Below are 52,619 nucleotides of genomic sequence, written 5' to 3'. Positions count from 1 at the left end.
ACAACGGGCTGCACAAGCTCACGACCCGGCTCGCCCGGTCCCACGACACGGTCGTCGTCGAAGATCTGCACGTCGCCGGGATGGTCCGTAACCGGCGGCTCGCCCGCGCGGTCGCCGACGCCGGCATGGCCGAGGTCCGCCGGCAGCTTGCCTACAAGACCCGCTGGTACGGATCGACGCTCGTCGTCGCCGACCGCTGGTATCCCAGCTCGAAGACCTGCTCCGGCTGCGGCTGGCGAAACCCAAGCCTGANGCTGTCCGAGCGCACNTTCACCTGCCAGTCCTGCGGGCTGGTACTCGACCGCGACCACAACGCCGCGATCAACCTGCACCACCTCGTCGCCGCCAGTACACCGGAGACGGAAAACGCCCGTGGAGCCGACCNNAAGACCCGCGCNAGCGGGCNGGTGGCTGGGAAGCGGGAACCCGGCACGGCCACGGCCGGTCAGACCGGGGGTGCCTCGCCGAGAGGCGAGGCGGCATGAGCGGACGCTATCAAGCGCTTTCATGCAACGGTTCTTGGGCAGAGCTGGTTGATCGTCGCGATCGTGCTGACGACCGTAGCCGCCGCCGTGCTCCTCATCGTGGTGCTGCCCGGACAGCGTGACGTCCTCGACGAGATCGTCGCCGGATCCCCGGCCGTCCCCGACCGTGCGCAGGATGGTGGCGCGGTGGCCATGGATGGTGGCGCGGTGGCCATGGACGCGGCCGCGGCGCGCGCCCGCACGAGCGGTCTCGCGATGGCGGCCGGTGTGTTCAGCCTGCTCTGGGTCATCGTCACCGTTCTGATGATCATCCGCCCCGGCTCGACCACGAGCGTCTGACGTCCTCCCGGACATCCGGTTTTCCGTCGGGAACCGGCCCGGTGGTGGGATGATCGCCCTCTGGGCGGTGTGTGCGGCAGGCAAGCCTGGAGGATGTCACGTGGGAGAGGCGCTGGACACGGTGAAGCGCGCGCTGGACGCCTTCGACCTCGGTGACGAGGCCTCGGTGCTGTCGCTGCTTGACGAGGATCTGGTCGTCGAGGCACCGGGCGGGGTGCGGATCAAGGGGCGCGCGGCGGGCGCCGAGTACAGCGCCGCCTTCCTGGCGGCCTTCGGTGAGATCGACGTCGATACCCACGTGCTGGCCGAGCAGGGCGAGATCGTGGTCGAGGAGTACACGCTGACCGCGACGCACGTCGGCGTCTACCGCGACCCGGACGGTACGGAGCTCGCGCCCACCGGGCGTCGGATCAACCTGCGTGTCGTCGAGGTCTACCGGGTCGAGCGCGGCCTGATCACCGAGAACCGGCTGTACTTCGACCAGACGCGGCTCGCTCGCCAGCTCGGTCGACCCGCCTGAGCCGCCCCGGGCCTGGCGGCCCCGCCCCGGGCTGGCCGGGCGTGAGAGCCGACGGGTCCAGATTCGAGAGCTGATCGGCATGGACCTACTGCCTGCGGAACCCGGCTGACCGGTCATGCCCGGGGAGAAGGGGGTGCCGGTCAGCCGACGGGACTGACGGACTCGATGTTGGCGATGGCGAACTCGCGCTCGGCGTTGCGCAGGTGGCACCAGGAGTCCAGCCACCGGCCGAAGAGCTGGTTCGGCTGGATGCGGCGGACCGTCCGGGTGCCCTGCTTGTCCCGGTAGGCGATGACCACATCGCTGCGGCGTTCCACCGCGTCCGCCAGCACGGCGAGCTCGGCGTCGTTTAGCCGTCCGTTCATCTCGCCGAGCCGCTGGGCCAGGTCGGTCAGCAGGGTGACACCGTCGTCATTGCCGGTGCGCAGGCGCTGGGCGAGTTCGTCGGCCGTCAGCCGCCGTCGGGTCGCCGGCGGACCGGCGGGGGACCCTCCGTGCGGTCGGGACGCCCGGGACTCCCGGGACGGCTGTGCCGGGGCCCCCCGCGGCGCCTTCCGCCCCGGTCCGCTCGTCACGATGACGGTGCCCGTCGCGTCCTCGGCGACGGGGTAGAAGCCCGTCCGGCGCAGCTCGGCGAGGACCGTGTCCAGTTCCACCGGGCTGGCCAGCACGGTGGGGGCGAGCCGGGCGAGGTGCAGCTTCGCCAGTGTCCGGGTGTGGAGGATCTCGGCGGTCGTGGGCTCGTCGGCGAGGACGGCGCTGCGCATCCCGCGGACCCGCACGTGTCCGTGCCGGCGGGCGACGTCGGCGATGAGGTATTCGAGCGGCTGCGGGAGACCGTGGTCGGCGATGGCGCGTAGCTGTTCGAGCAGCTCGGTGGCGGACCATCCGGCGTCCATCGCGGCGCGGACGCTGGCGGAGGTGAACCGCCAGGTCCCGGCCGCGCCCCGGGACTCCGGCACCGCCGCGGCCCGCAGGAGCTGGGATATCGCCGCGCTGGGCTGGCCGGACACGACCGCGGTGAGATCGGACTGCAGGATCAGGCTGGACGGCGTCGCNGGCAGCAGCTCGGCGCAGCGGTCCGCCAGATCCCGCACCGTCCTCGCGACCTGCGCGGCGAGCTCGTCCGCGGTCGAGACGATCATAAGCCCGACGGTGGCAGCCGCCGCGTCGGTGGTGCTCGGCGCGGCCTCGATCAGGGCCTGGCCGGGCTCGGACAGGACGTCGAGGGCGAACACCCCGAGCAGCTCGGCCTCGCGGATCGACGCCGCCACCTTGATCTTGCAGGTGGCGGCGTCGTAGCCGTGCAGGGGGAAGAACCAGTCGAGGTTCTCAGCCGTGAGCCGCACCGACCGCCCGCCGGCCGCCGCGCGGATCAGCACCCGGCGAATCTGGCCCGCCCCCGACCCGATGGGCAGGGGCGGCGGGACGTCCTTCTCGTCGGCACCCTCGCGGCTCGTCGGCGCGTGCTCCAGAGCGTGCCACGCCGCCGCCAGCGTCGCCCACTGATGGCTTGGCGACTCCTCCCGCCACTCCTGGAACCGCGGGCTCGGTGCGTAGCCGCCTTCGGTGAAGGCCAGCAGGCCGGCGGCCGCGACCAGGTCGATCCACAGCGGCAGCTCGGCCAACGGTGTCGACAGCCGCTTCGCCAGCCGGGCCCGTTCCCGCCCACCGACGCCTCCTCGCTTGAGCGCCACGACGGGGGCGGCGGCGGCCTCGTCGAGCAGGGCGGTCACGGCGCGGATAGCGCCCTGGGCGGCCGCCTGGGAGCTCGACCGGACGGCGGCCTCGTTCACCTCCGGCCGGGGAATGTCCGGCGGCCCGGTGAGCCCCAGGTCCTGCCTGGCCAGCCAGGCGGCGACCGCGACCTCACGGGGGAGCTCCGGCCGGTTGCCGACGCCCAGCACCAGCCCCGCGGTGATCAGCTGCCTGATGGACCGCGTGGCTGCCCTGCGGTCATGGATCTCCTCGAAGGGCGTGTAGGGGAACATGTAGGGGAAGTAGCCGCCGGCCGTGGCCAGGCGCAGGTCATCGAGTTGCTGCCGCGCCGGGGCGGGCAGGGAAGCGATGATCGTCGCGATGCGGCGGGCATCGGACATGAGTTCGGTGAGCCGCGCGACCAGCTCGGTCTTGCGCAGGTTTTCGGCCGGAGCCCCGAGCGCCGTGACCGCCTTACGCAGATCCTCGACCAGGACGTTGCGGGCGATCTTTGCGACCGGGCGGGCGGAGCTGATCTCCTCGACCCAGTGGTTGTGCAGCGGCTCCGGGAGTCGGACCACCGTGTCGGTCCAGGCGAGGCCGCGGGCGCACAGATCGTCCACCCCGGCGCGCACCGCGTCCGGTAACGCGCCCAACAGCTCGGCCATCCGGGGCACCGTCGCGGACTCCCCCAGCAGCGCCGCCGCCTGGCCGACCCGGAGCGTGTCGCGGTTCAGCTCCCACAGCGCCGCCGCCAGCGAATCCGGGCTTTCCAGCCGCTGCGCGAGCTGCCCGAAACCGCGGGGTACCGGCTCGATCAGCACGTCCGGACGCGAGCGGAGCAGAGCGGCCAGCGCCGGCAAGTCCAGATCCGCAAGATGGTCAACGAACGATCGTGGTGTCATCCCTTCCATTCTTATGCGCGCCGAACGGGCACGGTCGCCCGGTCTGCCGGTAGCAGACATCCGAGACCACGGTCGCCCGTTCCCGATCCGTCCGGATTGCGAGCGCACCGGTGGCGCCGGCGAACGGCATCGGCGCCCTCCGGACGGTCGCCGGTACCGCGGACGGTCGCCGGTACCCCGGGCCTCGCCGTCGTTGCCGGTGCGGCCTCACTGATAGCCGATGTGGAGGACGGTGGGGCTGGTAGGCGCATCGCTGTCGATGACGACCGTCGGCCCGTCCGGACCACCCCCGGGACCACCGGCCCAGCCGAAAGTGAACATGTAGCTGTGCCCCGGCGCGATCCGGAGGTGGGAGTTCTGATCCAGGAGGCGCTCACCGTCCACCGAGATTGACTGGACGTGCAGGATCCCCGGTCCTTTGTCGGTGATTGTCAGGTCGGTCTGCCGCCCGACGCCGCTCACCGCGCCGGTCTCGTACGAAACGTTGATCACCGGGAGTGGATGATACGTCGGACGGCGGATCATGGCGCCGGCAGGCAACGCTGAGAACAGAATGAGCAGTATTGCGGTGACCATGATGGATACGGCGCGGCGGGACGGGTGCCGGGTACGGGCCGAAACGGATTGCGCCGCATCCCCCATAGCCCCGGAGTCGTCGGTAAGGACGGGCACCAGATCGAGGTGCGGGCGGCACACCGACCTGCCCGGTGAGGGGAGCATGGTTTCCTCCGCGCTGTATTTCCAGAAATCTGTCATCCCGGCCCGAGGATACTAGGGGCCCGGTACGCTGAGTGGTCATGTCCTACGGGAACATCTCCACCGGACCGGAAGCATGAGCCCATCCGGGGTATGCGGATACCCCTTGCGGGCACCCCCGGTGAATGTGGACGCAGTCGGTCATCCGGCCCGTGCTGTCGGGCAATGGTCGGTAACTGGAATGGTCCTCCCGGATGGCGGTCAACGGCGGTCAATAGCGGTCAATAGCGGTCAACGGCAGGCGTGACCGCCGCCCGGACTTGCGCCGGTTCGACACAGATGTATCGGTTCTCCCATCTTGTGAATGTTGTCATCGATGGTTGGACGGGCAGGGGCGTTCCGGTGTCAACCGCATCGGGTTCTCACCGGCCCGGCTGCCCGCCCGATGCGCGGCCCGATAATCCGGACGGGAATACGTAAACGTGAAACGGAATCGAAGGGCTCGGCGCGCCGTTGTCATTGAGTGGGGAAGTTCTGGTAGGGAATAGCGGATCGGAGAACACGTGAGAGACGCGAGAGAGGTTCAAATATGCGTCGACCCGTTAAGAGAAGAACCGGGCGAGCTGTCGGTGTCCGTCGCATTCTGGTGACCATCGGAGCCGCCGTCACGCTCGGTCTGCTCACCACCGGCGCGGGCTGCCAGCCGCCCGGCACACCCTGCCCTCCCTACCCACCCGTCCCGCAACCCAACTGCCAGCCCATCCCGAACTGACGTGTCCGGCCGCGGCGGGTCACCTGTCCGGGTGAGACGCCGCGCAGGGCGCAAGGGAGGGAAGATCGGTGTCCCACACGCGGGTCCATCGGTGGTCGGCCGTCCGGGTCGGTCGCCGGTGGGCCGCGATGGGCTCNCCCCGCCGCGACATCTGCCGTGTCCGCGACATCTGCCGTGTCTGCCGTGTCTGCCAGGCCGAGGTGGTGCACGACGGCCCGCGGAACCTCGGCGAGTCCGGCACGCACCCGTGGGTCGCTCACCGTGCCGTCCGGACCGATGGCCTCCCTTGCCACGGGCAACGACGCGCAGGCCGACGCGCTGACGTTGGCAGCCACCTGGTCCAGCACCGTCCCCAGCTCGGCCCGGGCACCCCTCCCCCGGCTCGGGGCGGCCACGTTGACCCAGGCAGCGGACTTACCGTAGAGCTCCCCGCCGCCGATCGTCCAGTCGATCAGGTTCTTGAAGCTTCCAGTTCTTGAAGCTTCCAGGTAGCGCGCCTGCGTACTGCGGGGTGCGGAACAGCACGACGTCGGCCGCTGTGAGCTGCGCGCGCAGTTCGGCCCCGGCAGGCTGGGGCGCGTCGTCGCTCTTGCCGTAGCCGTGCTCTTGCCGTGGCGGTGGTTCTTCGATGGTGGGTTTCGACGGTGGGTGCGGCCGGGCCCGGTTCCTTGACGGCGGCCCGCCGACTCCGGCAAACAAGATGGATGCGGACCATTTCCCCTGGTGAAACAGGGTTCAGGCAAGGGTTCAAGCAGGCCGGAGCGGTACGCGGGGTCACGTCCTCCCACGGGGACGCCATCTCGCCCGGACCGGTGGTCGTACGGTGAGCACGACCTCCGTCGACGGGCTGGTGGGGCTGGATGGCGTCCTCGGTGACGTCCTCGCCGCCTATGATCTCGGCCCGTCGCCGCGGGCGAGCCTGCTGCATGTCTCGGAGAACGTCACTTACCGCGTGGACGACCCGGCGACCGGCCGGCGTTGGGCGTTGCGGCTGCACCGGCCCGGCTACCACACTCTCGTCGAGATTCACGGGGAGCTGGCGTGGGTGGCTGCCCTGCGCGCCGACGGCGTGGTCGTGACGCCGCCGGTCGTGCCGACGAGGGCGGGTGGGCCCGTGGCGACCGTGGCCGCGACCGGAACCCTCCCGCCGAGTGCCGCCTCGCCGGATCCCGCTGGGCTGGATCCCGCTGGGCCGGATGGTGCCGAGCGGCACGCCGTGTTGTTCGAATGGGTCGACGGACGTTCACCGGAACCGACGGACCCCATGTCCCTGCGCGGCGCGTTCGGGCAGCTCGGGGACATCACCGCGCGGCTGCACCGGCACGCGCGGGAGTGGTCCCGCCCGACTACCTTCGCCCGCTTCGAGTGGACCTGGCGGAGCATGCTCGGCGACGCCGGCCGGTGGGGGAGCTGGTCGGAGGGCTTGGTCACCGCGCTGGCCGACGGCCCCGGCCCGCCGGGGGACGGCCCGCGGGGGGACGGCCGCGCGGCGTTGGGCCTGCTGAGCCGGGCCGCGGCCGACATCGAGGCACGCCTGGCCGCCTTCGGCACCGGGCCGGACCGGTTCGGGCTCGTCCACGCCGACATGCGGCTGGCGAACCTCCTGGTACCCCGGGATGCGTCCACCGGGGACGTCTGCGTGATCGATTTCGACGACTGCGGCTTCGGCTGGTACCTCTGGGATCTCGCCGCGTCGCTGTCCTTCATCGAGCACCTCGACGAGGCCGGCGACCTGGTGGCCGCCTGGCTGGCCGCCTACCAGCGCCAGCGCCCGCTCACCGCGGACGACGTAGCGATGATCCCTACCTTCGTCCTGTTGCGCCGGCTGCTCCTGGTGGCCTGGCTGGGCACCCATCCGCACTCGGACGCGGTGCCGAGCGCCTCCGAGTACGCCCGGGACAGTTGCGAGCTGGCCGAGGCCTATCTGGGCGGGCGGTTCCTCACCGGCTGAGGCGGCGGCCCGCGGCCAGGCCTGACCGCTGGCTCGTCCCGCCCGCCCGAAATCCCCGAGGACCGGCACGCCCGGACCACTCAGCGGCCGGTGAAACGGGGCGCGCGGCGCTCCGTCGAGGCGCGCACCCCCTCGGCGAAGTCCTCGGTGGCCCGCAGTCTGGCCTGCTCGGCGGTTTCCCGCTCGGTGGCCGCCCGGATGACGGGGACGAGATCCGCCCACATCGTCTCCCGGATGCTGCGCACGGCCAGCGGCGCGGCGGCGGTGACCTCACCGGCCAGCGCCACCGCGGCCTCCCGCAGCTCGGCGTTCGGCACGAGCCGGTCGGCGAGGCCGATGTCGAACGCCTCCTGCCCACCAACCCGGCGACCGGTGTAGAGCAGGTCGAGCGCCTTCTGCCGGCCGACGACCGCCGGCAGGGTCACCGAGATGCCGAAGCCCTGGTGCAGCCCGATCCGGGAGAAGTTCGCCGCGAAGCGGCTGTCCGGGCTTGCGACCCGGAAGTCCGCGGACAGCGCGAGCCCCAGCCCGCCGCCGACCGCGCTGCCCTGCACCGCGGCCACGACCGGTATCGGGGAGGCGAACAGCCGTAGCGCCTCGCGGTAGAGGGCCGGCGCCCCCTCGTCCGCCGAGATCGCCTCGGCCGCACTCGCGCCGGAGAAGTCGGCTCCGGCGCAGAAGTTCCTGCCCTGGGAGCACAGCACGACGGCACGGACGTCGGAGTCGGCGCCGAGCTTGTCGTAGATGTCGGCGAGGGTCTGGATCAGGCGCACGTCGAAGAAGTTGTGCGGCGGACGGCAGACCTCGACGACGGCGACGTGGCCGGGCAGGGTCTGTACCGCGATGTCTCCGGACTCGCTCATGATGATCCTCCGTCGGGTCGTCCGTGCTGGTGCCGGCGGTCCGCCGTGCCGGCGGGGNCTCCTCCNTCCNACATCGTCCNTCCTGACCGAAAANGCCTCGCGGGNCGCGTCACGGACTGGGCCTGGACCGGGCCTGGACTGGGCCTGGAGTGAGCGGACTGAGCCTGGAGCGAACGGAGACGGACGCGGCTGACCTCCCGTTCCCTGACGACGAGTTCGACGTGGTGCTCTCCTGTTTACCGACTAGATCATGCTCACGGTGTTCAATGTGCTGTGCTGACCGGACAGCCGCCGCGTCAGCGGCCGGGGGCCGGCCAGAAGGTCGCGAGCGGAATCGGGGAGTCGGCCGGGTCCGAGGAACCGAGGACGACGTCGGCGGGGGTGATGGCGTTCGCGTCGCTGTACGGCCCGCCCAGCGTGCCGAGATCGGTGAAACGGCCGTCGCGCCAACGGAACGCGTGCCCGTTCGCCGTGCCGGCGACGGTTCCCCGGTCGTTGATGGCGGTCACCCCAAAGTCGCCGCTGGGCACGCTGATGGTCGCGCGCTGGCCGTGCCACCAGACGAATGCATGGTTCGACGAGCCGCGGCTCAGGACGAGGACCTGGCCGGCGTTGTTGATCCCGATCGCCCAGGATTCGGTGTCGCCGGGCGGCGTACCGAGGTCGATCAGACGACCGCGTTCCCAGAGGAAGGCGTGGGTGTGCCCGTCGGCCGTGTCGCTGTAGCCCACGATCTGCCCGGCGTCGTTCGCGGCCACCGCGGTGCTTGACGGGCCGCCGAGGGTACCCAGGTCGTGCAGGGTGCCTCTCCACCAGCGGAAGGCGTGGGACGGGCCGGCGGCGGTGTTACTGCTGCCGGCGATGGCCCCGGCGCTGGTGACCGCGACGGCGGAGCTGCTCGGGCCGCCGAGCGTACCCAGGTCCTGCAGGTGGTTGTCCGCCCACCGGAAGGCATGGAACGTACCGGCGTTGGTGGTGCTGGTGCCGACGATGACCCCGGCGCGGTTGACCGCCACCGCGGCGCTGCTGTAGCCGCCGGCCGTGTGGGTGCCGCCGAGGTAGCCCAGACCCTGGGGCTGGGAGGTTCCGTGTTCCAGCCGGAACGCCTGCCGGTCGTAGTGGCTGACGAAATCGCCGATGACCAAGCCGTCCTCGGTCACCGCCTTCGGCNCTGTGCTGCCGTTGAGGACATGCACGGTGCCGTCGCGCCAAAGGAAGCCCGTGGTGCTGTACGCGCCGCTGTCCCAGTGACCAACGTAGAGTCCGCGGCTGTTGCCACTGGTCAGCGAGCCGGGACTGCCCGGTCCGGGAATGCCGACCCCGGCCGGCGTCGTCTGGCGTGGGTCAGGTCGTGGTTCTGGAACCGGCGCCGCCAGGGCCGGGGGAAGCCCGGTGAGGGACAACGGTGCGGCGGCTGCGGCCATGACCGCTAGGTGGACGAATGTTCTCCGGTTGTTCGGCACGGCCGACCTCCCTGGTCAGGCCTTCCCGACCGTCGTCGTGGCCGCCGGGGCGCCGTCGCACGGGTTCGGTCGCACGGGTTCGGTCGCCAGGATCCTGGCGCCGGATCGGGTCGGGATGGCTGGACGGAGGACCGGCTGGCACCCCGTCAATTGATTACTAACTGAAGCCGGATGGTGTCGATCTGTAGTCGGCTTGTCAATGAATGACACGCCCCGCCTGCGGCCGCGAGGCGCGGAACGTCGCGGGCGCGGGCCGGTGAGCGGCGCGCTGACGTGGGCCTCAGCCGACTCCACCCAGATGGTGCGGACGGCTCAGGACACCGTGATGTCGAGTTTCATCCCCAGCGACTCGTGGTTGTCGACCGGGCAGTCCAGCTCGTAGGTACCCGGCTGCAGAGTCACGGTGAGGTCCTCGGACTCACCGGGTGCGAGGTCTTTCGTCGTGGCCTCGTGCAGGCCGGGCCCCTCGATCCTCAGCGCGTGCGTCACGTGCCCGGCATTCTGGGTGACGAAGGTGTAGATGCCCGGGGTGAACGTGTTCCGGGAAAGTTTGATCACGAACTCGGTCTCGGTGACCGTCACCTTCGTCGCGCCCGCGGTTCCCGCGCTCGTCAACGGACCGGTCGGGGACGGCTTGGCCGACACCGAAGCGGGCGTGGTCGGCGTGGGCCGTGGCGTCGGGGTGGTTGTGCCGCCGCACGCGGCGGTGAAGGCGAGGATCACCGTGCCCGTCGCCATGACCGCGGCAGCCCGGCGCCCACCGCGCCGATGCGCGGCCCGTCGACCCTCGAGAAGGCCGGGGCGGGCGGGGCCCGCGGTCGAGGTTCGCAGGTGATCGGTCACGTGGTCTCCTCGGAAGGTCCGCCGGTCGACTGCGATGGTGCCCTGACGTCGTGACGTCGTCCTCTAAGCGGCTCCGGCGCGTCGCGTCGCATCACGCCGAGGGCACCACGAGGCGGTCGCGTAGGCCGTGGACGGCCGGTGGGGTCAGCCGCGCCTCGTCGTCGGGACCAGTTGGGGCAGCAGGGCTCCGAGCCCGAAGCAGACGGCGGTCGCCGTGATGGTGATGCCGAAATCACTGGGGATGCCGGGCNACAGCAGCCGGGTGGCTGAAAGCGCGAAGATGACGAACAGGCCGACCCCGCAGCCGGCGGGCACGAACCGCAGGCCGCGCTGCCACCAGGTGGCCGGCACCGCATGGCGACCGAGCGGGAGCAACGCGACGGCCCAGAGCAGCCCCATCAGGACGACAAGCCCGAGGCCGAACAGCCCGTAGATGGACAACAGCGATCCGTGGATGTCGGCGGTTCCCGCTACCCTGGCCACTGTGTGCAGGTCCGCGCCCCGGATCGCCACCTCCACCGGCATCAATCCGGTGGCCCGACCGTCGAGGTCGCGCACATCCAGGTCGACGGTCCAGTTCGCCGATCCGCGGGCCGGGATGGTTGTGCGCACCCGGGTGTCGTAGTCGAAGAAGGTGAGGCCGAGCACGGTTCCGCTCAGCCGTACCGAGTCGACGGGGACATTCGACCGGGTCAGGTTCTGCACGCTGACCACCACGCGGGCGACCGCACTGGCTTCGAGGACCACGTTGTCCTCACCGAGGGGCTGACCGTCGACGGTGACGCCGAGTTCCACCCCGCCGCCGTCCGCCGCATGGACCGGAGACGCCATGGGTAACATGAGCCAACTCAGGCACGCCGTCAGGCAAACGGCGACGAAAATACTTTCCCGCGCCGACTTCTCCGTCGGCAATCTGACATTCACCGCTTCCCCCCGTGGCCCGGATGACCGGCAACGCGACTGTTATCCTATCGATCGTCGTAGGGCGGGACTTCCGCCTAACGTGCATCACGTTGTCTCCGCCGGTCCGGGGCAGGCCGCCGGCAACGGGCGTGTTGCCAGCCGCACCCGGGGGGGCGCTCTGGTGTCTGGCCAGCGAGTATCTGGTCGATTCGTGCCACGGCCGTCGCGCGGTCTGGTATCGACGGTGTTTGTCGTTGTGTTTTTCTTGGTCAGCGGGGCCGGCGTCGCCACGGCGATGGTCAGTCCCGGGACGTCGACCGGCACGTCGTCGGAGTCCATCTCCCCGTCCCGGTCCATCCCCCCGTCCCCGCTGCCGTCCCCGTCCCCAGCCCCGACCCGGTCCGCATCCCCGTCCCCGCTGCCATCCGCGTCCCCGTCCCCGCTGCCGTCCCCGACCCGGTCCATCCCCCCGTCCACGTCTCCGCTGCCGTCCACCTCCCCGTCCCGGCCTCCCATCCCGAATCCGGCGCCGAACCCGGAGACCCCCAGCGGTACCCCGTCTCCCCACTCCGATCCGAGTGCGACGAGCTGCCCGTCGGGGACGACGACGGACGCTGGTGGGCGCTGCACGTCCAGTTCGCCGACCTGCCCGGCCGCAGCCACGCGCAATGCGGGTGGCCCCTGCGACCAGCACGGTCCGACCTGCCCACCGAGCACGCCTCGATCGGCCGACGCGGCGGCGTCATCACCGCCGAACGGTGCCTGCCCGCAACCCCGGTGCACCTCCGGGCCGGCGTCGACGTCAACGCCGGGGACGGGTACAGGGATGGGGACAGACAGGGGATGTGCTGACGGCGATCCCCGGCACTGCGCGACGCCCGCCCCCGCGTTGCCGCTCGGCCTGGTCGATGGGACGCCCTGCCCCACGGAGGGCACGAAGACCACGCCACCTCCCATCACCTCGTCCCCGGTCACCGACTCCACCAAGCCGGGCTCCAAGGGGGAGAAGGAGACCTCGGTTACCTGTCCGGACGGCTCCGTGCGCCGATCGGCCGACCAGTGCCCCCTGCCGCAGAAGGCCTGCCCTGGGTCGGTGGTCGGCGTCGCCGTGGGCGAAGCCTGCCCGCCGCCGCGGCCATCCCCGCCGGTCCCGGTCGTCTGCTGGGACGGTTCCGTGCGCGCGGCGACGCTCGACTGCCCCGCCGGGCGCCGGCTCTGCCCCGGCGGCCTCGCGGTTCCGCTGGACGAGCAGTGCGCGGCACCCACCCCGTCCCGCTGCCCGAAGGGGACGGTGCGCGTGCTGGGCGTATGCACACCCGTGTCCGAGCCCGGCGTGTCCGAGCCGGATGTGGGGAAGCCGGATGTGGGGGAGCCGGTGGCACGCGAGGCACGTCCCGGTGAGCTGTTGTTCGACCGGAGCGCCGTGACGGCCGGAGATACGCTGTTCGCCCGGGGTGCCGGCTGCAGACCCGGGTCGCAGGCCGTGCTCACCGCGGGCGGCGAGCTGGTCGGACGGACCGTCGCCGACCAGGACGGCACGTTCGAGACCGTGGTCCAGTTCGCCAGCTTCCGGCCGGGTTACCGTCCGGTCACCGCCGCCTGCGGAGCTAACCTCTCCGCCGGTATAGACATGGTGCTGGTCTCCGCGGACACCAGCGCTTCGCCTTCGTCGGTGCTGCTTCCGCTCTTCCTGGCGCTGTCATTCCTGGCCGTGCACTACCAGATGGCGGCCCGTGGACGTCGGCGTGCCAGGTCGCAGCGTCGCTAGGTGCCAGGCGCCGCCGGGCATTACCGGGCGTTGCCAGGCGCGGGTGGCCTGCTGACCGACAACCTCGGGATCCTCGACAACCTCGACAACCTCGGGCGGGAGTGATCAGCTAATGTCCCACCCACCCGGCCGGAGTGGACCCGCGGACGGACCCGCGGATCGTGCTGCCTCCGAACCGACCGAGGTCGGTCCCTACCGGCTGGTGCGGCGTCTCGGCGCGGGTGGGATGGGGACCGTCTACCTGGGGGAGAACGCCGCCGGTGGTCTGGTCGCGGTCAAACTGATCCGGGCGGATCTCGCCCGGTTGGCCGAGTTCCGCAGCCGGCTCAAGCAGGAGGCCGACAACGCCCGGCGGGTCGCTCNTTTCTGCNCCGCGGCGGTCCTCGACGTCGACATCACCGCCGATCCGCCTTATCTGGTGACCGAGTACGTCGACGGGCCGACGCTGTCCGAGGCGGTTGGCACGCGCGGCCCGTTGACCCCGGCGGAGCTTCATCAGCTGGCGGTGAGCATGACCACCGCGCTGATGGCGATCCACCGGGCCGGACTCGTGCACCGGGATCTGAAGCCGTCCAACATCCTGCTGTCCCGGCTCGGGCCGAAGGTGATCGATTTCGGTATCGCGCGCGCCCTGGACTCCGCGACGGTACTCAGCGGGGATCGCCAGCTCGGGACGCCGGCGTTCATGGCGCCGGAACAGGCCCTGGGCGAGCAGGTCACCTCGGCGGCGGACGTGTTCGCCTGGGGCGGTGTCCTCATCTTCGCCNGGACCGGTCGTTACCCGTTCGGTAACGGCCCCGCTCCCAGCGTGCTGTACCGGACGGTCAACGATCCTCCGACGCTTGACGGCTTCGAGGACAGCCTGCGGCCCCTGGTCTCCGATGCGATGCGCAAGGCAGCGGCGGAGCGACCCACCGCCGAGAAGCTCTACGCGCGCCTTCTGGACCTACGTGTCGAAGCCCCGATGGCGGTCAAGGGGCTGTCCCTGTCCGAGGTGACCGCGCTGATCCGGCCGCTGAACACGTCCCCCGGCGGCGCCTCCGGAACGTCGGCGAGCGACGCCGACCTCGCGGGTCCGATCACGCCCGTCACCGGCCATCAGCCGATCGGACCCCCGCCGCCGGCGAACCTGATCTCGTTCCCGGGGCCGGGCATTCCCGGGGCACCAGCCCGGTCCGGCCCGTCGTCGGTTCCGGGCCCGTCGTCGGTTCCGGGCCCGTCGTCGGTTCCGGGCCCGACCTCTTCTCCCGGGCTCGGGTCGTCCTCGTCGGGGAGCGAGGCGTCACCGTCCGGGCCGGATGCCCGCTGGCTGCCGGGCGCAGGCTCGTCGTCCCGGTCCCGGGACTTCGCCGATGCTCTGGTGACGGTCTGGACCGAGGACGAACACAGCCAGGACCCCGGGCGAGGAGCGTCCCCGTCGTCCTCGTCGTCCTCGTCTCAGCGGTCGTCCTCGTCTCAGCGGTCGTCCTCGTCGTCGCGGAGGTCCTCGTCCGCCGCGCCACCGGGCGACCGGGCCCGCAACCGACGTCCGCTGATCATCGTTGCCCTGGTGGCCGCCGTCACCGTGCTCGTGACGACGGTCGCCATCGTGTCCACCAGGGGCGGGGGCTCGCGGACCGAGATGAGCGTGCCTGAGGCGGTCGCCGAGCGGGCGCTGCTCCTCCAGGACGGCGACACGGGACTCGCTCGCCGGCTCGCGCTCGCGGCCTACCGCGCCGAGCCGCACTCGGCCAGGACCCGGAGCGCGATGATCGCGCTGTTCGGTGCCGGGATCACCCCGACCACCATCCCCGTCGGGACCGGTGCCCTGCTGGCGCTCGCGGTGAGCCCGGACGGGCACTGGATCGCGGCGGGGAGCAACAACGGAACGGTCACGTTATGGGAAGTCGTCGGTCGGACCGAGCTGGTCCGGCGCACCTCCGTCTCGGTGCCGAGCCGCAGCTGGATCGAGTCGCTGGCGTTCAACCGGGACGGTGGCCTGCTCGCCGCGGGCCATTCCGACGGCACGATCCGACTGTGGAACCTGCACGACCCCGACCAGATGGTCCGATGGTCAACCATCCAGGCCCACACCGACGCGGTGCAGTCGGTGGCCTTCAGCCCGGACAGCAACACTCTCGGGTCCGCGAGTGCGGACGGCATCGTCGCGCTGTGGGACGTCACGGACCCGGCGCGTCCGAAGCAGCGCGTCCGGGCGGACGGTCAGACCGGGGGAGTGCGCTCGATGGCCTTCGCGCCTAACGGCACCCTGCTCGCGTTCGCTGGTGAGGACGGCACCGTCCATCTGTGGAACATCCGGGACGCGGCGCGGCCGACCGCGGGTGGAATCCTGCGCGGGCACAGCCGTGGGGTGCGGTCCGTGGTCTTCACCGGCGACGGAGGCGTTCTGGTCTCCGGCGGCGTCGACGCCACGGTGCGCCTGTGGGAGGTGCGGTATCCGGACAATCCCGCCCGTGGCGTCGCCACCGGCTCGCTGGGCGGGATCCAGAGCGTGGCCTTCGAGCCGGGTGCCGACGTCGTCGCCTCCGCCGGCGATGACGAGACGGTCCGGCTGACCGACATCTCCCGTCTGGACACGCCGATCCTGCTGACCCAGTGGCACGGGCACACCCAGCCGATCAGCGCGATCGCCTTCGTCTCCGGCACGGGCGTCGTCGTCTCGGCTGGTCACGACGGGACATTGCGGCTGTGGGACGCCGAGCCCGGCCGGCTCGCGGACACCGCGTGCGCCGATCCGGCGAACCGGATCACCGCCGGTGAATGGAGCACTGCCTTCAGGGATATGGGCTACCGGGCTCCCTGCGGCTGACGCTACCGGGCTCCCTGCGGCTGAGTTGACGACGGGCCGGCCGGTGGGGGCGGATGGTCCTGACGGTCTGGGCCGACTCCCTCCCACCGGTACGACGGCCAGCGTCGACACCCGTCGGGCCAGTGACGAGGTCATCGCCGCACCCGTCGGCGGACTCGGCCGGAATCTCTCGACGTGGGGTCGCCGCAACCATGCCGAAACCGCGACAAAATAGCGATGGAACCGTGACGTTGCGTTCACTCGCCGGCTATGCCGACCGGCCTAGCCGTGCCGGGTTGATCCGCCCGTCCAGAGAGGCCCGTCGGGTGGCCAAACCGGGCGTCGCCGGGCGCGATGCTGAACAGTGTCGAATCCGACCGTGTTGGGAGGCAGCGATGCTCCGTCACAGCTCGACGCCCGCGCATGTCGTGGCGCGCGATCTATCCGTTGACTACGTCACGGAGGAGGGGGAGCGAGAGGCGATCCCCGGCACACTCCGTTATGACCCGGCTGATCCCTTCGCCGTTGAGTTGATCCTACGTCCCGGTGAAGAGGCCATCACCTGGATCTTCGCCCGCGCGCTGCTGGCCGAAGGGATCGAGGTTCCCGCCGGGACCGGCGACGTGCGCATCCGGCCGACGAGATCCAAGGGGCAGACGGTGATCACGGTGTCCCTGTCCAGCCCGTCGGGGCATGCCGATCTCGAGCTGGCGAAGTCGAAGGTCACCGCCTTTCTCGCCGACTGCCACGGACAGGTTCCAGCGGGGCGGGAGAGCAACGGCATCGACTGGAACAACGAACTTCACATGCTGCTGCGCACTCGGAACACCTGACCGCTTCGAGTGTTCTCAAAGATATCATCATGAACTCTGGTGATGACGATTCCGGGCGGGGGTACCGGTCCGTTCCGCGGCGCGGATACGGGGAGCCGTAGCCGTCCCCCGCCCGTGTCCCGCGCGCCCGCTCAGAAGGTGTCGGGCGCGCCTTCGATCGGCTGCCAGACCTGAATCTCCGGGGGTCCCTCGACGCCGGCATCCCGCATGAGGGCGGCTATCTCAGGCTGATTGGTGAAGAACTCCTGGAACGCCTCCGTGGAATCCCATTCATCGAGGATGATGACCTGCCCGTGGCCGGCAAGGAAACGATGGTGCAAGGCTCCTACCTTTTGTGCCCGCTCGGCGATGGATGTGAAGATGTCTGCCTTCGATGCGAACAGCTGCTGAAGAGCGGCTGGATCGACTTTCAGGGTCACGGCGACGATGACACTCATGTTGAACCCCCCTTATGTTACCTGACTCGGGCGACTGTAGCGCATCGTCTCAGGATCCGGAAGACGGCTTGTCTGCCTCCGGAGATGCCGCGGCGCCGACCGGCTTGGCGGTGCCGTGAGTCGAGAAACGTGGCTGGTCGGGGGNGGGCATGGTCAGGCTGGTCAGTGGTTCGTCCGTCAGTGGGCCGTCCGACGCCGGCAACTCGGCCGCAGTGCCGGGTTACCGCTGTGGTGGTTGGTGCCGGCGATGTCGGTGCCGGGGGTGACGATCTCGTCGATCGCGTCGAGTGTCGCCTGGTCGAGGGTGATCTCGGCCGCCAGGAGGACGTCGTCGAGCTGAGTGAGCGTCTTGGGCCCGATGATGGTTGAGGTGACGGCGGGGTGGCTGTCGACGAAGGCCAGCGCGAGGTGGGTGAGGGACACGCCGGCCTGCTTGGCGAGGGTGGTCAGCTCCTCCACCACGGTGAAGCGGGCGGGTGCGTGCGGGTCCTCGGAGAGTGCCTGACCCTGGCGGCGGCCGAGCAAGCCCTGTGACGAGTAGCGCGATCCGGCCGGAGCCTGCTCGCCGCGCCGGTACTTGCCGGTGAGCCAGCCGCCGGCCAGCGGGCTCCAGGGGATGATGCCGATGGTGTGGCGTTGGGCGGCGGGCAGGACGGCTTCTTCGATGGAGCGGGCGAAGATGGAGTACTGGGGCTGTTCGCAGACGAACCGTTCGCTGTTACGGCGCCGGGCGGCCCACTGGGCTTCGACGATCCAGTCGGCGGGGAAGGAGGAGGAGCCGAGGTAGCGGACCTTGCCGGCGTGGACGAGGTCGGACAGGGCGCCGAGGGTGTCCTCGAGGTCGGTGTCCCAGTCGTGGCGGTGGACCTGGTAGAGGTCGATGTAGTCGGTGCCGAGGCGGCGCAGGCTATCCTCGACGGCGCGGATGATCCAGCGCCGCGAGCCGCCGCGGGAGTTGCGCTCGTCGCCCATGGGGCTGAAGCACTTCGTGGCAAGGACAACGTCGTCGCGGCGGGTCTTGATGGCCCGGCCGACGATCTCCTCGCTCTCACCCTGAGAGTAGATGTCGGCGGTGTCGAGGAAGTTGATGCCGGCGTCGAGGGCCCGATGGATGATGCGTTCGCATTCGTCGTGGTCGGTGTTGCCGAACGCGCCGAACATCATGGCGCCGAGACACTGGGTGCTGACCTCGACGCCGGTCCGGGCGAGTTTGCGGTACTTCATGGTATGCGCGGCGTGGAANCCTCCGCGTCCACGCGGAGGAGGAAACGCCGCTCNCCCCCTTTCGCATCAGACCGGATAGAAGACGAGCCGTACTCGCCGGTGAAGATCCTGTGGAGATGGAGGGAGACCGAACCGACGGTAGTCGGTGACGCATCCGTCGGGACCTCCCGTCGGGAAAAGAAGCAGGAACCCGGCCCGCGAGGTCCGGGAATCCCCCACCTGCGGACGAGGGAGGAAGCCAGCCTCGCGCCGACCATAGCGGTGGGAGCGCACTCGAAGTCAACCGGTCGGCCGGCATGGCCCGACATCAGCGGATGAGATCGGTGGCTATTTGGTCGGCGCGGGTGAGGTGATCCTCCACGGCGGTCAGCCAGGCGATCGGGCGGCTCGCGTGTGGATTGTGGTCGGCACCGGCGATCACCGCGAGATGGGCGTCCGGCACGGATCGGGCGAGCGTCTCGGCGGCGTCACGAAGACTGAAGTCCCGTTCACCGACGATGACGGTGGTCGGGGCGCAGATCTCGCCCAACCGGTCCGTGAGGGACGGATAGCTGCTCAGGTCCCGCCAGAGCGCGACGATCGCGTTCGGATCCATCCGGCCGAGCCCCGCCACCGCGCGGTTCCGGCCGGCGTGGACGGCCGTCGCGATCGCCGCCGCCCCTGCCAGCAGGACGGACACGACCCGCTTCGTGATCCCGCCCGTGCCCGTGGCGGGAGCGGCCGCGGNGTCAGCGAGAANCAGGGACCGCACCCGTCCCGGATGGTTGAGCGTGTAGCGCAGCGCCACCACCCCGCCCATCGAGTGGCCGATCAGGTGGACGGCGGGCAGCCCGAGCACGTCGACCACCGTCGCGAGGTCCGCCACCAGCTGATCAAAGCTGTAACCCGCTCGGCCCGTCGTGGCCCAGCCACTCGCGCCATGCCCTCGCTGGTCGTAGGCGATCACACGGCGGGACGTGGCGAGCTCCGGAACCACCGCGGCCCAGTCCGCCGTGCTGCCGGCGATCCCGTGGAGCAGCAGGACCGGGATGTCGCCACCCCCGCCGCGGATCGTCGCCGGCCTGTCGTCCGACGTCATGGTCCGTGTCTCGTCCGCGATCTGTGTCCTGTCCGCGATCCGCGTCTCGTTCGGGGCCCGTGCCTCGTTCGGGGGACGGCCGTCCGCCCGAAGGTGGCCCGGGGGCGGGGGAGCCGGTGACCAGGGAATCTCCGGCGGGGGATCGTCGAGTGGGAAACCCTCTGGCCGTAGCTCTTCGACGTGCAGTTCCAGATGTTCCGGACCCGCCGCCACCGCTACCCGCCGCTCCACCGAGATCACCATATCTCCATGGTCGCGTCTCGCGGGGTCGGCGAGCCCCCGATCGGGTGATCGGGGGCTCGCCGAGCAGGAGACAAATCTTCGGCTCATGCGATGCGCCCGGGAAATCTCGACAACGCCGAGTGGAGCCGAGGCGTCCGACGAGGAATATCCGGATCGGTAGTGACGAGTCATACGGGCGCGTCGATCGGCGGAGCACGTGGATCGGGAGAAAGCGCGGACGGGAAGAACACCGGCGTAGAGGCGCAGGCGTAGAGAGTTAGGACGCGGGCGAGGGGGAACGACCCGGCGGGGTGCGCGTTCGTCCGGCGCCGCCCCCGGGTCCGTCTGGCTCGGGTCTGTCTGACTCGGGTTCGCTCGATCGGCCAGCCGCCGTTCGATGATCGGGACGGTTAGCCGATTCCCGCGTGCATCTCGAAGTCCAGCGCACCGATGCCGACGAGCCAGTACACCCAGTCGGCGTCGCGGGTCGGGGCGACCTGCCCGCCCGGTGGTTGGTAGCCGACCCGTCTCGCCTTCTCCAGCGCGCCCGCCAACCGGTCGTTGAGCGAGGTCTGCTTGATCCCCAGCCGGTCGGCGGCGGATTTCTTGGGACGTGGATCCGGGTTACGCAGGGGCGGCCACCGTAGATGCTGTTCGAAGACCACGCGGATCGCCTCGGTCTCCTTCTCGGAGAGGCGATCGACCTCGTTGCTCTCCGTCACTCGACGATCGCGGGCAATCCGGCGGACGCCGGTCGGCTCCGGCTCGCATAACAGCAGGTAGCTGCGCTGCGGAGTGCCGCGCAGCCAGACCGCGGTCGGCCGGTCGGTCACCGACACCAGCCCGCCCTGCTCGACGGGATACGTCGGCTGTCCCCAGTTCCGGACATCGGCCTGGTTCAGGTTCGCGATTTCCACATTCCAGCCGCCGCCCGGCGCGGCGGACAGGCGGGCGGCCCGGCGGGAGAGTTTCCGGTCCGGCGGGCTGGCGGACAGATGCCGGTGCGACGCGGCATCGTCGCAGACGTCGTCCGGGGCGGCACCGACGCACAGCTGGTCGGAACGGCGCAGCCGCTGGTCGAATTCGACCCGATCGTCGACGAGGAACCGCAGCCGCATGGCGAGCGAGTGTAACGGTATCCTTCCGCAGGGTCGTTCCGGCCCCTCCGGTCGTTGCTTCCCCGGCGATCTCGTCCGTGCCCGGATACCGGCGTGGGTCAGGCGTCGCTGCCGTCGACCCCGCGCACCGCCCGTGCGTGAATCTGAAACTCTTCGAGGTCGGAGCCGATGAGACGACCGAGAACCCGGATCACATCGGAGCGTTCGATTGCCACCGGGCGCCACAGGATCGCGGATTGGGCTTCGCGCNGACCGGCCTCCCGTGGGAAGGCGAGCAGGCGTCCGCAAACCCAGCTGAGCCGACGTACCTGAGTGGTAATCGGGAAGGCCAGGATGACGCCGTTCTCCACCCGCACCGCGACCACCGGGCGCCGCTTGTAGCCGGCACAGTCCGAGAAGTCGACGCGGGCATCGAGGACCGTCGCGGGTCCCAGCGACGTCCACGGAACCGGCCGCAGGTGCTTGAGGGAATTCCCGCTCGGTCGCGGCTTGCCCATCGTAGTCGATGCCGATCGGGGATGTCCGTCCGGTCCGGACGCGTAGCGGGCGAGGTAATCCGGCAGCGGCTGATCGCGCCGAGTGCGTCGGCGGGCCTGCCGGGCCCGGTCACGGGCAAGTTTCTGCAGTGGGTTGCTCCGCCTGGCCGGGACCTGACGCTGAGCGCGGCGGGAGTTGAACTCGGACACGGTGCCTCCGGAAGGTAGTGGGCCGTTGCCACCGACCGTCGCAGATGCCGCCGATGACGACCAGACCGATAGATGTCGGTTATGGCTGTCCTTTACCTGACGAGGCCGAGCGATACCGTCATATCGCGCGGACAGGCATACTGCAGATCTTTCGCGATCTTGCGGGAGGAAGGGGGGACCGTCGTGCACGTCGCCGTTGCCACGACCATGGACGCTGATCATCTGGATGATTCGGACGGTAGCGTCGGGATGTCCGCATCCCACGCCCCGGCAGATGTGATCGGGAAGCACCGTTGACCGGCCCGGACGGACCTGTGGTTTCGCCAGGCGACCCGGTTCCGGCGGTGATCACAGGGGTCGTGGGCGGGGACTCCTCCGATGTCCCGGGCGGTGTCCTGGACGGCCCGCGCGCCAGCGATGGTGGCGTCGCCGGGATCGATCCTTTCGGGGCGGTGACCGGTTCACCCGGAGCGCAGGAGGCGAACGAGCTCGGAGGCCCGGACGCGCCGGCGGCCGGGCAGGACGACAGCGACGAGCTGGAAGACCCCACCGGACCCGACGACCCGGGCGGATCCGGTGGTCTGGCCGGGTCGTCGGGTCCGGATGCACTTGAGGGTGCCGAGCTGCTCGGCGAAGCCGAAGAGTTGGACGTGCCAGACGTGCCAGACGTGCCAGACGCGCTGGACGCGCTGGACGAGGCGGAGGACCCGGGTCCGTTCGACGTGACCGCCGAGTCGGTGGAGCCCGGTGACTCGGATCAGCCGTTCCCGTTCGACGACGCACGTCCTGACGACGCCGTTCCTGACGACGCCGTTCCTGACGACGCCGTTCCTGACGACGCGGTTCCCGAGGACGTCGGTCTCGACGACCCTGCCGGTCTTGACGACCCTGCCGGTCTTGACGACCCTGCCGGTCTCGACGACCCTGCCGGTCTTGACGACCCTGCCGGTCTCGACGACACACGTCCTGAAGACGCCGTTCCCGACCCTGCCGGTCTTGACGACCCTGCCGGTCTCGACGAGGTCGACTTCGACGAGTTCGACGCCGCCGCGGACGCGGGGGCCGGCGCGGTCTCCTTACGCCATGCCCCACCCCGCGTCGCCCTGCCCACGGCGAGCGCCGGACTGATCATGCCGGTGCGGGTCGAGCTGAGCTGGCCGGAACTTCCGGGACTGCCGCTGGTTGATCTGCTCGACAGCCATTCCGCCGATGCTCCCGCGATCTCCGCGGCCGCACTGCTGCGCGCCTTCGTCGAGATCGGCCGCAGCCTCGAACCGTTCCATCAGCAGGGCGTGGGGCTTCTCGCGCCGTGGAGCTTCAGGTGGACCGGGCAGAGCCTCACTCTGGCCGTCTGCGATCTCCTGGACGCGGGCAGGCACGACCCCGTCGACCCCTGGTTCGTCACTCCGGCGGGGGAGCGTGGTCCCGCCCGTGACCTTCGCCTGTTCGCCGTGGTGCTGTTCAAGGCGCTGACCGGCGAGTGGAGCAACCGGGACGCCTCGATGCTGGCGATGGCCGGGCTTGCCGCCGGCGAGTGGCCGCCCGGCGCCGACGCCGCGCTGCGGGCCTGCCTACATCCCGAGCATGGTCGCCGGGCGACCGGAGCCGGTGCGCTGGCGTCGAGGATCGCACCCTTCGTCTTCCCCGCGCGCAACGAGCGGCTGACGACCGTCGTCGCGTGCGAGAGCGTGACGGGCTGGCGCAAGGCGGGCGGCAACCCGGAAGGCGACAACGAGGACGCGGTCGGCTGGGCGAAGGTCGAGGACCCGTCGGACGGCACGACCACCGCCTGCGCGGTGCTCGACGGCATTACCGGTCCCGGTGACGGTTCGGGACGGTGGGCGGCGCGGGCGCTGCTCGCGGCATTCCGTCGGCGGTGGAAGGACGGCGAGACCGAACCGGAGCGGCTGCTGCTGGACGTCGCGCTGCCGCCGCCGCCCGCGCCGCTGAGCCGCCGGGCCGCCGCGGTGGCGGTGCTCGCCTCGATCTCCCGCGGTCGCGCCGACATCGCGACCGTCGGGGACTGCCGTGCCTACCTGCTGCGCCGCTGCGGCGACGGCTTCGTGGCCACCCGGCTGTCCAGCGAGCACAGCGTGGTCGCCGAGGCGATCGTCGCCGGCCAGGCTCCCACACCCGAGGAGCGCGGCATCGTGACCGAGAGCGTCCGGACGGCGCAGCGCGGCGCGACCGCGGTGGCGACCAGAAGGGTGCAGCTCGCCGACGGCGACCTGCTGATCCTCGCCACCGACGGGGCGTGCGAGGCGGGCGTCGACACCGCCGAGGACATTCCGGGCGTGGCCGACTGGAGGTTCTGCGACGTGCTGGAGGACCTCGCCTCGGTCGCCCGCNCCCCCGCCGAACTGGCCTCGTTGCTCTGCCGTCGGGCGGAGGACCTCGGTGGGCACGACAACGCCACCGTCGCGGTGATCGCGATCCGCTCCGCCCGGGAGAAGGTGGTCGCCACCCGGACCAGACCGCGCCAGCGGGCGATGCTCACCGGCGTCGGCGAGTCCCGCGGCACCGGCACGCGCATTCACGGGGAGCCGCGCATTCACGGGGAGAAAGGAAACCGATGAACGACAGGGACCGGCTCGGCGTCGAGGGCCGGATGGACCGGGGTGTCACGAAGCCGGGTGGGGTGCTCCGGCTGACGATCAGCGTGGCCGATCCGCCGCGGGGCCGGCGGGAGGTGGCGGTCGCCGTCGCGGTCGACGCATCCCTGTCGATGCTGCATCCGGCGGCGCCGGACGCGGTCAGCAAGTGGGAGCTCGCGCAGCGGGTTCTGGAACGCGTGCACGGCCTGCTGCCCGACGGCTGCCCGCTCGTGCTGGTGCGCTTCGCCCGCGAGGCGCGAGTGATCAGCGCCGGACGTCGGCCCGACCGCCTGCCGGCCGTTGACGGCCCCACGAACAGCGACGCGGACTCCTACACCAACATCGGCGACGCGCTCGCCGTCGCCGGGCGGGAGCTGCTCGCGCAGGCGCCGGACGCGGACGTCTACCGGGTCCTGCTCATCACCGACGGTGAGGCCAACATCGGCCGCTGGCAGCCCGAGCAGCTCGCCCACATCGTCGCCGGGCTCGGCGACCAGGGCATCGGGACGGACGCGCTGGGCATCGGCGTCGACGCCCGGGACGAGGTGCTCGCCGAGATGGTCGGGGTGTGCGGCCAGACGCAGCACGTCTGGGCGGCGGCCGAGGACGTCGACCGGATCGACGCGATCGTCTCGTCGCTGATCGAACCGGTGGTCGGCGCGGCCGCGGGGCGCGGTGAGCTGCGGGTCCTGATCCGACCCGGCTGGACGGTGGAGGCGCTGCGGCGGATCAAACCGCAGCGTCACCTCATGAAGGTGCCGCCACCGACCTCGCGCGGCACCGAGCTGCGGCTGCCGCTACCCGCCGTGAGCACCGGCGAGGACCGTCCGGTCTTCCTGCTCCGGTTGCGCGCTCCGGACACACCGCTCGGCGCGCACACGATTCTTCAGGCCCGCGGCGGGGTGGTCGCCGGTGGACGGCGGCTGGCTGTGGACAGCCGGGCCGACCCGCACGCCGCGCAGCGCTTCCGGGCCACCGTCGAGGCGGATGTCTTCCCGGACGCGGAATCCTCCCTCGAACACGAGGAGAGCATCGCGGAGTTCGACGAGGAGATTGCGAAGCGGGCCAGCTTCGCCCATTCCCGGGAGAGCGTCACCGAGCTGTTCCGGAACGCGGCGCTGTGGGCGGCGGACCGCGGATTCGACGATCTGGCCGACCACTACAACGCGACGCTACGGGCCCTCGGCCAGGGTGTCGCGCCGGCCGACGCGGTGTCGGGAGCCCGGGTCCGGGCGACCCGCACCAGGACCCGGACCCGTGATCTCGTCGAGGCGGACCCCGTGTCCGGCCGGCAACACGGCGGGGCGGCGTCCCGTCGGCGTCTCGACGACGTCCTCGGCAACAGCTGACAATCGGTAGGAGTCCCATGTCCTCGACGACGGTGCTGTTCGACGTCAGTAACATCACCCGGGACGGTTCGCCGGGCAGCTTCGCGCAGATCGGTCTCGGCTGCGCGCACGGCGCACGCTGCCCGCGCCGGTGCGGCGTGACCGCGCGGCTGTTCGCNGTGGAGGCCGCCGCCCGCCGTGCCTTCGGCGCCGACGCGACCTTTCGCTATGTGGCCGACAACAGCCTGCGCGGCCTGCTTGACGACCTCGCTCCGCTGCAGCGGTACTACCGTGACGGCGCTCTGGCCTGGGCGGCCGAGGCCGACGACATCCTGCTGGAGGAGGCGAGGGCCGTCGGGGGGAAGGTCGTCAGCAAGGACAACTTCTACGGCAAACGCAACATCGACGCCCACGCGTGGATCCAGGGCGACGCCTCGACCTTCTTCGGATGGAAGGTGCTACCCGCCGCCCCGGCGGGCGAGAACGTGAAACTGGTCCGCCGGGCGATGAACCGGATCGACACCGTCACCTGGGAGCGGGCCGCGCGGCAGGACGAGGTGAAGGCGTCGGGCCTGCGGGGGCGACCGGAGGTCGTCGCCGCTGCCCGCGCCAACGCCTATCGCTGCGTGACCCCCGACTGCGTGAACGCCCGGCTGGGGCCGCTCGTGTCGCCACCGATGCGCGTGGCGGGGCGCGGCCAGGGCGCCCGGCTGGTCTGTCCGCTGTGTCGACGCCCGGTCCAGGAGATCGAGACGGATACTGGGCAGGCGGTCGGGGACGCCTCGGGCGCGGCGTCGCCTGTGCCCTCGGCGTCGCCCATGCCCCCCGCGCCGCGGGACGCGCCGGCCCCCCGGGGAGCGACCGAGCCCCTGGACCTGGATGCCCCGGACCGGCAGGCGGGCCATGGCGAACCCGGGGAGGGAAGTCGCAGGACCCTGGCGGACGCGCTCGGGGACGCGCTCGCGGACGACGCCACGATCTTCGATGCTCCCGCCTACATCCCGCCCTCGGGCACCGTGGGGGCGCCGACCATCGTCGGCCTGCCCGTGCCGTCCGGCGCCGGGTGGGATGCCAGGGTGGTGGCGGGTCCGGTCGTGCTGAGGATCGAGGGTGGCGGCACCCATCGTCTCGTGACGTTGGAGGTGGGCACCACGGTCGTCCTTGGGCGCCATCCCGACCACAACCTCGGCTCGGAGCAGCTCGTCGACGTCACGGCCGGGCTCGGTAGCAGTTACGACTACATCAGCACCCGGCANGTGGAGATCACCCTCACGGCTGCCGGCACGGCGATGGTGGTCGACCGCTCCCACAACGGCACCAGTCTGGGCGACGACCGGCTGGTGCGTGACCTGCCCCGGGAGTGGCGTTTCGACGTCCCGCTCCACCTGGCCGGGTCGCTCGTGCGGGTCGGCCGGGTCAACGCGGCTGGGACGGCTGGGGCGGCCGAGGCAACCAGGGCGGCCGAGGCAACCAGGGCGGCCGGGCGGCCGGGCGGAACAGGCTGGCGGCTGACCGTCCGGCGCGGCGACGGCTCGTCGTTCGACACCCCGAACGTGGGACCCGGTGAACGCATTGTGCTGGGACGGCAACCGAACGCCGTGCAGCGGACGGCGGACGACCTGATCGTCGTCGACGTCTGCGACCGGCTGCAGATCGACGCCGCCGGCCGGGTCTCGCGGCGCCATCTGATGGTCGGCAACGAGCGCGACGGGACGGTGACGCTCACCGACCTGTCGACGAACGGCTCGTGGGTGGGTGCCCGGCGGCTGACGCCGGGCGTCGCCGAGAGGTGGGACGGCGAGGAGCCGGTCTGGCTGGTCCGCGACGTCGTGGGTCTGGAAGTGCATGTGACGGGACCCTGGCCGGCCGGCGGGGTGCTCGGGAACGGCGGACCTGGCGGCGGTGGGGTACCCGGAGGTGGCCGGTGAGTACGGTCGCCTCTGATTTGGAGATCGTCGAACGGTTGCGTTACGGGGCGTCCTTCGCGTCGGTGCCGCGCACCTGGGGCCGTGGCCGGTACCGCTGCGTGCGTCATCTCGCCGAGGGCGGCCAAGGTTACGTCGAGCTCGCCCGGGACGAGTGGAGCAACGCCCTGGTCGTCGTCAAGGGCGCATGGTGGGGCGGCCGCGACCACGACATCAATCCCGAGTACGCCAGGACCCAGTACGAGAAGCGCTCGATCGACGTCGAGGACGCGGTCGCCGTGCAGGCGGCGCTCGGCGAGATCACCCACGGGGTGCCGGCCCTGGTGGACGTCGTCTACGGGCCCTCGCCGACCCGGCACGACCATAACGCGCTCGTGACCGGGGGCAACGAGCGGGAGGTCGAGCGGTACAACCGTGAGGCGTTCATCGTCATGCAGTTCATCGGTGACATCGGGCAGATGGTGCCCACCACGCTTGACTCCCGGGTCACCGAGTCCGGCCCGCTCAGCGCCCGCCAGGTCGTTGAGCTGGCCGACCAGATCAGCGCCACGCTGGAGGCGATGCACACGATCCGACCGCAGCGGCTCTACCAGCACGAGGAACGGATCAGGGGGTACTGGGTCCACGGCGACGTCAAGCCGGAGAACATCCTCGTCGCTGGTGACCCACCCCGGTACTCGCTCGTCGACCTGTCGACGGCGGCGATCGTCGAGCCGTCGGCCAAGGTCATGCCCACCACCGCGACCCCGGGCTACGCCCCGCCGGGAGCCGAGCCGCTCAGCCCGCAGTACGACCTGCACTGCCTGGCGGCCACCCTGCTGTTCGCGCTGACCGGTGACCGCCCGGATGACTGGCTCGGCGGGGCGACCGAGGCCAGGTCGGCCGCGGACGCCGCCGGTTCCCGGGCTGATGCCGAGGCGCGGGACGAGAAGCTGCGGCAGCTGCGGGGTGAGCTCGCGGCCCGTCGCGTGCACCCCATGCTGATCCGCTTGATCACCGACTGCCTGCCCGCCGATCCGCGTTTCCGGCTCGGCACCGCCACCGTGCTACGCGCGGAGATCGCCGCGGTGCGTACCGCGCTGGTCGCCCGCGAGGTCCTGTCGGATGAGGAGCCGCAACCGTGAGCTGGTGGAACCGGAGCGCGTGGGGGAGCCAGCCCGACGGCGAATCGAAGTCGAACCCGGGGGCGGCCCCGGACCGCGGAGCGGGCTCGAACGGCAGGGCCTTCCAGGGCGGTCGGACGGGATCGACCGGCGCGGCGTCTTCGGGTGGTGGCGGGTATTCGGGGAGCGCGGCGTCTTCGGGTGGTGGCGGGTACCCGGGCGGCACCGCGGGCCCCGCCGGCGCGGACGACTTCGACGACTTCGACGACTTCGCGGACCCCGAGCCGCTCCCCGCCGGACCCGCCGGCGCGGACGACTTCGACGACTTCGACGACTTCGCGGACCCCGAGCCGCTCCCCGCCGGACCCGCCGACGGTGCCGCGCAGGCGCAGCGGGGACACCGCCCGGCGCGGACCGCAGGCGCGCGGTCCGCGCCGGGCGCGCCGCCGGCGGAAGTGGCGGAAGTGGCGGAAGTGGCGGACCAGCGTCCGGCGGTCGTGGGCCGCAGCGGCCGGACCTGGCGGGAGATGCCCCGGCGGATCCGCGGCGCCGGGGCCGACTGCCGGGTACGCCTGGTCAGCCTCGCCGGGCTGGGCTTCGGCGCCCTGCGTACGGCCGGCGCGGGCGGCCCGTCGACGCTACGGGTCGGCATGGAGCTGCTCTCGCTCGGCAACCCGCTGACCCCCCTGCTGCTCGACATCGTCGACGGCCCCGACGGGGTGCCCACGGGCTACGAGGCGCCCACGGGTTACATCACGAGCTGGGCGGCCGGCCCGCTCACCGACCCGCTCGAGCGGCAACGCGGCGACGACAGCATGGCCGCGCAGCTCGCGAACGGCGAGTTCGTTGCCCCCGCGGACGTCATGGACATGCTCGCCCCGCTCGGCGCGCTGCTCGACGACGCCGCGACCNAGCTCGGCGTCGTTCCCGTCGAACTCAGCCCGGATCATCTCGTGCACTGCCGGGGATCGCTGCGGCTGGTCGGGTATGGCCGCCACGGGTACGCGCCGGCCCGGGGGGTGATCCCGCCCGCGTCCGAACGTAGCCAGGACACGGTGGAACTGCTCGGCGACGACGTCCCGGCACCGGACGCCCCGCTGGAGGAGTGGCGGGCGGCGCAGGCCCGATCGCTGGCCCGGCTGATCGGGTGGTTGTCCACCGGCCGCCGACCGACCGCCTACGGCGCGGTGACGGGCGGGTCGCGGGCGACGCGCGAGCAGGCGGTGGACCGGTACCTGCGGGGCTGCGGGATCGACGCCCGGGTTGCCGACCTGCAGCCCGGCCGGCTCCGGGAGGAGCTCACGACGCTGGCCGCCGCGGCGCGGCGCGCGAAGATCACCGAAGATCTCGCCGCCTCCGACGTCATCATCGCCTACCATCACGACACCGCGGCCCGTGGCGGGTTCGGCGACCGCAACCCCCGCTTCGAGCGGGGCCTGGTCGGCGGGACGTACCTGGGCACGGTCGACCGGGTCGACCCCCGGTTCGTCGTGATGAAGCTCAGGTACGGCGTCCGGGTGTTCGTGCCGCGCTCCGGCACCGGGTTCGACGTCGATCTCACCACCGTCCTGCAGGCCGGTGAGCAGCGCCCGGTGACGGTGCGCCGTTTCGACGAGACGCTCACCCCGCGTGGCGATCCCAAGGGCCTGCGGGGAGNGTTCGCGCCGACGGGGACGGAGGTCATGACAGCCGAGCGCCGGGTCAACCCGGAGCCGGTGCGCCTCGCGGCGAGCCTACAGTCCGGGCGGGCGGCGGTCGGCGTGGCCGCCTTCGAGGCCGCGGACCTGTCCAGCCCGCTGGCCGGCCTGCTCGGCGGTTCCGGCTGGCTGCTCTGCCCGCCCGACGACCTCGCCCGGACCCTGGTTGCGCTGCGACGCCTGCGGTCCGCGCATCGGGCACCGGACGGCGCGGTGCCCGATCCGGCCCGGATCATCGCCTTCGGTGTCGACCCGGCGGCTCTGACCGAACCGAAGGTTCTGGCGAGCGCCGGCCAGCCGGTGGAGTTCGCGCTGCCGCTGCTCGACGAGGACGGCCAAGCCCACGCTCCGCGCGCCTGGCGGGACCTGCCGCTGGTCGATGACGTCTCGTTGCAGGGGCTGCGCAGGCGCATCGGAGCGACGGCGGGGCAGAGCGCGGCCCGGCGGCTGTTCGCCGCGGCCTTCGCGCACCTGCTGGTGAACCCGGACGAGAGTGCCCTCGCGGCCGACACCGGCAGCCCGCAACGCGGTGGGCGTAGCGCAGTCATNACGATGCTGCAGGAGATCGGTCGGGCGTTCGCCGGGCGGCCGGACCTGATTGTCACGGTCACCGCGGAGCTCGCCGAGCAGCAGAGCGTCCTGGCGGCCCGGGACAGCGCGAAGATGCTCNACGAGCTCGCGGCGGTCCTGCGGCCGCTGCCGGCCGAGCGCCGGATCGTCATCGACGTGATGCGGCTGGTCAGGCGGGAGCGGATCCGGCCGGAGACCCGCCGGATGCTGCTCGCCGAGACGCTGCCCGCGATCGGTGTCCTCACCGGTTGCTGGGGTGACGTCTGGCAGATCACCGCGGTCGGCCTGACCGAGCTGACCGAGGCCCTCGAACGGGTGGCCGCGACCGGGCAGGTGCTGGCCCGGGCACCCCGACTTGACCGCGACGCGGTCGTCTCGCTCGCGGTCGCCGGCGCGGCGCCGGCGGTGGTGCGGTGCGCGCCGCTGCTGCCCGTCGATCTGATCCGGGAACTCACGGAACGTGCCCGGGTGACGCCCGAGGTGCTGCGGGGGGGAACCAGCCCGGTGAGTGGGCGGCCCGGCAGCGGCATCGTCCACCGGATCGAGCTGCTCGCGCGGGCCGGCGCCGATGCGGTGCCCGGACTCACCGAGGACGAGGTCCGCCGGTTCGTGCTCGACGGCGGTGTGGACGGCGGTGTGGACGGCGGCGTGGAGGGCGGCGTGGAGGAGGGCGCGACTGCCTCCGCCGAGGACGTGTCGGCCCCGGTCGCGGACCCGCGGGCCGCATTCGCCGACACCCTGGTCGTCGCCCGTGACCCGGACTGGATACCGGACTGGTGCGCGGCCCTCGCGGCCGCCGGCGGGCTGGCTGCCGACGAGGTGCGGGACCGGGCGATCGAGGAGAACCTCCTGGCCGGACCGGGTCCGGTGCCGCCGTCGCGGTGGGACCCCGACATCGCCAGGTGCCTTGCCGAACGGTGGGAGACGACGAGCCTGGCCGAGCTGATCGAGCTCGGGCGGGTGCTGGCCGCGGGTGACCTGCTCTGGATCCGCTCGGTGGCCGTCACGGTCGGGGTGTCCGTGTCGGAGGTGGTCGACGCGGCACTCGCCCAGCGCCTGCTCGGCCAGGCGCGGCCACCGTCACCATCCGACTGGTCCCATGCGGACGTCGCCTCCTACCTCACCGANCGGTGGACCGCGGTGCCGTTGGTGGCGTTGCTCGACGTGGCCCGGGACCTGACGCGGTCGAGTGTCGGCTGGCTGCGCGCGGTAGCCGACGCCGCCGCGGTCCCGGTTTCCAGCGCGATCGACCGGGCCGTCGCGGAGGGCGTCCTTGGCGAGGCCTCGCCGACGGACGCGGCGCTGCCGCCGCTGATCGCCGGTTACGTCGCCGCACGCTGGGACGAACGGTCGCTGCGGGACATCATGGCGACGGTCCGGGTCCTGGTGGACGGCGACCTGGAGTGGCTGCGCTCCTTCGGCGCCGCGCTCGGCGCGAATCCGGGCGACCTCGTCGACGAGGCCGTCACGGCGGGCCTGCACCAGGCCGACCCNCCGCCCGATCCCGTCTGGTGGGCCGATCCGCGCGTCGTCGCGTTCGCGCGATCCCGGTGGGGCGTCCTGCCGCTCGACACCCTGCTGAAGATCGTCCGATGCCTCGCCGTCGAGGACATCGTCTGGACCACGCAGTTCGCCGAGCTTGTCGCGGCGGACCCGTCGACGGTGATTGAGACCGCCTTCCAGGAGAACCTGCTCGGCAGGCCGGGCATGTCGGCGTGGGCGGTGGCCCTGTTAGACGACGACGTCGTCGGGCTGTACCTGTCCCGGCGTTGGGGCATCCATCCGCTCGCCGAGACCCTGAACAGGGCCAGCCTGATCGGGGCGGCGCGCGACTGGCTGGTCCGGCTCGCCCGGATGTCCGGACAGGACGTGGCCGACGTGCTCGACACCGCGATCGCGGAGGGCGTCCTGCGCCGCGGGGCGCCCTCCGCCCCCCCCTCGCTGGAGGGTGTCTCCGCGCCCTATCTGGCCGCCCACTGGGGCACGATGCCGCTGCCCCGGCTGCTCGTCGAAGCGGCGCGCGCGGCCCGGGGCGAGTCGGACCCCACGGGACCCCTCACCACCGGTCCGGCGGGGCCGGCCACCACGGGTTCATCCGGTTCATCCGGTTCGTCCGGTCGGGTTGCCGGTTCGTCCGCGTCCTTCGCGGCGGAGGTCGCGTCGCTGGTCGCGCTCGACCCGGCTACCGTCGCCGCGACCTGCGGTGCCCGCCTGGTGCGGGTGGCCGCCGCGCTGCACGGGGCGCCGCGCCTGGTGTCGGCGCTGGGCGCGTTGGACCCGCCCGCCCGGGCCTGGTTGTTGGCGGTCGCCGACCTGCTGCCCGCGGGCGCGGCCGAGGTGGATCTGGCCGTCGCCGCCACCACGGACGACCCGGTCGCCGTGGTCGGCCTGGCTCTGGAGCACGGCATATCGGTGACCGAGGCCGCTGCCGCGGCCGCGTGTCTCGGCCGGGTACCCGAGGCCGACCGGCCGGTGCTCGCGCCGCTCGGGGGGCTGCTCGCCCGGATACCCGTGGCCGTGCTGGCGACACTCGCCTCGCTCGACCTGGAACCCGCGGTGCGCCGGGCCCTGGCCGACGTCGAACAGGCACATCCGGGCGCCGTGGACGTGGTCGCGCGGCACGGGGCGTCGGCGGCGACCATTGTCACCGGGCCCCGGTCGCAGGCGATGATCTCGCTGCTGCAGCGGATCGAGCCGACACCGGGACTCGTGCCGTGGATCCTGACCGCGGGTCCCGAGGCGGCGGTCGCGGTCGCCACGGCCGGTCCCGGTGTCATCGACGTCGCCGCCCGGGCCGCCGACGCCTGGCGGCGCGGCGACGTCACCGGCCCACTCGCCGCAATCAAGGCCGCCTGGGAGGCGACCGGCCCGACGGACCGGGTCTGGCCCGTCCCGGCCGCGGGCGTCAGCCGCCGGGGTGACAACCTCATCCGGCTGGCCATCACCGTCTATCCCCTCGCGGCGCGGGGACGTTCGGCCAGTGAGATCCTGAGCATCCTCGCGCGCTGACCCGCGGCCACCCCGCCCGCTACCCGCCCGCTACCCGCCCGCCCACCCCGCTGTCACGCATGCCGCCGTCACGCACGCCGCCGTCACCGCTGTCGTCATTGTCACCGCGGCGGGGGCGGCACTGCTAACCTGGACGACATGCAGCGCGCTGGCCTGACGACGACGCCGGAGAGTGTCCCGGCGCGCTGACAGCCGTTCTTCTGTCGAAGCCCCGGGGTGGATGCCCCGGGGCTTCGCCTTGTGGTCACCCGCCCTACCTGCCGCGAGGTGAGGAGACCACGGTGTACGACCACCGCAAGCTCGGTCGCGAGCTGGAACTTTTCGATACCGACCCGCTGATCGGGTCGGGTCTGCCGTACTGGCTGCCCGCCGGTGCCGTCGTACGGCACACCCTGGAGGAGTACATCCGTGGCGTGGAGCGTCGGGCCGGTTACCGGCACGTGTACTCGCCCGTGCTGGGCAAGCGGGAGCTGTACGAGATCTCCGGCCACTGGTCCCATTACCGGGACGACATGTTTCCGCCGATGGATCTCAGCGGGGAGCGGCTTGGCGGGGAGCGGCTTGGCGGGGAGCGGCTTGGCGGGGAGCGGCTTGGCGGGGAGCAGATGGTGCTGCGGCCGAGCCTCTGCCCGCACCACGCGTTGATCTACCGCTCCCGCGCGCACAGCTACCGCGATCTCCCACTCCGGATGGCCGAACTGGGTGGCATGTACCGCTCCGAACTGTCGGGGGTACTGGGCGGGCTGACCCGGGTGCGGGCGATCCAGCTGAACGACGCGCACATCTTCTGCGCTCCGGAGCAGGTCGCCGACGAGGCGCGCGCGGCGCTGGAGCTGATCCGCGAGGCCTACGGCGCGTTGGGTGTCAGCCCGGCCCGCTACCGGCTCTCCCTGCCGGGGCCGGGCGGGAAGTACGTCGGCGACCCCGGCATGTGGCGGCGGTCCGCCGCCCTGCTGACCGAGGTCCTCGACGCCGCGGGGGTGGCCTACGAGGCCGTGGAGGGGGAGGCGGCCTTCTACGGCCCGAAGATCGACGTTCAGATCGTCGACAGTGCCGGCCGTGAAGCCACCCTGTCCACCGTGCNGATCGACTTCCATCAGCCAGAACGGTTCGATCTGCGCTACGCGGGCCCGGACGGCGCGATGCGCCGGCCGGTCATGGTCCACCGCAGCGTTATCGGCAGCGTGGAGCGGGCCGTGGCCCACCTCATCGAGTCGCACGGCGGTGCCTTTCCACCATGGCTTGCGCCCGTGCAGCTGGTGGCCCTTCCGATCTCCGACGCCGAGGTACCCCACGCCCTCGCGCTGGTCCGGCAGGCGGCCGACCGGGGACTGCGGGCCGAGGCCGCCGGTCCGCAGCGCGGCACCCTGGGCGCGCGGGTCCGGGCCGCTCGTCTGGTGCCCTACCAGGCGATCATCGGTGCCCGGGAGGCAGCCGACGAGCGGGTCTCCCTGCGGTTGCGGGACGGGCGCCGCCTAGAGGCCCGGCCCGCCGCGGAAGTCCTGGCCGGCATCGACCTCCTGACAAGCGCGCACAGCACTGATCTATGGACCGATCCCCGGGGACAGGCCGGGGGCAGGTAGGGAATTCGGCGTTTGCCGACGATGTTTGCCGACGATGCCGATCATTGAGGCCGGCGAAGAGTCGAACTCGAGCCGATTCGGACCGTCAGCAGCAATATATACCGGCCGCGCCCGGATGAAGTCCTGGCGGGTGGCCGACGGTCCGTCGCGCCGATGATGGGTATGGCTGGGAGCAACCGAAGAGGCCGGACCGAAGAGCCGGTCGGTGCCCATCCTGGACCCTGGAGGATCGGCTCGCCGACCGGCGGGNGNNNNGAANAGGAGGCCGCGGNGCCGTGATCCCAGATGAGGAGATCAACGAGTTGTTCGCCGTCCCGAGCCCGTGCGCGACGCTGTACCTGGGCCTGTCCGATCAGATGGACGGGATTGCGGCGGATCGGGCGGTCCGGTGGCGGCGCCTGCGCGACAGCCTGGCCGCCGACGGGGCGGATGGCGCGACGCTGGGCGCGTTGGACGAGGTTGTGGCGTCCCTCGGCCCGCAGAACGCCGCTCTCGCGGCGTGCGCCGCGGATGGCAGGGTGGTCTGGTGTCATCGGCTGCGACGGCAGGTGGCGGACCGGGCCGTCTGGGGCTCGCTGCCCTGCACGTTGCCGATGCTTGCCTACCGGCAGAGCAGCGTGCCCTGTGTGGTCGTGCTCACCGACCGGACGGGCGCCGACCTGCGGGTGGCCGGGGACGGACTGCGGTTCGCCGGTGAGGTCGTCGGCTCCGACGACGAGATCGAGCGCAATGCCCCCGGCGGCTGGTCGCAGCGCCGCTACCAGGATCGTGCCGAGGACTCGTGGGATCACAACGCCGCGCAGGTCGCCGAGGCGGTGACCGAGCTGACCGAGCGGGTGGACGCCGCGCTGGTGGTTCTCGCGGGAGACGTCCGGGCCGTGCAGCTGCTGCGCAAGCATCTGCCGCCCCGGGTGACCCCGCTGGTCCACCAGCTCGAACACGGGGGACGTCACCCCGGGCGGAGCGACCGGTTCCATTCCCAGGAGGTGCGGGAGCTGGTCGAGGCCGAGGTTCGCGACCGGACCCGCGCCGTGCTCGACCGCTTCGCCGAGGACCGCGCACACGGCCGGGCGGTCGACGGGGTGCCCGCGACGCTCGCCGCGCTCGTCCGCGCTCAGGTGGGCACGCTGCTCGTCGTCGACGACCCCGGCGACGACCGGGCCGCCTGGTACGGGCCGGAGCCCGGGGACGTCGCCACCGAGCCGGGCGCGCTGGCCCGGCTGGCCCGCCGGGCCCGCCGGGCCGGGTCACCACCGACCACCGGCCGGTTGGCGGATCTGGCCGTGCGGGCCGCTTGGGGCACCGGCGCGGCCGTGCGGGTCCTGCCCGCCGATCTGCCCGGCGCACCGACCGACGGTCTCGGTGCCCTGCTGCGCTACCCGTCCCCGTGACCTGTGTCGAGCGCGTCGATGAACTGCAAAGACGACGGGGTGGCGACCACCCGCACGTCCCAGCCGGCGGNCCNCNCCTGCCTGACGANGGNGGGAAGGNCCCNGGNGGGGTACCCGCCACTGCAGGCGACTACGTAGAGATTGCGATTTCCGTCGGTCATGGCGAAACCTCATTGTGGTTGGGTTGGAAGATCGCTGCGGTTTTCGTTTCGTCGAGAACTCTCCCGTGTCGCGCCTCGTCATCGGGGCAGGAAATACTTTTCTATATCGAAAAATCAAAAGTTATCAACACCCGGATCCGGGTGCGAGGCGGATCCGGGTGCGGGTCGTCCCTGCAGGGGCGGGGCAGGTCAGATCCGGGTGAAGGCCTCCGCGTCACGACGGAAGCGGTCCAGCTCGGTAAGACTGATCGTCGGCCGGGCCAGCCGGGCGGCGTCCAGCAGGTCCTGTGTGCTCAACGGGGTCACCGTCGGGCCGTGGCCGCCCCCGCCGCTTTCCGCTCCCGCCCCGGTGCCGACCTTCACCCCGTCGGCGGCCCGGTGGAAGGCGGCGGCAGCGGAGCGCTGCACGACCGCCGAGAGATCGGCCGGCGTGAACAGGTCGGTGGCCGCGACGACGGCGTCCAGATCGATGTCCTCCTTGTTTGCGACCCGGTCGAGCAGCCCATCGAGCAGCACCCGGCGCCCCTTGGCGTCCGGCGGTCCGACGGGGAGGACGAGATCGAACCGGCCGGGCCGGATGAACGCGGGATCCAGCGCCGAGACCGCGTTGGTCGCGCAGATCAGCAGCCGGCCCTGCACCCCGCGGAACTGCGGGATCGCCTTGAGCAGTTCGTTGACGACGGACTGGTTCTCCGGTCGGGTCTCCCGCGACTGGGCGATCTCGTCGACCTCGTCGATGAACACGACGACCCGCTCGACCCCCATGAGGTCGTTGATCGCTGACCGCAGCTCGGCGGCGAGCCCACTGCCGCCGGAGGCCAGCCGTGAGGGCAGCAGCTCGACGAACGGCCATTCCAGCCGGGCGGCGACCGCCCGGGCGAAGGACGTCTTACCGGTGCCGGGCGGCCCGAACAGCAGCATCGCCGTCGGGATGACGACTCCGTACGCCTCGGCGAGCTCCCGTTCCCGAACCGGCAGCAGCAGCCGCTTCTCGATGAGCGCGCGCTCCTCCTCCATCCCGGCGAGGTTGGACCACTCGGAGGCGCTCAGCAGCGCGCCGCCCCACCGCTCGACGGTGGAGACGTCCGCCGGGCGCAGGGGAATCTGCTTGTCATAGAGTACCTGCCCGGTAGCGGTGAAGCCGCGGTTGAGGAACGCCTCCTCACCCGGCTGCCCGGGGGTGATCAGCGTGGTGATCCGCCGGCAGCCGGCGTGCAGGAGCAGGTTTTCCACGCTCTGCAACAGGCTGGAACCAATGCCGTGGTGACGCCAGGCGGGCGCGATGGCGACCGTGAGCACCCGGCCTTGGCCGCCCTCCTTGCGCCCGACCGCGGCACCGACGAGATGCTCGCCCGCGACGGCGACCACCGCGGGGGACTCGGTCTCCGGGAGTTCGTGCCGCAGCGCCAGCACGGTGTCGGTGAGGTTGATGGGCGGGCCGCCCGGGGTGCTCCTCACTTCCTCCAGCAGGCGTACTGTCGCCGCGTAGTCGACGGTCTCGTAGGGACGGATGTGCCAGATGGGCACGCTGGCTCCTTCAAGTCGGTCACCGACGGATCGTCGACTCGACAATGCCCTTCTGCTCCGCCCCGATCAGCAGGGACTGACGAAGCTTTCTGACGGGACCTTGGGACCGCCACCCCCGGCCGAAGGCAATCTCCGTGCCTGTATGTGCCCTCCCTGGGCGGGGCAGCCCCTACTCCTCCAGCCTTGCCGGCAGCTGTTCGACGAGTGACGCGAAATCGCCGGCGCTGAGAATCAGGTTGAGCATAAGGCGGGTTCCCCCGCCGGGAATACAGGGTGGCAGGGGCCGATGCGGTGTCGGTCGAGGCGCGGTCGCGGCCGGTGGACCGTTCGCTCATCACAAGGCCACGATGCGGCCGTGACACGTTGGCCTCTCCGTAAAGGGGCGGTAACATCACGTTCCTAGGGTTGCGCGTCATGAGCGAGTTGACACGACGTAATCTGTTCCGGCACGGCACGGCGGCGGGGGCCGTNGTGGTCCTGTCCGCCGAAGCGTTCAACCTGCTGGCGGCGAGCCCGGTGGGCGCGGCGACGGGAGGCTACGGGCCGCTGGTGGCCGACCCGGCCGGCAAGCTCGATCTTCCCGCCGGCTTCCATTACAAGGTGATCGCGAAGGCCGGTACCTGGGGTCAGGCGCCCTACAACGAGCCGTTTGACCGGCTCGACGATCCGGGTAGCCCGCCGTACCCGACCAAGTTCGACGGCACCGGCTCGTTTCCTGGGACGCAGGGCGGGACGATTCTGGTGCAGAACCACGAGCAGGACGCGGTGAACCCGGGCGCGCAGTTCACGCCGGTGGTGCCCAAGACCACCGGGGCCGCGGTGTACGACGGGTCGGCCACGAACGCGTTCGGTGGCACCACGAACATCGTGCTGGACGTCAACGCGAACGTGCAGCGTCGCTACGTGAGCCTGGCCGGCACGATCCGCAACTGCGCCGGCGGGGTCACCCCCTGGGGTGCGTGGCTGACGTGCGAGGAAACAGAGTCGATCATCAGTGGTGGCAAGCGGCACGGCTATGTCTTCGAGGTCGACTCGCTGGGCCGCCGCACCACCGGGGCGCCGTTGACGGCGCTGGGCCGCTTCGCGCATGAGGCGGTCGCGGTCGATCCCAAGACCAACTTCGCCTACCTCACCGAGGACGCGAGCGGCCCGAACGGCCTGCTCTACCGGTTCCGCCCGACCCGGGCGACGGGCCAGTTCGGTGACTACGCGGCGGGCGGCTGCCTGGAGGCGCTGCAGGCCTGGACCGCGGCCGGCAACCCGATCGACGACCTTTCCCAGATCACCAAGGTCGGCACCAGCCTGACAGTGAAGTGGGTGCCGGTGCTTGCTCCCGACCCGGACGGGACCGACGCCTCGCCCTCGATCCGCAAGCAGTTCGCCTACCCGGGCCGCCCCGCCACCCTGGCGGCGGCCAGCCCCGACCGGGTGACCCGGTCGAAGAAGTTCGAGGGCGCCTTCTGGGCCCGGGACGCGGCCTGGATCAACGCCAGCTATGCCAAGAAGGCCGACCTGCCCGCCTCCGTCAGCTACCCCGCGCTGCCCCCCACCGTCCACGATGGCCAGGTGTGGAAGTACCAGCCCGCCGCCGAAACCCTGACTCTCGTCGCGCTGCTGCCGTCCCACGAGGCCGCGGACGACTACGACACGCCCGGAGTCTTCGACGGGCCCGACAACCTGTGCATCACCCCGCATGGTGGGGCGTTGTTGTGTGAGGACGGCGACGGGCTCAACTACGTCGTCGGTCTCGACCGCCAGGGCAGCCCCTTCGCCTTCGCCCAGAACAAGATCCTGTTCCAGGATGGTGCCGACAAGATCTACCGGGAGTTCGTCGGCTCCTGCTTCTCCACCAACGGCCGTTACCTGTTCGTCGCCACCCAGGACCCGGGCATCGCCTACGCCGTCNCCGGCCCCTGGCACACCGTCTGATCTCACCCGAGGCCTGATCTCACCCGCGGCGGCCCGGCCGTCCGTCCCCAGGCGCGGTCGGCCAGGTCTCGCGGTCGGCCAGGTCTCGCGGTCAATGGCCCGGGCAGGCGGGGGCCGGGCAAGGGGCAAGGCGGTGCCAATCGAGGTGATCACGCACCGCCGGGCCGCGGCCCATAGCAGCGACGGCGCTCAGGCCAGCAGCGACCGGCCCAGGTGGTCGCTCGCGTCCCGGACACCGGGGAGCACGAAGAAGTAGCCGCCACCGGTCGGGCTGATGTAGTCGACGAGCGGCTCGTCGATGAGCCGGGTCTGCGTCGCCTCGAACTGCCGGATGATGTCCTGCTGGTAGCAGCAGAAGACCAGGCCCATGTCGAGGTTGCCGTTGCTGTCTGTTCCCCGGTCGTAGTTGAAGCCGCGGCGCAGGATGCGGGAGTTGTCGGTGGCCGCGGTGCGCGGGTTGGCGAGCCGGATGTGCGCGGTGAGCGGGATGGCCGTGCCCTTGGGGTCGCGGGCGTAGTTGGGAATGTCGGTCTCCGCGGTGCCGTCCAGCGGTGCCCCGGTGTCCCGTCGCCGGCCGATCATCGTTTCCTGCTCGTTGAGGGAAACCCGGTCCCAGAATTCCACCAGCATCCGGATGATGCGGACGACCTGGTAGGAGCCGCCGGTGGTCCAGCGCGGCTCGCCCGCACCGTCCACCCAGACCAGCCGGTCCATGTCGGCGGCGCTGGTCACATCGGGGTTGACGATGCCGTCCTTGAAACCGAGCAGGTTTCGCTGCGCGCCGGCTGGCCGGGGCTGGCTGTGGAAGCCGTCGATCCGCCACCGCAGTTGCATGCCGCCGCGGGTGTGCCGGGCGATGTCGCGCAGCGCGTGCAACACCGTGTCCCGGCTGTTCGCACACAGCTGCAGGCTGAGATCGCCGTGGCAGTCGGCGGGGTTCAGGTTGTCGTTCGGGAAGGTACGCATCGGCGCCAGCCGCCGGGGACGCCGGTCGGCCAGGCCGAACCGGCCGTCGAACAGGGAGGCGCCGACCCCGACCGTGACGGTAAGCGCGTCCGGGGGCACGGTCGGCCCGAGGACCCCGCTGTCCGACGGTGGGGCGACGGTGCCCAGGTCGGCCGGAGCACCGCCGGCGGTGAGGAACCGGGCCCGGGCGGTGATCGTCTTGAACAGGTCGGTGAGCGCGGCCCGGTCGTCGGCGATGACGTCGAAGGACGCGAACATGGCCGCGGCCGGCTGCGGGGTGAGGATCCCGGCCTGATGCACGCCGTGGAAGGGAACCACCTCGTCGGAGCTTCCGCTGGCGGCCGCGGCGGCCGGCGCGGCGGTGGTGAGCACCGCAGCGCCGGTTCCGGCCGCGACGGTGGTGGCGCTGCCCGCGGCCGCGGCGCCCGCGGCGAAGGCTCCGGCGAGGAAGGAGCGGCGTCCCATCCGCCCGCCGTCGGACCCGGGGCTCATCCGGTACTCCTGATCTCGAGGATGTCGGGGATCGGTGCGAGAGTCTCCAGCAGCGCGCCCAGGCTGCCGTTCAGCTTCTGCCGGTCGGCGAGTGGCAGCCGTCCCGGCGGGATCCAGGTGCCGTGTGGGTTGCCGNCCCGCCGCACCAGCGCGCCGAAGGCGCCCAACTGCTGGCGGGCCGCGGTCAGCGCGGCGGGCGACCGGGNCTGCAGCACCGGCGCGATCACGGTGAGCAGTTCCCGGGTGCCGTCCACGTTTGCGCTCGCGGTCGCCAGAGCCGTGCCGCTGCCCTGATCGGCGGCGCCGGTGAGCTGGAACTGCAGCGTGTTCTCCAGCACTTCGTGGGTGCGCAGGGCCAGGTCGTTCGGATCGAATTCCTGGGTGGGGAATGCCGCCCGCAGCCCCGCTACGTCGCTGGACAACCCGACCGCCGACGCGGCCAGCGAGGCGGCCGACTCACCGTGCCACAGCCCGTACTCGATCCGGTAGAAGCCGGTGAAGTCTGGGTCGTGCACTCCGCCGGGCAGCCCGGCAGGCAGTCCGTTGATCTTGGAGTCGAAGTCCCCGAAGGTGCCGTAGGCGGCGCCCAGGCGCTCGTAGTCGAGGTGGGCGGGCAGCCAGTCCCGGCGGGCCGCGTCCAGGTCGCCGTGTTCCACGTCCGCGCGCAGCGTGTCGACGCTGCCCTGCAACGTCACCAGGCCGACGGCGACGAAGGCGCGGTAGCCGCGCAGCGGGCCGCTCATGGTCTCTGCCGTCACGGGGAGGATGGAGGCGGCCCCGCTGGCCGCGCCCGCCACCCGTTGACTCGCGGACAGCAGCCGCTTACCGCCGTCCGGCAGGCATTCCCAGGCATAGGTGCCCCCGCCGATGGTGGCCGACAGGGTTCGGGTGGTTCCGGGCGCCAGCAGTTCGATCTCCGCATGGATGGCACCGGTCGCCGGGTCGATGAGGCGGACCTCCGCCGTTTGGGCGCTGCTGTTGTGGACGGTGAACGTCTGCCTGCCCGACCGGGGCGCCGCCCAGCCTGCCGCGCAGGAGCCGCCGGTCACCTCGATCGTCCCGCCGCTGCCGCCGCTGGACGACGGGCCGAGCGCGAGGATCGTGGCGCCGGCGGCGAGGGCCGGCACCGCGACGATGGCGGCCGGCAGCGCCCACCGCGGCAGCCGGTGGCCAGCCGACGCCCCCGTCGGGGCCGGCGGGGGCGTCAGGGGCGTCGGGGCCGGCGTGCGATCGGAACTCTTGGCGGCGGGGACGGCGGCCGGTTCTCCTGGCTGGGCTGGCTGTGCTGGCTGTGCTGGTTGGGGGGCGCGGGTGCCGCGGACGAACAGGGCCAGTACCACCACCAGGTAGGCCAGGTAGCCGGTGACCTGCAGCGCCGTCATCCGCGGAGTGATGTTGAAGACGCCCTCGACGAGCCTGGCGTACCAGGAACTCGGGTCGAAGGTGGTCCGCAGGTCGAACAGGACCGTGTCGAAGCCGGGGAGGGCACCGGCCTCCTGGAGGTCGCGCAGACCGTACCCGGCGACACCCGACGCGACGACGATGAGCCCGATGCCGGTGAACGTGAAGAACTTGGTCAGGTTGATCTTCACGGCGCGGTAGTACATCCCCACGCACAGCCCGGCGGCGATGAGGAGCCCGGCCGCGGCGCCGATCAACGGACCGGCCGACTCGCTGGCGCCGCGGGTGGTCGTCCAGATGAACAGGGAGGTCTCCACACCCTCCCGGGCCACCGCCAGGAAAGCGGTCAGGATCAGCACGCCGGGCCCGAGTGCCAGCGCGGCGGTGACCTTGCCCTTGATCTCGCCGGACAGGGCGCGGGCCGACCGCCGCATCCAGAAGATCATAACGGTGACGAAACCGACCGCTACGAGGCTGAGGCTCCCGCTGAACACCTCCTGCGCCGCCGTGGACATGGACGCGGCGGCAAATGTCAGCACGGCGCCGAAGCTCGCCGACAGGGCGATGGCGGCGAGCACGCCCGTCCACACCAGCGGCAGGCGGGAGCGTTCGTCGGCGCGGACGAGCGTCGCGACCAGGATCGAGACGATCAAGCCTGCCTCGAGGCCCTCGCGCAGCCCGATGAGCAGGTTCGGGAGCACATCACCCCACACGTCCGATTCCTTTCGGTCCGCCGCGTAGCCGGCTTCACGGAACGTACCAGAGACGGAGGTTAGCCTAACCTGCTTTAGGTGAACCTTACTTAGGATTATGGATCAGTAACTGGCAACCGGCGGGGTGGGCATGATCGTCGGGATCGGTTGTGCTCGCCTGGGTAGAAGCTCACTGCGGGTGGCTCTGTCCGCACCTCGCAAACAGTCGTGGCGCGGAGAGCCCAGGAGAGCCCAGGGCACGCTGAGCCCAGCTGGAAAGGGGTTCACCGGCATGGTCAAGATCTCGGCCCCCTTCGCGGCAGAGATCGATCTCGGTCAGCTCCGGTACCCATCCTTCGCCGGTGGTCCGGAGGTCCGGCGGTCTACGAAGGAGTGCCGAGTGCGACGGGCCGGGGCGCTGGCTCCTGGCCGCCCAGGGCGTCAGGCGGCGATGGGCGCGACGGTCGGCCGGGCCAGCACCAGGTAGTCCGAGACGGACAGGGCGACGGACAGGTCGAGCCGTCCGGCGTTGAAGTAGATCTCGTCGTGGATAAGCAGGCCTTCGTCGACGATGAGGTCCAGCTCGGGGGAGAAGACGAACGNGGTGATGGATCCGCTGACGCTGCCCGCCAGACGTTCGGCGACCTCACGGGCGGCGAACGAGGCCTCTCGGCCGCCATACCGGTCGGCCAGCGCGTTCAGGTCGACCCGACGGTCACCGGGGACCACGGCGAGCACGTAGCGCCGGGAACGCCTGCCCGTTGCCACCCGCACCACGAGGGACTTGGCGGCCTGCTGGAGGGGGTGGCCACGCAGCCGGCTGGCGACGTCGGTGTGACCCTCGGGCGGATGCGGGATCATCCGGTAGGACACCGAGCCGGACTCGAACAGATCGGTCAACCGCCGGAAGACGTCTCGGTCGTCACGCATCCGCCCCACTCCAAGGGCGAGTGACGGCAGGTCGGGGGTGGCTCGGACGACAAAGCATTGCGCCTCCGCGGTCAGAGATGGTGAACGGACAGCCGACAGTTACCCGACGGCGCGCATGGCATGGCGCCAGGTCGACCGGGTACACGATTGCGCACGGCCCTTTCAACGCACAACGTTCTGCCTCGATCACTTCGTTGATGGACGCCCGGCTGCCGGCGTGCGGTGGAACGCACTCTTCGCCTTCCGGCCAATCCTCGGCGTTGAGCAGCAGTGGATGGGGTATTCCCGGGGAGCCCGGCCAGGCAGAGCACCGCTTGGCCGGGGCTAATCCGCGGTTTTCAAGCTTACGCCGGGGCCGGTGCGGCGCGAACACCCGACTCCGGCGACAACACGCGTGTTCAACTGCGCCACCGCTGCAGTCGAACATCCTGGTGTTTACCTGGGAACCTTGACGAGACACGACTCGAAAGTCCCACTCGTGATGGGCGGTGCCCGGCTCGCCGTACTCTCNGAGAGTCGCTATGAGGTATGAGCCGTTTGTGAAGGCACCAATAGTGACACCCGGCGGTCCCTGCCGGAGCGGCCTTCGTGTCCTCGGTGCCATCTACAGTACAGTCGGCTGGGTTGACCGGCTGGGAGGTGGCCTGAGGTCCGCGCCCTCGCTGTCAGGCGAGGAGGTCGAGGAGTTCGGTGAGTGAGTCGATGATGTGGTCGGGCCCTGCTGTGTGCAGGGTGCGGGTGTAGCCGTTGGTGATGGCGACGGTCTGGTAGCCGGTCGGCGGGGTTGCTGCGGGTGTGGCGGCTGTTGTCGACGACGTAGTGGGTGCGGACCGGCCGCTGATCCGGGACTGGCTGAACCCCTCGATGGAGGAGGCTAGGCGGTCCTGGCTGACATGGTCCCATTTGCGCATGAGCAGGAACGCGGCGTCGAAGTCCCGGCCGCGCAGGGCGTCGGCCGTGTCGTCGCGGTACAGAAGCTCGGCGGAGACGGTGTAACGCTGCCAGGCGGATTCGGGATCAGCGGTCATTCATCGCTCTTCGGCAGGCGGCAGATCGGGACAAGCCGCGTGAGCGGATCAGCACGGTGAGCATAGCCGGGGGATGTCGTCTCGGCATCACAAGTCCGGATCGAGCGGTCAAGCGGCGCCGGACAGGCGCTGACCTGGGCATGTCGCCGGGACGGCGGCGGCGCCGGAATGCCGTCGACCCGGGACGCCGTCGATCCGTGCCGCCGTCGATCCGTGCCGCCTCGGCATTCCGTGGTCGTCCACTTCCGGTGAGTCTTGTTCTTGGGCTCCTCTCCGCGGCCAGACGAGCGGACGCATGCCACCCGGCGGTAGCCGTTAGGCTGTACGTCGTCGATGTCCTCCACGCTGTGAGACGTCCTCCACGCTGTGAGACGCTGGGGGGGATCGATCCAGGGGGCGGTAGCTCAGCCGGTTAGAGCAGCGGACTCATAATCCGTCGGTCGTGGGTTCGAGCCCCACCCGCCCCACCAGAACCCTTGCAGCACAGGCGATTCTCGCGCAGCAGTCGATTTTCCTGCAAGGTCATCCCGTACTTATCCCGTACTTTGAGTGGATCAGTCGACGTCTTTCGATCTTTGTCGTTGCTGGTTTCCGGCCGTCTTCCACTCGGTCTCCGGACGCCGGCCGGACGGGTCGACCTGACGGGGAACATGATGCACGTCATGTTCCCCGTCAGGTCGCCCGGTACGAGGGACGCTGGCCGGGCGGCGTGGGGCGCACAGGTTTACTCGTGAGTCTGGTTACCGCAGGTAGTCAGCCAGGTCGTGACGTCCTGTTCGCGGTAGCGGACGTGCCGCCCGACCTTGAGGGACGGCGGTCCGTCGCCGGTGGTGCGCCATTTGTAGATGGTGTTGACGGGGACACCGAGGTAACGGGCAAGGTCGTGCACGGTCCACAGGGGTGCACGCGCGGGTGTCTGCTCAGGCATCGTCGTCTCCGCCGCGGGTGGTCGGGGTTAGGGTCGCGCGGTGGGATGGGGGTCCGTGTCCGCTCCGGCTGTGTGCATCGATGTCGGGGGTTGTGCCCCGTCCGGCGTAGCGCCAGGTGCTGAGGATGGTGGTGCGGGGGTCGTTGTCGGGGCGGCTGAAGGCGTCGCCGACCGGACGGCCTGCCAGGACGGCGCCGATGGTGCGTGCCCAGGTGCGGCGTGCGGCGCGCAGTGTGCCGAAGGTGGTGGAGTACCGGCGGCTCTTGGAAATCCAGTGTCCGCCCCAGCCGAACGCGTGGGACCAGCGGATCAGAGCGGGGAGACGGCCGGGTTGCCGTCCGGTGGCTTCGTCGAGTGCCGCGGTGAAGTCCTCGTCCTGGCCGAGCTGCCAGCAGGTTTCCACCATCCGCCGGGCGTGGGGGTTGAGGGGGATGCGGGCGAGATGCCCGAGGCTACGTACGGGCCGGTCGAGCAGGCCGCCGGCGGTGACACTCTTGGTGAGGTACTTGGCGAGGTAGTTTGCGATCTTCCCGCTTGTGGCGGGTCCGTCCAGGGTGATGGGGCGTAGGTCATGCTGGTCACCCCAGCGCACGAGGGTCACGCCGCCGGGGTGGTTCGGGTCGGGAGCAGGTATGGCCACTTCCCCGAGGACTGTGCGCAGGCAGTGGGCGACAAGCTTTGTTGTCGCCCACGCGGGTGGTGCCACGAGGTCATTCGGGTTCTCGCCGCGCCCGTCGATCCGGATGACGGCGTGTAGGTGGACCAGGCCGCGGGCCTGCATTTCCGCTGCCTTCACGCAGGTGATCCGTATGACGCGGCGCAGACCGGCCNCCGTCANCCCCGCCGCCGCCGCGACCGCCGATTCCATTCGATCCCGGGTGACCTTCCATAGCATCGGCGCGAGACTGTTCCACGTAACCGCGCCCGGATAGTCGAAGCAGTCCGGGCACAGCGGTGTTCCGAGCAACCGATCCCCGTCCCGGTGCCGGGCGTGGCAGCCCGCCGGCCGTCCATGCGGGCATTCGCCCCGCCGAGGCCGGCACGCCCGCGCCTCGCCCCGCTTCCCTTTGCTGCGGCGGGAGTGCACCGCGCCGAAACTCGGGGCGGTCAACGTCACGAACAGCGCCGGATGACCGCTGACCGTGTCGGGCACGCTCGTGCCACCGGCCAGCCCGGACAGCACGATCCGCCGGGCGTCTCGCTGGTAGAGCTTGGAGCAGGAGGGGCAGACGGAAGCGCGCCGGTTGTTGCACCGCACGTGTACCACCCCGCCCGGCTGTCCGGCTGAGGAGAACGCCCGACGTACCTCCCCGGTCGTGATGTCCACATGATCGGTGTGGCCAGCGAGGCGGATGGGGTGTGTGCAGCCCCCGGCCACCGTCCCTTCACCCGGTTTGGTCACGGTATCGATAGGGCGTGTCACTGTGGGTGGCTCCTTGTGGGCAGGGTCGAGCCGCCCGACGCCGGCAGCGGTGTCCGGGGGGGCACGACGAAGGAGAAAAAGGGGAAGGGTGCCGGGCGGCCGGGGTCCTGGCCGGTGGGTGATTTAGCCGGGTTCGCCGGGGAAGTGGGCTTCCCAGGCCCGCCAGGCGGCTTCGGCTTCGGGACTGCCGTCGTCCGCGTCGATCGACGGGGGTGCGGGGGGTAGAGCGGGGGGTGGAGGTGACCGCCAGCCGCGGAGCGGGATCGTCGGATCGTCTTCCTCCCCGGCTTTCCCGCCGCCTTGGACGCTGCCGGGTGCCCCCGGTCGGGTGCGGCCTACCGGGGGCGGGGGGAAAGCGGTCAGGTCGGGGGTCCAGCCCTGCCCGGCGGTGGTGGGCGGTAGCGCGGCCGGTCGGACGGGCGGGGTTGCCGGGCGGTGCGTCGGGGGCTGCGCGGCGGGTTGGGTGTGGTGCGCGGCCATGGTGCGGATGTCGTCGTCAGCCAGCCAGCCGGCCCGTACCCGGACGGGGGTGGGGTCGCCGTCGACGAGGACGTAGCCGACACCGGGCAGGGCGCGGGGGATGCGTTCGCACCGTGCGCCGCGGTCATGCGCGCCGTTGCCGAGGACCATGTCGGCTTGGTCGGCTTCGGTCATCCGCAGCGCGATGCGCACGGGGAACAGGTCTCGTAGCGGCAGTACCTCTTTCCGGGGGTCTTGGACCGCGCCGACCACGACGACCCCGGGGGCGCGTCCCTGGGAGAGCAGCAGGGACAGGGATGCCGCGATCTGCTTTTTCAGCTTCGGGTTCGCGACATATGCGGTGAGGCTGGCGATTTCGTCGACCAGGACGATGATCAGCGGATCATCGGTGGACGGTTTGTGCAGCCGGGAGACCCCGCGTAGCCGGCCGGTGCGCCGGTTCATCACCCGGACCGCGTCCGCGAGTAGATCCGCGATCGATGGGGTGTCGACCGCGAAGCGGTGAAACAGCGGCTCGCCGAACGCTAACTCCATGCCACCTTTGGGATCACAGGCCCAGATTTCAACCAGGCCGCCACGGATCGCCGGGGCCAACGCCCGGATCGTCGACCACAACACCGATCCTTTGCCCGCGCCGGTCGCACCGGCGACGAGGACATGCGAGCCGCGCAGGGGCAGCAGCCAGGCCGTGCCGTCTTCCCGGGCGNCGATGGGCAGCCGGTCGAGATCACCAGGATCGCCGGGGGGAAGCAGGTCCGCGCGGATCGGTCGGCCCAGGACTTCCCGGTGCACCAGGACCGCGCCGACCCGGTCGGCGCGGGCAAGGTTCGGGGAGATCCGCAGTTCCCGGAGTTTTAACGTGGCGGTCAGCCGGGGTGCGGCCTGCTGGAGGTCGTCCACGGACTGTCCGGGGGCGAGGGTGATCCGCAGATGCCAGCCGGCCGCACCGCGCCAGGCCCGGCGAATCCGTGGTGTTCGCAGCACGGTGTGCCTCGTGGTTTCCAGGCCGCAGGCCCGGCAGGCCGCCGCCCACCGTCGGCGTAGCCGCCCGCCGAGCAGCCAGCCGAGAACGGCAGCGCGCAGCCGCGGCACTCCGGCGACGACGAGCACCAGGCCGACGAGCAGCCCCCGCCCGCCGACCGGCCCGAGGGCATCGACCGCCCGCCGGTAGATCAGCAGCGCGAGGACAACGGCGAGCGCTTCCCGCCACCACGAGGCGACGTAGCGCAGCCCGTAGCGCAGCAGCAGTTCAGGGACGGACGGCCGTAACGCCAACCGAAATTGATCTTTTCTGATTCGGCCCTGCCGGACCCGCAGCACTGCCATGACAACCGTCCCTCACTGAACCGGCGCAAGGAGCAGCCCCGGGGACGGCGGCACCGGGTCAGGGATGCCGCCCCCGGCAGACCGTCAGCTCTTCGACGCCGGGGCCGGGTTCGGGGTGGGAAGCGGACGGATCGCCTGTGCGCTCCAGGAGATCCCGTGCCGCTCGCCGATCGCCCACTGCGTACCGATCAGGCCGACCAGGGTGACCGGCATCCCGACCTGCACCCGCGGTGCCTCACCCGCCACCTTCACCTTGATCACAGATGCGGTGCCGTCGTAGGTGACCGCGACCTGCACCCCGTAGACCGGCAGGCCGTCACGGTTCGCCTTCTGCTTGCCGTCCAGATCCGTTTCCGGCATCGCGCCGCTGACCGCGACGACGTTTTCNAACAGCGATTCGTTCACCGGGATAGCGCGCATGACATCTCCTTATGCAACGGGGAATAGCCGAAGGACAGGGAATAGGACGCTTGCATGGTCGTGGTGCACGGGTCAGCCGCGGTCACCAACACCGGCGTGGGAGTAGACGCGGACCGGTCCATCAATGCGATAGCTAGGGACGTGGCGAGGGACAGGAAGAACAGTCCCGCCGTCCAGAGCACCAGCGCGGCGACAAGCAGCCGCCCATGCCGCCGGTCGACCGCGCCAGGACGTGCCATCAGCGGATCACCCGGGAAGCCAGCCAGAACACCGCGGCAACGATCATCCCGACCAGGACGACAGGCACCAGGGCAGACACGTTGGAGAACAGAAACAGGCCCAGGTACAGCACCCAGAAGAAGACCACTATCCGCCAAAACCCGTAGGATGTGCGGACGTAGTAGCGGGGCATAGTAAATCAGCCTCCACACAGAGAAGATCAGGCGAGGGGCGGGAAACGCGGACCGCGTTCCGTGTTCCTCNCTCTGCCCGCCGCAGCGGCCACGCGAAAGGCACTGAACCCGGTATTTCCACGGAATCTGCACGGACTATCCCCGGCAGCGGACACGGAGCCGGCCCGGAGCGGAACCGGAGTCCACACGGATCATCCACGGTGCCCGGGATGCGCTGTGCACGGATCAGCCCCGGAGGTGCGATCACAAGCCCGGCCAAACACCCACGCAAACCAGCAGCGTGACCGGCCTGTCACGGGCCATCATCGGGACGGGCTCAGCCCGGAGCAAACACGGACACAACCCGGAGTATCCGCGGAGCCGACCCGGAGTCGGCATCGACAGGAAGGAACGAACGCCGATGACGGCCCCCCACGAACCGGATCGCGTTGACCTGCTTCGCACCCTGCTCGATGGCTGCTTCAAGGTCGGTGTCCGCCATCCCGCCGACCTTGCCAGCTATCCCGAGGCACGGCCCATGCTGGACATGCTCAGCCCCCCGCACCCCGGCCTCAGCGAGCACCGGCGTGCCCTCGCCGCACACCGGATGATCCTCACGGCCGTGCAGGCACTCGGCAGCCCCCGCGGTGACGCCGCCGCCGCCCTACTCGGTCTTGTTCCCGGCCGGTCCGGTACCGCCGCCACACGCACCGCCCGCCGCGACGAGGCCGCCGCCCACTACGGCGGCATCTCGGCCGACTGGTTCCAACGCCGCCACGAAGCAGGCGTCACGCTCGCCCTGGCGATGGAGCTAGACCAGCAGCTACGCGGCCAGGAGGGCACGACCCGCACCGACCCGCAGCGCCGCAGCCGCGCCATGACCCCACCCCCNCCCGCCGCCAGCTTCCAGCCTCGCCCGACNCCGACGAAGACCCCGACCGGCCAGCCCTGACCATGCCCCAGCCTGCCACGGCGCTTCGTATCGACGACCCCACCCACATCGGGGTCTACCGTCTGCGCGGCCGGTTAGGGGTCGGGGGGATGGGCGTGGTCTACCTCGCCGAGGACCCGCACCATCATCCGGTCGCCGTGAAGGTGATCCGCGTAGAGTTCGCCGCCGACCCGGAGTTTCGCGCCCGGTTCCGCCACGAAGCGGAAGCCGCCCGGCGGGTGCCGCGGTTCTGCACCGCCGCCTTCCTCGACGCCGACCCCAACGCCGAACGGCCCTACCTGGTCACCGACTACGTGCCCGGCCCGACCCTCGCCCAGGCCGCCCGCCGCCCGTTACGCGGCGCCGAGCTGGAACAGGTTGCGGTCCACATCGCAGTGGCGTTGACGGTCATCCACGGCGCCGGAGTCGTCCACCGCGACCTCAAACCGTCGAACGTCATACTCTCGCCCACGGGCGCTCGCGTCATCGACTTCGGCATCGCCCGCGCCCACGGCATGACCATGTTCCACATCGACGAGCAGATCGGCACCCCCGCCTACACGGCCCCCGAAAACATCGACGGCGCCCCACCCGATCCGGCCGCCGACATCTTCGCCTGGGGCGGTGTCGTCCTCTACGCCGCGACCGGCCAACCCCCCTTCGGGGACCGATCATCCGAACTACTCCTGCACCGCATCCGGTACGACCATCCCACCCACCTAAACCAGCTTCACGGCCGACTACACGACACCGTCACCGCCGCCATGGCCAAAGCCCCCGAGCAGCGGCCGACCGCCGAGC

The 52,619-nt window shown here is 71.2% G+C and carries 39 protein-coding genes and 1 tRNA gene; 17 read left to right on the top strand and 23 right to left on the bottom strand.

Features of this window, described 5'->3' with window-relative positions:
• The 3 genes from ALLO2_RS18195 to ALLO2_RS18185 form a co-directional block, all read left to right on the top strand.
• A partial coding sequence (locus ALLO2_RS18195; protein WP_035733681.1) for an RNA-guided endonuclease TnpB family protein occupies positions 1–485 on the top strand: 485 nt, incomplete at its 5' end.
• 63 nt (positions 486–548) lie between these two features.
• A complete protein-coding gene (locus ALLO2_RS18190; protein WP_023841527.1) occupies positions 549–824 on the top strand; it encodes a hypothetical protein in 276 nt (91 codons plus the stop codon).
• Positions 825–924: 100 nt separating this feature from the next.
• Complete coding sequence (locus ALLO2_RS18185) at positions 925–1,344, top strand: ester cyclase (protein WP_011437807.1); 420 nt, start codon at positions 925–927, stop codon at positions 1,342–1,344.
• Positions 1,345–1,484: 140 nt separating this feature from the next.
• Here the strand turns inward: ALLO2_RS18185 and ALLO2_RS18180 are convergent, their stop codons facing one another.
• Positions 1,485–3,947, bottom strand: coding sequence for a helicase-associated domain-containing protein (locus ALLO2_RS18180; protein ID WP_023841526.1), 2,463 nt, complete (start codon positions 3,945–3,947; stop codon positions 1,485–1,487).
• 207 nt (positions 3,948–4,154) lie between these two features.
• Positions 4,155–4,439 (bottom strand): hypothetical protein, encoded by a 285-nt coding sequence (locus ALLO2_RS18175; protein WP_131728932.1) that lies wholly within the window; start codon positions 4,437–4,439, stop codon positions 4,155–4,157.
• Between the two features lie 1,252 nt (positions 4,440–5,691).
• Here ALLO2_RS18175 and ALLO2_RS27435 point away from each other — a divergent pair.
• Entirely contained in the window at positions 5,692–5,838 is a 147-nt protein-coding gene (locus tag ALLO2_RS27435; protein ID WP_232235185.1) for a hypothetical protein, read from the top strand.
• Here the strand turns inward: ALLO2_RS27435 and ALLO2_RS27430 are convergent.
• Entirely contained in the window at positions 5,830–6,114 is a 285-nt protein-coding gene (locus tag ALLO2_RS27430) for an NAD(P)H-dependent oxidoreductase (protein ID WP_076806972.1), read from the bottom strand. The two genes, ALLO2_RS27435 and ALLO2_RS27430, sit on opposite strands and share 9 nt — an antisense overlap.
• A gap of 124 nt (positions 6,115–6,238) precedes the next feature.
• Here ALLO2_RS27430 and ALLO2_RS18170 point away from each other — a divergent pair, with 124 nt between their 5' ends.
• Entirely contained in the window at positions 6,239–7,366 is a 1,128-nt protein-coding gene (locus ALLO2_RS18170; protein ID WP_011437803.1) for a phosphotransferase enzyme family protein, read from the top strand.
• A gap of 80 nt (positions 7,367–7,446) precedes the next feature.
• On the opposite strand, the gene ALLO2_RS18165 is transcribed toward ALLO2_RS18170, so the two are convergent.
• From ALLO2_RS18165 to ALLO2_RS25870, 5 genes are all read right to left on the bottom strand, one after another.
• Positions 7,447–8,229 carry an enoyl-CoA hydratase/isomerase family protein gene (locus tag ALLO2_RS18165; protein WP_011437802.1) on the bottom strand — a complete coding sequence of 261 codons (783 nt, stop codon included), beginning with the start codon at positions 8,227–8,229 and terminating at the stop codon, positions 7,447–7,449.
• Positions 8,230–8,525: 296 nt separating this feature from the next.
• Positions 8,526–9,653, bottom strand: a complete 1,128-nt coding sequence (locus ALLO2_RS18160) for an HAF repeat-containing protein (RefSeq protein WP_232235184.1) — start codon at positions 9,651–9,653, stop codon at positions 8,526–8,528.
• Between the two features lie 351 nt (positions 9,654–10,004).
• On the bottom strand, positions 10,005–10,535 hold the full coding sequence (locus ALLO2_RS18155) for a hypothetical protein (RefSeq protein WP_011437800.1): 531 nt from the start codon (positions 10,533–10,535) through the stop codon (positions 10,005–10,007).
• A 144-nt stretch (positions 10,536–10,679) separates the two neighbouring features.
• Positions 10,680–11,366, bottom strand: a complete 687-nt coding sequence (locus ALLO2_RS18150) for a hypothetical protein (protein WP_232235183.1) — start codon at positions 11,364–11,366, stop codon at positions 10,680–10,682.
• Between the two features lie 177 nt (positions 11,367–11,543).
• A complete protein-coding gene (locus ALLO2_RS25870) occupies positions 11,544–12,155 on the bottom strand; it encodes a hypothetical protein (protein WP_139140041.1) in 612 nt (203 codons plus the stop codon).
• 109 nt (positions 12,156–12,264) lie between these two features.
• Between ALLO2_RS25870 and ALLO2_RS27425 the strand changes: the two genes are divergently transcribed.
• From ALLO2_RS27425 to ALLO2_RS18130, 3 genes are all read left to right on the top strand, one after another.
• Entirely contained in the window at positions 12,265–13,206 is a 942-nt protein-coding gene (locus ALLO2_RS27425; RefSeq protein WP_023841520.1) for a hypothetical protein, read from the top strand.
• Between the two features lie 112 nt (positions 13,207–13,318).
• Positions 13,319–16,015 carry a WD40 repeat domain-containing serine/threonine protein kinase gene (locus ALLO2_RS18135; RefSeq protein WP_035733672.1) on the top strand — a complete coding sequence of 899 codons (2,697 nt, stop codon included), beginning with the start codon at positions 13,319–13,321 and terminating at the stop codon, positions 16,013–16,015.
• Positions 16,016–16,389: 374 nt separating this feature from the next.
• Positions 16,390–16,827: an SsgA family sporulation/cell division regulator gene (locus ALLO2_RS18130; RefSeq protein ID WP_011437797.1), complete on the top strand. Its 438-nt coding sequence runs from the start codon at positions 16,390–16,392 to the stop codon at positions 16,825–16,827.
• Between the two features lie 131 nt (positions 16,828–16,958).
• Here ALLO2_RS18130 and ALLO2_RS27420 read toward each other — a convergent pair whose 3' ends face one another.
• The 4 genes from ALLO2_RS27420 to ALLO2_RS18110 all read right to left on the bottom strand — a co-directional run bounded on the left by ALLO2_RS27420 (position 16,959) and on the right by ALLO2_RS18110 (position 20,906).
• A complete protein-coding gene (locus ALLO2_RS27420) occupies positions 16,959–17,264 on the bottom strand; it encodes a hypothetical protein (protein WP_011437796.1) in 306 nt (101 codons plus the stop codon).
• A 177-nt stretch (positions 17,265–17,441) separates the two neighbouring features.
• Positions 17,442–18,488 carry an aldo/keto reductase gene (locus tag ALLO2_RS18120; RefSeq protein WP_011437795.1) on the bottom strand — a complete coding sequence of 349 codons (1,047 nt, stop codon included), beginning with the start codon at positions 18,486–18,488 and terminating at the stop codon, positions 17,442–17,444.
• A gap of 307 nt (positions 18,489–18,795) precedes the next feature.
• On the bottom strand, positions 18,796–19,809 hold the full coding sequence (locus ALLO2_RS18115; RefSeq protein WP_084588485.1) for an alpha/beta fold hydrolase: 1,014 nt from the start codon (positions 19,807–19,809) through the stop codon (positions 18,796–18,798).
• A 389-nt stretch (positions 19,810–20,198) separates the two neighbouring features.
• The gene (locus ALLO2_RS18110) at positions 20,199–20,906 is read right to left on the bottom strand and encodes a hypothetical protein (protein ID WP_023841518.1); all 708 of its coding nucleotides are present in this window, start codon (positions 20,904–20,906) and stop codon (positions 20,199–20,201) included.
• A gap of 3,258 nt (positions 20,907–24,164) precedes the next feature.
• Here ALLO2_RS18110 and ALLO2_RS18090 point away from each other — a divergent pair.
• The 5 genes from ALLO2_RS18090 (at position 24,165) to ALLO2_RS18065 (ending at position 36,792) form a co-directional block, all read left to right on the top strand.
• On the top strand, positions 24,165–25,535 hold the full coding sequence (locus ALLO2_RS18090) for a vWA domain-containing protein (protein ID WP_011437791.1): 1,371 nt from the start codon (positions 24,165–24,167) through the stop codon (positions 25,533–25,535).
• A gap of 17 nt (positions 25,536–25,552) precedes the next feature.
• A complete protein-coding gene (locus tag ALLO2_RS18085; RefSeq protein ID WP_035733664.1) occupies positions 25,553–27,442 on the top strand; it encodes an FHA domain-containing protein in 1,890 nt (629 codons plus the stop codon).
• On the top strand, positions 27,439–28,563 hold the full coding sequence (locus ALLO2_RS18080; protein ID WP_011437789.1) for a serine/threonine protein kinase: 1,125 nt from the start codon (positions 27,439–27,441) through the stop codon (positions 28,561–28,563). Before ALLO2_RS18085 ends, ALLO2_RS18080 begins: the two co-directional genes overlap by 4 nt.
• Before the next feature lie 5,512 nt (positions 28,564–34,075).
• Positions 34,076–35,401: a threonine--tRNA ligase gene (gene thrS, locus ALLO2_RS18070; protein ID WP_084588484.1), complete on the top strand. Its 1,326-nt coding sequence runs from the start codon at positions 34,076–34,078 to the stop codon at positions 35,399–35,401.
• A 275-nt stretch (positions 35,402–35,676) separates the two neighbouring features.
• Positions 35,677–36,792, top strand: a complete 1,116-nt coding sequence (locus ALLO2_RS18065; RefSeq protein WP_035733658.1) for a Vms1/Ankzf1 family peptidyl-tRNA hydrolase — start codon at positions 35,677–35,679, stop codon at positions 36,790–36,792.
• A gap of 350 nt (positions 36,793–37,142) precedes the next feature.
• On the opposite strand, the gene ALLO2_RS18060 is transcribed toward ALLO2_RS18065, so the two are convergent.
• Positions 37,143–38,480, bottom strand: a complete 1,338-nt coding sequence (locus tag ALLO2_RS18060) for an ATP-binding protein (protein ID WP_011437785.1) — start codon at positions 38,478–38,480, stop codon at positions 37,143–37,145.
• 414 nt (positions 38,481–38,894) lie between these two features.
• On the opposite strand from ALLO2_RS18060, the gene ALLO2_RS18055 reads away from it, so the two are divergent.
• A complete protein-coding gene (locus ALLO2_RS18055) occupies positions 38,895–40,409 on the top strand; it encodes an alkaline phosphatase PhoX (protein WP_035733656.1) in 1,515 nt (504 codons plus the stop codon).
• A gap of 189 nt (positions 40,410–40,598) precedes the next feature.
• Here ALLO2_RS18055 and efeB read toward each other — a convergent pair whose 3' ends face one another.
• From efeB to ALLO2_RS18035, 4 genes are all read right to left on the bottom strand, one after another.
• Positions 40,599–41,867: an iron uptake transporter deferrochelatase/peroxidase subunit gene (gene efeB / locus ALLO2_RS18050; protein WP_011437783.1), complete on the bottom strand. Its 1,269-nt coding sequence runs from the start codon at positions 41,865–41,867 to the stop codon at positions 40,599–40,601.
• On the bottom strand, positions 41,864–43,981 hold the full coding sequence (efeU, locus tag ALLO2_RS18045) for an iron uptake transporter permease EfeU (protein WP_035733655.1): 2,118 nt from the start codon (positions 43,979–43,981) through the stop codon (positions 41,864–41,866). Before efeU ends, efeB begins: the two co-directional genes overlap by 4 nt.
• A 420-nt stretch (positions 43,982–44,401) precedes the next feature.
• A complete protein-coding gene (locus ALLO2_RS18040; RefSeq protein ID WP_035733654.1) occupies positions 44,402–44,890 on the bottom strand; it encodes a YbaK/prolyl-tRNA synthetase associated domain-containing protein in 489 nt (162 codons plus the stop codon).
• Between the two features lie 665 nt (positions 44,891–45,555).
• Positions 45,556–45,918, bottom strand: coding sequence for a hypothetical protein (locus ALLO2_RS18035; RefSeq protein WP_011437780.1), 363 nt, complete (start codon positions 45,916–45,918; stop codon positions 45,556–45,558).
• A 393-nt stretch (positions 45,919–46,311) separates the two neighbouring features.
• Here ALLO2_RS18035 and ALLO2_RS18030 point away from each other — a divergent pair.
• A tRNA-Ile gene (locus ALLO2_RS18030) sits at positions 46,312–46,388 on the top strand.
• A 254-nt stretch (positions 46,389–46,642) separates the two neighbouring features.
• On the opposite strand, the gene ALLO2_RS18025 is transcribed toward ALLO2_RS18030, so the two are convergent.
• The 6 genes from ALLO2_RS18025 to ALLO2_RS26550 all read right to left on the bottom strand — a co-directional run bounded on the left by ALLO2_RS18025 (position 46,643) and on the right by ALLO2_RS26550 (position 50,907).
• Complete coding sequence (locus ALLO2_RS18025; protein WP_011437779.1) at positions 46,643–46,846, bottom strand: AlpA family transcriptional regulator; 204 nt, start codon at positions 46,844–46,846, stop codon at positions 46,643–46,645.
• The gene (locus tag ALLO2_RS25865; protein WP_232235182.1) at positions 46,839–48,248 is read right to left on the bottom strand and encodes a replication initiator; all 1,410 of its coding nucleotides are present in this window, start codon (positions 48,246–48,248) and stop codon (positions 46,839–46,841) included. Before ALLO2_RS25865 ends, ALLO2_RS18025 begins: the two co-directional genes overlap by 8 nt.
• A gap of 144 nt (positions 48,249–48,392) precedes the next feature.
• On the bottom strand, positions 48,393–50,075 hold the full coding sequence (locus ALLO2_RS18015; protein WP_035733653.1) for an FtsK/SpoIIIE domain-containing protein: 1,683 nt from the start codon (positions 50,073–50,075) through the stop codon (positions 48,393–48,395).
• A gap of 84 nt (positions 50,076–50,159) precedes the next feature.
• Positions 50,160–50,495, bottom strand: coding sequence for a hypothetical protein (locus tag ALLO2_RS18010; protein WP_035733651.1), 336 nt, complete (start codon positions 50,493–50,495; stop codon positions 50,160–50,162).
• Positions 50,477–50,734 (bottom strand): hypothetical protein, encoded by a 258-nt coding sequence (locus tag ALLO2_RS18005; RefSeq protein WP_023841511.1) that lies wholly within the window; start codon positions 50,732–50,734, stop codon positions 50,477–50,479. Before ALLO2_RS18005 ends, ALLO2_RS18010 begins: the two co-directional genes overlap by 19 nt.
• On the bottom strand, positions 50,734–50,907 hold the full coding sequence (locus ALLO2_RS26550) for a hypothetical protein (RefSeq protein WP_023841510.1): 174 nt from the start codon (positions 50,905–50,907) through the stop codon (positions 50,734–50,736). Before ALLO2_RS26550 ends, ALLO2_RS18005 begins: the two co-directional genes overlap by 1 nt.
• Before the next feature lie 401 nt (positions 50,908–51,308).
• Here ALLO2_RS26550 and ALLO2_RS18000 point away from each other — a divergent pair, with 401 nt between their 5' ends.
• Both ALLO2_RS18000 and ALLO2_RS17995 read left to right on the top strand, forming a co-directional pair.
• Positions 51,309–51,839, top strand: a complete 531-nt coding sequence (locus ALLO2_RS18000) for a hypothetical protein (protein ID WP_011437775.1) — start codon at positions 51,309–51,311, stop codon at positions 51,837–51,839.
• Between the two features lie 2 nt (positions 51,840–51,841).
• On the top strand, positions 51,842–52,619 hold a 778-nt coding region (locus ALLO2_RS17995; RefSeq protein ID WP_035733649.1), incomplete at its 3' end, for a serine/threonine-protein kinase.

It is taken from the genome of Frankia sp. Allo2, assembly GCF_000733325.1.
Lineage (GTDB): Bacteria > Actinomycetota > Actinomycetes > Frankiales > Frankiaceae > Frankia > Frankia casuarinae.
This window is presented reverse-complemented; position numbering and strand designations above follow the sequence as displayed.

Bases quoted from the DNA above. Each gene is read 5' to 3' on its own strand.
- ALLO2_RS27435 (WP_232235185.1), top strand. From the start codon at position 5,692: ATGGCCTCCCTTGCCACGGGCAACGACGCGCAGGCCGACGCGCTGACG.
- ALLO2_RS18165 (WP_011437802.1), bottom strand. From the start codon at position 8,229: ATGAGCGAGTCCGGAGACATCGCGGTACAGACCCTGCCCGGCCACGTC.
- ALLO2_RS27425 (WP_023841520.1), top strand. From the start codon at position 12,265: ATGGGGACAGACAGGGGATGTGCTGACGGCGATCCCCGGCACTGCGCG.
- ALLO2_RS18130 (WP_011437797.1), top strand. From the start codon at position 16,390: ATGCTCCGTCACAGCTCGACGCCCGCGCATGTCGTGGCGCGCGATCTA.
- ALLO2_RS27420 (WP_011437796.1), bottom strand. From the start codon at position 17,264: ATGAGTGTCATCGTCGCCGTGACCCTGAAAGTCGATCCAGCCGCTCTT.
- ALLO2_RS18120 (WP_011437795.1), bottom strand. From the start codon at position 18,488: ATGAAGTACCGCAAACTCGCCCGGACCGGCGTCGAGGTCAGCACCCAG.
- ALLO2_RS18110 (WP_023841518.1), bottom strand. From the start codon at position 20,906: ATGCGGCTGCGGTTCCTCGTCGACGATCGGGTCGAATTCGACCAGCGG.
- ALLO2_RS18090 (WP_011437791.1), top strand. From the start codon at position 24,165: ATGAACGACAGGGACCGGCTCGGCGTCGAGGGCCGGATGGACCGGGGT.
- efeB (WP_011437783.1), bottom strand. From the start codon at position 41,867: ATGAGCCCCGGGTCCGACGGCGGGCGGATGGGACGCCGCTCCTTCCTC.
- ALLO2_RS18035 (WP_011437780.1), bottom strand. From the start codon at position 45,918: ATGACCGCTGATCCCGAATCCGCCTGGCAGCGTTACACCGTCTCCGCC.
- ALLO2_RS18025 (WP_011437779.1), bottom strand. From the start codon at position 46,846: ATGCCTGAGCAGACACCCGCGCGTGCACCCCTGTGGACCGTGCACGAC.
- ALLO2_RS18005 (WP_023841511.1), bottom strand. From the start codon at position 50,734: ATGGCACGTCCTGGCGCGGTCGACCGGCGGCATGGGCGGCTGCTTGTC.
- ALLO2_RS26550 (WP_023841510.1), bottom strand. From the start codon at position 50,907: ATGCCCCGCTACTACGTCCGCACATCCTACGGGTTTTGGCGGATAGTG.